Origin of the sequence: Pectobacterium polonicum, assembly GCF_005497185.1 — a bacterium.
GTDB lineage: Bacteria > Pseudomonadota > Gammaproteobacteria > Enterobacterales > Enterobacteriaceae > Pectobacterium > Pectobacterium polonicum.
In genome coordinates this window covers 57345-115015 of the sequence record NZ_RJTN01000001.1, presented here as the reverse complement: position 1 = coordinate 115015, position 57671 = coordinate 57345, and the positions used below count along the sequence as shown (strand labels likewise).

Genomic DNA, 57671 nt, shown 5'->3' with positions numbered 1-57671 from the left:
TAGATTGTCCGGGGTTATCACGCACGGCGATGACAAAATCACGCCAATGCGCTAAAGCTTGCCCGTCGACTTTAACGATCCTATCTCTGACTTGCAAACCTGCTTTTTCCGCCGCCGACCCAGCCTGCACCTGATTCAGTACCGGTTCGATTTGCGGACCGCGTGGGATAATCCCGAGCGAGGCCGCTGGATCTTGCTTATCTGGCTCAAACTGCCATTCGCGTAAATCCAGGGTTTTCTGGACGATACGGTCAGAACCTAAAGGTGCGGTTTCGATCACGACATCGCTGTTACCGATTTTACCAATCATCGCCAGACGCGCGGTATCCCAATCAGGCGTTTCGATACCATCAACGGATTTTAGTTCCATTCCTGCCGACATTTCCGCTTGCGCTGCGATGGAGTTGGGCAGTATTTCACCTACGACTGGACGCACGCCCGGCACGCCGAGAATGAACACCAGCCAGTACGCCACAATGGCAAACAGGAAATTGGCAATCGGACCCGCACTGACGATAGCTGCACGCTGCCAGACCGTTTTGCTGTTAAAGGATTGATGGCGGAATTCTGGCGCTACCGTGTCAACACGCTCATCCAGCATCTTCACATAGCCGCCAAGCGGGATCAGCGCAATCACAAATTCCGTACCGGTACGATCGCGGCGACGCCATAGTGCGCGACCGAAACCGACGGAGAAGCGCTCCACCTTCACACCACAGCGTCGCGCCACCCAGAAATGTCCAAATTCATGAACGGTGACAAGCACACCCAGTGCGATGATAAACGCGGCAAGATTCCAGAAAAAACTCAACATAAATAGCTCTACCGCTTTATTCTAAGCCACTTTAAACAGCAGCAGCATCAGGCAAGAGAACACAGGAACCGCAGCTGTCAGGCTGTCGATACGATCGAGCACGCCACCATGCCCCGGAATCAAATGGCTACTGTCTTTGATGCCCGCCTCGCGTTTGAACATACTTTCCGTCAAATCACCCAGCACCGAGGCCAGCGCAGCGGCGATAGAACAAATCAACAACGTTGCTGGCGCTACCGTTAACGGCGCATAGAGGCTGAACAGCAAAGAGATGAGCGCTGAGGTTGCCAGACCGCCGAGAAAGCCTTCCCAGGTTTTGCCCGGCGAGACTTTTGGCGCGAGCTTACGCTTGCCAAACAGTTTGCCGAACATGTAGGCACCGCTATCTGCTCCCCATACCAACAGCATCACGTACAGCAGCCACCAGGCACCCGCGAAGGGATTAATCGCGTAATTGTAATGGCGAAGCGCGACCATACCCCAAAAAAACGGCACGATCGTCATGATGCCGAACACCAGCCGCAATGCGCGTGAATGGCGCCAAAATGAGGCAGAAGCCGGATAAAACAGAACCAAAAACAGCGCAACACCCCACCACGCCAGTGATGACCAGAGTGCAATACTGATTTGCGGAATATGGACAGAATAATGGTAGGCCGGAAGCGATAACAGCATCAGCGCCAGCAAGAAACCACACAAGATCGCGAGCCACAGGCGTTGACCATAAGAGGCAAAACCCGCCAGTTGCCCCCATTCCCATGCAGCCAGCATACAAACAGCCAGCGTAACAAGCGTGAACCCCAGAGGCGGCAGCAAGAACAGTGCAGCAATAACAATCGGGATCAAAATAAAAGCAGTAATCAGGCGATACTTCAGCAAAAGTTCCCCCTAGGATGCATCAGCATCGATAGGTGTTGTTCCCCCGAAGCGGCGCTCGCGTTGTGCAAAAGCATTCAGCGCACCTTCAAAGACTTGTTCATCGAAATCAGGCCAGAGGACATCAGTAAAGTAAAGTTCAGCATAAGCAATTTGCCACAGAAGAAAATTACTGATGCGGTGTTCTCCACCGGTTCTGATCACCAAATCAACCGGAGCCAGATCATTCAGACAGATGTACTGACATAATGACGCTTCATTAATGCTATCAGGGCGAAGAATACCTTCCTGCACCTGCTCTGCAAGTTGCCGTACTCCCTGAATAATATCCCAACGGCCGCCATAATTCGCGGCAATATTGAGTGTGAGCCCCTGATTCTTTTCTGTCAGCGTCTCTGAACGACGGATTCGCTCTTGTAAACGCGGGCTGAAGCGGCCGATATCGCCAATCACCCGCAGGCGGACATTGTGCTTGTGCAGGCTTTTCACTTCACTGTCCAGCGCCCGAACAAACAGTTCCATGAGTGCGGAGACTTCCTGCGCTGGGCGGTTCCAGTTTTCACTGCTAAATGCATAAAGTGTCAGTGCGTCAAGCCCTTGGCTCACGGCGAAACTAACGGAACGCCGCACAGCCTTTACACCAGCCTTGTGACCAAAAATCCGCATTTTCCCCCGGCTTTTCGCCCAGCGACCATTGCCATCCATGATGATAGCAACATGCCGCGGCACGGCGGGTGGCAGATCGTGAGTATTTTTTTGATTATCGGACGGCATAACGCGTACTTATTTCCTCAAGCAAGAAATACAACAGTCCTTCCGTAACATCAGACCCCGTTAGCGCAAAAAAAGCCGTGAACGATCACGGCTTAGCATCACAGTCGATTAAACGCATTTCGCATAATCAACCATTGAGTGGCGCAGACTATACCACCTCAACCGCACATGAACAAATCGTGCCACGGGTCTATCCGGGCTATCGCGCGTAATGTGTCAGAGTCTGTGTTGCGACCTGTCGGGCCCAGTTGTCGATGAACAGAACATCATCAACGCTGCCGGGCTCTGGCAATGTAAGCTGTTCAATAACATGGCGATTTACCGCCGCGATATCCGTAAAGCGTATCTGCGACTGCAAAAATGCCGCCACCGCAATTTCATTTGCTGCGTTCAATGCCGTGGTGGCCGACTGACCATGATTACAGGCATCAATCGCCAGCTGTAAACAAGGATAGCGCGCATAGTCCGGTGCTAAAAATGTCAGCGCACCAATTTGGCAAAAATCTAACGATTTTACGCCCGACGTCACACGTTCAGGATAAGCCATTGCATGGGCAATCGGCGTACGCATATCGGGCGAGCCCAACTGCGCCAGAACGCTGCCATCACGGTAACGCACCATAGAATGAATGACCGACTGCGGATGAATAATCACTTCCATCTGTTCGGCAGAGGCATTAAACAGCCAGCGCGCTTCGATATACTCCAGCCCTTTGTTCATCATCGTGGCAGAATCAACCGAAATTTTGCGCCCCATTGACCAGTTTGGATGCGCACACGCCTGATCCGGCGTCATGTCCGCCAGCGCCGACACTGATGTTTCACGAAAAGGCCCACCAGAACCGGTCAAAATAATACGTTCGACCCCATGCTGCGACAATGAAGCGTAACCTAATTGGCGTTGAATTTGCTCAGGCAAACTCTGAAAAATCGCATTATGTTCGCTATCAATCGGTAAAAGCTGCGCACCACTTTGTGCTACGGCATCCATAAAGAGGCGTCCGCAGGTAACAAGTGATTCTTTATTTGCCAACAACACCTGCTTTCCAGCATGGATTGCAGCCAATGTCGGTAATAGCCCAGCGGCACCCACAATCGCGGCCATGACCTGATCGACACCCTCCAATGCAGCAAGATCACACGCCGCTTGTTCCCCAGCCAAAACCTCTGTTTTGCAACCGTATTCCGCCAACTGCTGGCGCAGAGCAATCGCAGAAGCTTCATCTGCCATTGAGGCATAGGCGGGTTGGAAAGAGAGGCATTGTTCCACCATCAGCTTGACGTTGTACCCAGCGGATAGCGCGCGTACAGCAAATTTATCGGGATTGGCTTTAATCACCGCCAGAGAACTGACGCCAATAGAGCCAGTGGAACCAAGAATTGTCAGTTGCTTCATTAAAAATGCTCTGAATAACCGGATTTGATGACAGGAAGGTACACGAGTCTGAGACGATTACCATGATATATCTCTGCGATTGATCACAGTCACGATCGTTGCAGGCATATACATAGCAAAAAATTGTTTACTGCCCAGAGGGGCTAGCCTTCACCCATTCCTTGTATAACCATTGTAATACTCTAAATAATTCATGTTTCAGGACAAAAACGGCAAAGCGTTTTTGAACAGCGCTTGCGCTGCCCCCGTAGGGGTGAGGCCATAAGGCCGAATAACGCGGCTAGAGAAGGCATCCCGATGAGCTTACTCAAGTAAGTGATTCGGGTGGCTGAACGCGGCCAACGCACATGCAACGTGAAGAACGACGAGTATAAAAATAAAGCGCCGCCGAAAAAAGGGACCAGCCCATAGGTTTCCTGCGACGCACTATCTAGCAGACTGATTAGAATTCCATCAGCTCTGCTTCTTTTTCTGCCAGCGCGACGTCTACTTTCTTAATGAAGTTATCAGTCAGTTTCTGCACATCGTCCTGAGCGCGACGTTCTTCATCTTCACTGATCGCTTTATCTTTCAGCAGCGCTTTCAGTTTGTCGTTAGCATCACGGCGCACGTTACGTACGGAGATACGCCCCTGTTCTGCTTCACCACGAACGACTTTGATCAGATCTTTACGACGTTCTTCCGTCAACGGTGGCAACGGAACGCGGATTACAGTACCAGCAGAAGACGGATTCAGACCGAGATCGGAGGCCATGATCGCTTTCTCGACCGCTGGACCCAGTGAACGATCAAATACGGTAATCGCCAGCGTGCGAGAATCTTCTACGACAACGTTAGCAAGCTGACGCAGTGGCGTTGCGCTGCCATAGTATTCAACCTGGATGCCATCAAGAATACTCGGCGATGCACGGCCAGTACGGATTTTGCTGATCTGATTTTTGAACGCTTCAACACATTTGTCCATGCGCGTTTCAGCATCTTTTCTGATTTCATTAGTCACGTTGTGAACCCTTGAAAACTGGTTGCCTGGCGGACCATGTCATTACATGACCCGGTGAATAATTAATACCAGCGCTCGGCTGGCGTATGGAGCAATACTGACAATATATTACCCCATAATTTGAGTTACTGACTGATTAACGTCCCTTCTTTTTCACCCATGACAACACGACGCAGTGCGCCAGGCTTGTTCATGTTGAAAACGCGGATCGGCAAATTATGATCGCGAGCCAGCGTGAACGCAGCAAGATCCATCACTTTCAGTTCACGTTCTAGCACATCTTGATAGGTTAGCGTTTCGTACATTGTCGCGGAGGGATCTTGTACCGGATCGGCAGAATAGACGCCATCGACTTTTGTCGCCTTCAATACGACATCCGCTTCAATTTCAATACCGCGCAGGCAAGCCGCGGAATCCGTGGTAAAGAAAGGGTTACCAGTTCCGGCGGAGAAAATCACCACGCGATTATTACGCAGTAGGCTGATCGCTTCCGCCCAGCTGTAGTTGTCACAGACGCCATTCAGGGGAATCGCAGACATCAGGCGAGCGTTCACATAGGCACGGTGCAACGCATCACGCATTGCCAGACCATTCATGACGGTCGCCAGCATTCCCATGTGGTCGCCCACAACGCGGTTCATACCCGCTTTAGCCAGACCCGCGCCACGAAACAGGTTACCACCACCGATAACCACACCGACCTGAATGCCTAACTCAACCAGTTCTTTCACTTCCTGAGCCATGCGATCCAGAATGCTCGCATCGATACCAAAACCTTCAGTTCCCTGTAAAGCTTCGCCACTGAGCTTCAGCAGGATTCGTTGATAGACGGGTTTTGCGTTGGTTGCCATGGTGTTCTTATCCTACAGGCTGTCGTCGTATTGGGGGGTTATAAAATCAACACTGTCCCACTTGGCTCCTATCTGAATGCAGGAAACCAAGCGGACTAAAACTCTTGGGGCTGGATAAAAAGGAACCGCCAACTGGCGGCTCTTTTTTTACTATTAAGACTGCTTACTCATTGCTGCAACTTCAGCAGCAAAATCAGTCTCAACTTTCTCAATACCTTCACCCACTTCGAAACGGATGAAGTTAGTCACGTCAGCGTTATGCTCTTTCAGCAGTTGACCAACAGACTTGGCTGGGTCCATAACGAAAGGCTGGCCAGTCAGAGAAACTTCGCCGGTAAATTTCTTCATACGGCCTTCAACCATTTTCTCTGCGATTTCTTTCGGTTTGCCGGACTGCATCGCGATTTCCAACTGAACCTGGTACTCTTTCTCTACCACTTCAGCAGATACGTCTTCTGGCTTAACGAATTCAGGCTTGCTTGCGGCAACGTGCATAGCCAGGTGTTTAACCAGCTCTTCGTCAGCGCCTTTAGCAGCAACCAGAACACCGATGCGCGCACCGTGCTGGTAGTTACCCAGAACTTCGCCTTCCAGAGCAGAAACGCGGCGAATGTTGATGTTCTCACCGATTTTGGCAACCAGTGCAACACGTTCTTCTTCGAACTGTGCTTTCAGCACGTCAACATCAGTGATTTTGCCTGCAACCGCAGCATCCAGCACTTTGTCAGCAAACGCCTGGAAACCACCATCTTTAGCAACGAAGTCGGTCTGGCAGTTAACTTCCAGAATCACAGCGTAGTTACCGTCGATCTTAGTTTTAATCACGCCATCAGCAGCCACGTTGCCTGCTTTCTTCGCTGCTTTGATCGCGCCAGATTTACGCATGTTTTCGATTGCCAGCTCGATGTCGCCGTTAGCTTCAACCAGCGCTTTCTTACACTCCATCATGCCTGCAGCGGTACGCTCACGCAGCTCTTTTACCAGGGATGCGGTAATTTCAGCCATTCTAAAATCCTCGGAAGATTTGTCCTGCCCGGTCGTCACGACCAAACAGCTTTAAAAGTGAAAAAGGGGCCATAAAAAGGCCCCTAACCAAACTAGTACTACCTGGTTAATAAGGGCTCGACGAGCCAGACTTATTATTCAGCTTCGACTAAGCCTTCTTCTGCCTGCACAGCCAGATCTTGAGAACGGCCTTCGCGGACAGCAGTAGCAACAGCGCTCAGGTACAGGCTAACTGCACGGATTGCGTCATCGTTACCAGGGATGATGTAGTCAACGCCATCTGGATCGGAGTTGGTATCAACCACTGCGAATACTGGAATGCCCAGGTTGTTAGCTTCTTTGATTGCGATGTGCTCGTGATCGGCGTCGATAACGAACAGCGCGTCTGGCAGACCGCCCATATCTTTGATACCGCCCAGGCTGTTTTCCAGCTTGTCCAGTTCACGAGTGCGCATCAGCGCCTCTTTTTTGGTCAGCTTGTCGAACGTGCCGTCTTGAGATTGGGTTTCCAGATCTTTCAAACGTTTGATGGACTGACGAACGGTTTTCCAGTTAGTCAGCATACCGCCCAACCAACGATGGTTCACGAAGAACTGATCGCAGTTGTTGGCCGCATCTTTTACCGCTTCGCTTGCTGCGCGCTTAGTACCAACGAACAGAATTTTGCCTTTGCGAGAAGCAATTTTGCTCAACTCAGCCAAAGCGTCGTTGAACATTGGTACCGTTTTTTCAAGGTTGATGATGTGAACTTTGTTACGCGCACCGAAGATGAATGGCTTCATTTTCGGGTTCCAGTAACGGGTCTGGTGACCAAAGTGTACGCCAGCCTTGAGCATATCGCGCATGGAAACAGTTGCCATGATTACCTCTATTAATTAAGTATGGGGTTATGCCTCCACATGTCCCATTGCGCCGACCCCATCCGGTGAAACACCTCAGGAGCACCCCGGCGAACGTGCCGACATGTGTGTGTTATTTACACAAAGTGAGTTTAGTCGATGTGGTTGAATACCGTATAACCGCTATCCAGCCGGATCATCGGCGCGCTTTATACCATAAATCCCCCCGTGACACCAACATTTGTTATTCAATGGTCTACAAATCAGAATGATAATTTGGCAAGCCAGCGGCATGGCTGGTAACATAAGTTATTAGTTATCGCTCTTAATTTTCGTGCTTAACAGGCACCTGCGGACAATTATCAATGGCAATTTCAATCAAAACCCCTGAAGACATCGAAAAAATGCGCGTAGCTGGTCGTCTGGCTGCCGAAGTCCTGGAAATCATCGAGCCTCACGTCGTACCGGGCGTGAGCACCGCCGAATTGGACAGAATCTGTCACGATCACATTACCAACAAGCAGCAGGCGATTTCTGCTTGCCTGGGCTACCACGGTTTCCCGAAATCCGTCTGCATTTCCATCAATGAAGTGGTATGCCACGGTATCCCTAGCGAAGAGCGCATCCTGAAAGACGGCGATATCGTCAACATCGACGTCACCGTGATCAAAGACGGCTTCCACGGTGATACGTCAAAAATGTTTATCGCAGGTAAGCCTACCATTCTGGGGGAACGCCTCTGCCGTATCACACAGGAAAGTCTCTATCTGGCGCTGAAGATGGTTAAGCCGGGTATTCGCCTGCGCACCTTGGGCAAAGCGATCCAGCAGTTTGCCGAAGGGAACAACTTCTCCGTCGTGCGTGAGTATTGCGGCCACGGCATTGGCAAGGGCTTCCACGAAGAGCCTCAGGTTCTGCACTACGATGCCGATGACGGCGGCGTGGTGTTGCAGGCAGGTATGGCCTTTACGATCGAACCTATGCTTAATGCAGGTGATTACCGCATCCGCACGATGAAAGACGGCTGGACGGTAAAAACCAAAGATCGTAGCTTGTCGGCACAGTACGAGCATACTATTGTGGTAACCGATAACGGCTGCGAAATAATGACGTTGCGAAAGGATGACACCATCCCCAACATCATCACGCATGAACAGTAAACACGAAGCCGGCAGACGCCGGCTTTTTTATGGCGTGCAGAAAGCACGCCCCCCTACGGGCCGTCGCAAGCGACGTTGAAAAACGCGCTCTGCGTTTTTTTATGGGCTGCGCTATGACAGATAACCGCTTTTCGCCAGACAGTACGCCACCTGACGCGTCCTCATCAAACAGCCCTATAGATCCCATTGCACCCGCGCAGTTGCCCGCGTCACCGCTGACCTACGCCGATGACATGTTAAATTGTCAGGCGTTGAAACAGCAGTTGGAGCTATTCCAACTCTGGCTCGGTTCAGAATTCCGCTCCGGCGTCAGCGCGGAAAAGCTGATTGATGCCAGAACGTTATTCATCGATCGCCTGTTGCAGCGGCTGTGGTACTTCCACGGTTTTGAAAATATTGCTCAAACTGCACTCGTCGCCGTCGGTGGATATGGCCGCGGTGAACTGCACCCGCTTTCCGATATCGACGTGCTGGTATTGAGCCAGACAGAACTTAGTGAGGAACACTCCCAGCGCGTCGGCCAATTCATTACTCTGCTGTGGGATTTAAAACTGGAAGTTGGCCATAGCGTCAGAACGTTAGAAGAGTGCTTACAGGAAGGACGAGCAGACATTTCTGTCGCGACCAACCTGATCGAATCCCGCATGATATGCGGCGACGTTGCTCTGTTCCTCACGCTGCAAAAACATGTATTCAGTGATGAATTTTGGCCATCTTCCACGTTTTTCCCAGCAAAAATTGCCGAACAGCAGGAGCGCCATCAACGCTATCACAGCACTAGCTACAATCTGGAGCCCGATATCAAGAGCAGTCCGGGCGGGCTACGCGACATTCACACGCTGCTGTGGGTCGCGAGACGCCACTTCGGCGCGACCTCGCTCAATGAAATGGTGGGCTTCGGCTTTCTAACCGAAGCGGAACGTAAAGAGCTGAACGAGTGCCAAAGCTTTTTGTGGCGCATCCGCTTCGCCCTGCACCTGATTTTGCCACGTTACGACAACCGGCTGCTGTTCGACAGGCAGTTGAACGTCGCACAGCTGCTGCAATATCAGGGCGAAGGCAACACGCCAGTAGAGCGCATGATGAAGGATTTCTACCGCATGACGCGCCGCGTCAGCGAGTTGAACCAAATGCTGTTGCAGCTCTTTGACGAAGCAATACTGGCGTTGGATGCGAGTGAAAAACCTCGTCCGATTGACGATGAATTTCAACTACGTGGCAATCTGCTAGATCTGCGCGATGAAAACCTGTTTATCAAAAAGCCGGAAGCCATCATGCGCATGTTCTACCTGATGGTGCGCAACCGCGATATCAGCGGCATTTACTCCACCACGTTGCGCCAGTTGCGCCATGCTCGTCGCCATCTCGCCAGCCCGCTTTGCACCATCCCAGAAGCGCGCCAGCTGTTCATGAATATTCTGCGCCATCCGCATGCGGTAAGTCGTGCGCTGCTACCAATGCATCGTCACAGCGTGCTGTGGGCCTATATGCCGCTATGGGGAAATATCGTCGGTCAGATGCAGTTCGATCTGTTTCACGCCTATACGGTGGATGAGCACACAATCCGCGTTCTGCTCAAGCTGGAAAGCTTCGCCGACGAGGATACGCGACCACAGCATCCGCTGTGCGTCGAACTCTACCCTCGCCTGCCCCAGCCCGAATTATTGCTGCTGGCCGCGCTGTTCCATGATATCGCCAAAGGCCGTGGGGGCGATCATTCTGAACTCGGCGCGCAGGACGTGTTGGAATTTGCCGCGCTGCACGGACTAAACTCACGTGAAGCCCAGTTGGTTTCCTGGCTGGTACGTTGCCACCTGCTGATGTCCGTCACTGCACAACGCCGTGACATTCAAGATCCCACGGTTATTCAGCAATTTGCTACAGAAGTACAGAGCGAAACCCGCTTGCGCTATCTGGTGAGTCTGACGGTTGCGGATATCTGCGCCACCAATGAAACGCTGTGGAACAGTTGGAAGCAGAGCCTGTTGCGTGAGCTCTATTTCGCGACCGAGAAGCAGCTACGCCGCGGCATGCAAAATACGCCGGATTTACGCGAACGCGTCCGGCATCACCGATTACAGGCGCTGGCGCTGCTACGTATGGATAACATTGACGAAGAGGCGTTGCACCATATCTGGAGCCGTTGTCGGGCCGATTATTTTCTGCGCCATTCGCCCAATCAGCTTGCCTGGCATGCACGCCATCTACTGGAACATGATACCAACAAACCGCTGGTGCTGATCAGCCATCAGGCCAGCCGCGGCGGCACCGAGATTTTTATCTGGAGCCCAGACAGACCTTATCTGTTCGCGGCCGTCGCTGGCGAGTTAGACAGACGCAACCTCAGCGTGCACGACGCGCAGATTTTTACCAGCCGTGACGGCATGGCGATGGACACATTCATCGTGCTGGAGCCAGATGGCAGCCCGCTGGCACAGGATCGGCATGAAATGATACGCCAGGCGCTGGAGCAGTCGCTAACCCACCGACACTACCAACATCCACGGGTGCGTAGGCCGTCGCCTAAACTGCGCCACTTCAGCGTGCCAACCGAAGTCAACTTCCTGCCAACGCATACGGACAGGCGCAGCTATATGGAGCTCAGCGCACTCGATCAACCGGGGCTGCTGGCACGTATCGGTGAAATTTTTGCCGATCTTAATCTGTCGCTGCATGGTGCACGTATTTCGACAATCGGTGAACGGGTAGAGGATCTTTTCATCCTGGCCGACAGCGACAGGCGCGCATTGAAGCCGGATTTGCGCCTTAAATTGCAAGAACGGTTGACAGAAGCCCTTAACCCAAACGATAAAGTACCATTGAGTTAATTTTTACAATCAGGAAAGAGAAATCAGGATGCACCAACAATTACAGAACATCATTGAAACGGCTTTCGAGCGCCGCGCAGAAATCACTCCGGCAAACGCAGACACCGTCACGCGTGAAGCCGTTAATCAGGCCATCAGCCTGTTAGATAGCGGCGCCCTGCGCGTTGCAGAAAAAATCGACGGCCAGTGGGTTACCCATCAGTGGCTGAAGAAAGCCGTGCTGCTCTCTTTCCGTATTAACGATAACCACCTTATCGAAGGCGGAGAAACGCGCTTTTTCGACAAAGTGCCAATGAAATTCGCTGACTATGATGAAGCGCGTTTCCAACGTGAAGGCGTGCGCGTTGCTCCGCCAGCCAGCGTGCGTCGCGGTGCCTATATCGCACGTAACACCGTGCTAATGCCGTCTTACGTCAACATCGGTGCTTACGTCGATGAAGGCACCATGGTTGATACGTGGGTAACCGTCGGTTCTTGTGCTCAGATCGGTAAAAACGTTCACCTGTCCGGCGGCGTCGGCATCGGTGGTGTTCTGGAGCCGTTACAGGCTAACCCAACCATCATTGAAGACAACTGCTTCATCGGTGCGCGTTCTGAAGTGGTAGAAGGCGTTGTCGTTGAGGAAGGTTCTGTTATCTCCATGGGCGTATTCATCAGCCAAAGCACCCGTATTTACGATCGTGAGACGGGCGAAATTCACTATGGTCGAGTGCCAGCAGGTTCCGTTGTGGTTTCCGGCAACCTGCCGTCCAAAGATGGCAGCCACAGCATGTACTGTGCCATCATTGTGAAGAAAGTGGATGCAAAAACCCGCGGTAAAGTGGGTATCAACGAGTTATTACGCTCCATCGACTAAACTAGAAACGGCGGGTTAATCAACCCGCCGTTTTTTTACCGAGAAGGTGACGCTATGTATGACAATCTAAAAAGCCTGGGCATTACCAATCCCGATGATATCGATCGCTATAGCCTACGTCAGGAAGCGAACAACGACATCCTGAAGATCTATTTCCGTAAGGATAAGGGCGAGTTTTTTGCTAAAAGCGTGAAGTTCAAATATCCACGTCAGCGCAAAACCATCGTGGCCGACAACAGCGGACAGGGCTATAAAGAGATCAACGAGATCAGCCCAAACCTGCGTTATGTGATTGATGAACTAGACAAGATTTGTCAGCAGGAACAGGTTGAAGTCGATCTGAAACGCAAAATCCTCGACGATCTGCGTCATCTGGAAAGCGTAGTGTCCAACAAAATTACCGAAATCGAAGCAGATTTAGAGAAATTGACTAAGAATCGCTAAACACGATCGTCTCTAAACGCCATCGCCGCGAGAACACACAGCGATGACGGGCTGCAACGAAAACGGGAGCCTTGTGAGCTCCCGTTTCTTATCTCAGCCCGATATCACTAGGCATCAACCAAATCAGCCCATGCTTCAACCCACGGGCATGAAACAACTTCTGGCTCAGGGTGTTCGACGGCATCAATGTCCAAAACATCGCCCAGGCGCTTAGCACCTATTTCCTGCAATAACGCATCGAAAAGATGGCCGCCCGCACAGAAATTCGGGTAGCTGCTGTCGCCCAACGCAATGACGCCATAGCGCAACGTGGGCTGATAGCCGCCGTTGTCCCGCAGAGCCGCGTAAAGCGGAACAATAGAATCAGGCAGTTGGCCTTGCCCCGTCGTCGACGTCACAACTAACACGGCATGTTCACGGTAGTCCAGCCAGGATTCCAGCGTCGCATCTTCAAAGACCTTAACCTCGTGGCCACGATCCTTGAGAATATTTTCGGCTTCTTCGGCCACCAGCAATGCATTCCCGTAGACCGTACCAACAAAAATACCAATCTGCGCCATGCTTCTGACTCCCTTTTTAATTCGATATGTTTGATATACCCGTCATACTTCAAGTTGCATGTGCGTTGGCTGCGTTCACTCACCCGAATCACTTACCTGAGTAAGCTCATCGGGATTCCTTCCCTTGCCGCCTTCCTGAAACTCGAATTATTTAGGGTATATAAAAGTAATACGGCAGTAATAGTAATTCGACAGATATTACTCGACAAAATGCTCGCTATCCTGACCTGACTCGGTGGGAAACTCAACCCCTTCAAATTCAGGGAGAATCCCTTGCCAGCCAAACTGCCTCATCACCCCCTGCCACGGCGCATCCCAGCGTGCCTGCAACGTCAATGGCTGCCCGCTCACGGGATGATTCAGTTGCAACTCGCTGGCATGCAGCATCAGCCTGCCGCAGGAGAAGTGCGATTCCATGCCGCGATTGTGTCGCAGGTCGCCGTGCGCGGTATCGCCGATGATGGGATGGTGGATATGTGTCATATGGCGGCGGAGTTGGTGCTTGCGTCCGGTCTGTGGCTTCAGCTCCATCAGACTGTAGCGTGCTGTGGGGTAACGCCCGATGGCAACTGGCATCTCCACCTGCGCCAAAGCACGGTAATGTGTGACGGCAGGCTGCGGCGCTTTATCAGGATTGGCAAACTTGTCGGCAATCTTGTCCAATTCTTCGGTAAGCGCATAGTCGATTACGCCGTCATCCAGCACATAGCCGCGCACCACAGCATGGTACATTTTCTGCATCTGGTGCGATTCAAACTGCTGGGATAGCGCTCGTGCCACTTCGCTGGACAGCGCGAGCAACAACACGCCGGATGTTGGCCTATCGAGGCGATGAACGGTATACACATGCTGACCAATTTGATCGCGCACGGTCTGCATCACCACGACCTTCTCTTTGCGATCCAACCAACTACGGTGGACGAGCCAACCGCTGGGTTTATTGACGGCAACCAGATGCTCATCCTGATAAATAATCTCAAGCATCGTGCACTGCACCATCCTGTATATCAGGGTTGAATAGCTCATCGAGCTGCTTGAGACGCAAAAAAACCGCCGCAGTCTGTTCCGGCGTGCCTTCTAATGCGTCTTCAAAATAGGGAAGCAGAGCCAGCTCGGCAGGCAGCGCTAAATCGCTGTCCAACAAAGCGTGCATACGCGGTAAAAAAACCCACTGCAACCATTCTTCTGGTCGCATGGTATCAAGGCTGAAGGGCTCAGTGCTGTTAAACGCCTCATCTTCCGGTGGAACAACCTGCCAGAAAGGACTTTCCCTTAATGCGCGTTCAATATCGAATAATGACTGACGAACCTGACTCTCTCTACTCATGCGCTTTCTCGCCCTTGAAGCCAACAATAATGGCGGCAAGCATAGCATTGATATCAACCTGACCCAATCGCCAGTAAAAGAAGGCCATTCGACTACTCACTAGCCCCAGGAGCATTATCCATCTCTTGTTCAAACACCCTGCAAAATCCCTCTAAATTGGAGAAAAGCTGCTGCGTGTGTTCCTGGCCTAGAGCCCCGAAAGCGCGTTCACTTAATATCTGCGATTGCGTCAAAATCGGCTGAGTGCGTTTTTTCCCCAGCTCGGTTAGCGTCAGGATCTTTTCTCGCTTATCGTGTTCGCTTTCAACGATGTCAATCAGACCTTGCTCTTTGAATAACTTGCAGATGCTAAACACGGTTTGCTTAGGCAGGCTCCATCGCTCACAATCGCCAAAGCAATGAAATCCGATCACCGCTACCGTTGCTGGATGAGCGCGATATCGATGCGTTCAGGGAGGGAAAGACTTGTCTTACAGGCAAAAAATTGGGGGTACTGATTGCTCAGTACCCCCCGTTCGTTTTATAGCTATCCCGCTACACATTTGCATCCCTGCTCATCCGTGAAAACTTTTCCTTTTTGGTCTTCCTGACCCACAATCCTTGCTGGCGTCCCACTTTCTTCCTGACGTTTCCATCCTGTATCTTCCGTGATTCAATCCCTTTAGGCTCCTGCCCCACCGACATTCCTAATCGGCTCTCGGTCTCCTTCCTGGAGGTGTCCCTGATTTCATCCTGAAATCGTGTTTCTTCCTGAAAACTGCGCTTCTTCCTGAAACTACTGTTTCTTCCTAAAACAATGTCTCTTCCTAAAACAATCCGATTGCGGTAACAGTATTTTGTTACCGATAGTCACTGTTACACACACTGTAACCGGTTACTAACTTAAGTAATAAGATGTATTAATTGTCAGCTTTCGGCAAGGGGTAAGTGACAATCTTTCTCAACACCCCCTAAGCAATACTGCTGTTTTTTATTATAATTCGCTAATTAATAATGAAAAAATAAAAATGAAACGTATTTTCAACATTAAAGATAAGACATTTCTTACAGCAAATGTAAGAGATCTCTTACAACGCCGAAAGTGAAATTCGATTAACCATTAGACTGCTAACGGGTTAAGGCCTGAAAGGAACGCAGTCAGCGTCGGGGCTAAGATTTGACGCTTTTTCGTGCCGAACGCTTCCAGAACGATCTCCCCTGAAACATTACACAGCGACACCATTGTCATCTCCGAATCCGTCGTTGCCAAAAACAGCGTCGGCGTGAGTTTAAGGCGCTTCTGCGTTAACAAATGCCCAATCAGGTTCTCCTGCATACGGGTGAAATCCTCTTCACTCCACACTTGCAGCAGTTGGCAAGATAGTGAATCAAACTGCGCCGCCATATCCCCGGCATACTGCGCGGTGTAGAAAGCGTGAACATCTGGATGCAGACTGATTTCCAGCGCACGTTCCACCCCATCCAATGCGGCTGAAGGAACAAAAGGCTGCGGCGACCAGTAAACCGTATCTTCATGATTTTCGACAATACACGGGGAAGGGATACCGTAAAGTGCTTCACTGGCAGGCAAATGCCCCTTCTCCTGCTGCCAACAGGCAACATAACGCTGGGTAAACGCAGCTAGCGCCGAAACAACTTCATGCTCCATAATTTTTCTCATCACTCTTTTAGTCAGGTTACACTATTCGCCATCACGCTTATTACATCAAGGTAACAGCATGTCCGTTTATGACAAGCACCAGGCCCTAAGCGGGCTAACACTGGGCAAACCCACGCCTTATCACGACCACTATGATGCTGCACTTCTGCAACCCGTGCCACGTAGCCTGAACCGCGATCCACTCGGCATTTACCCTGATAGCCTGCCCTTTCATGGTGGGGATATCTGGACACTCTACGAGCTTTCCTGGCTGAACAACCGCGGCGTGCCTCAGGTGGCCGTTGGTGAAATGCACCTTAATGCAGAAAGCCTGAATTTGATTGAGTCAAAAAGTTTTAAGCTGTACCTGAACAGCTTTAACCAGACGACATTCGACAGTTGGGAGAGCGTACGCACAACACTAGCCAACGATCTGGCACATTGTGCACAGGGTGACGTCAGCGTTACGCTTTTCAAACTCAGTGAGCTTGAAGGCCAACCGTTAGCCGGGTTCATTGGTGAGTGCATCGACGATCAAGACATTCAGATCGACAGTTACGACTTCAGCGCAGACTACCTGGCAACAAACGAGCAGGATGCCCCTGTGGTTGAAGAAACGCTGGTCAGCCACCTACTGAAATCCAACTGCTTGATCACCCATCAACCCGACTGGGGTTCAGTACAAATTCACTATCGCGGCAAACGCATTAATCGTGAAGCGCTGCTGCGCTACATTGTTTCATTTCGCCATCATAACGAATTTCACGAACAGTGTGTGGAACGAATTTTTAACGACATCATGCGCTACTACCAACCGGAAAAACTCAGCGTTTACGCACGCTATACCCGACGCGGTGGGCTGGATATCAACCCGTGGCGCAGTAACACCCCGTTTAATGCGCCAACTGGCCGCCTACCACGCCAGTAACTAACCGACGATCGACGTGTCTTTGTGAAATAGTGCGTAGCGTCGCGCAAGTTAGTCCTAAGACTGGCGTCAACATTGGAAAAAATGATGGCAGCGCGTTAAGGTGGTATACCAGACAACAAAAGATCCATAACGTCTGAACGGTGCTCAAGTAGGTTTCATTTAGGTGTGCTGCATTTAACTTATTCGCATAGCGGCTTAAATGAATGACATTCGTGCCATGGTGCTGAAACGTCGAGCGTGCAACAACGGATCGTGCTCTCGGCAGCCAGCATGGCATCGCGATTATATTGCGTTTCAAGGAGCAAAATTGATTACACATATCAGCCCATTGGGATCGATGGATTTGTTATCGCAGTTGGAAGTCGACATGCTGAAAAGCACGGCCAGCAGCGACCTCTACCGTTTGTTTCGCAACTGTTCCCTCGCCGTACTGAATTCCGGTAGCCAGACAGATAACAGCAAAGAGCTGCTGTCTCGTTATGAAGACTTTGATATCAACGTGCTGCGCCGTGAACGCGGCGTTAAACTGGAACTGGTGAACCCACCGGAAGACGCTTTTGTTGATGGCAACATCATTCGCGCCTTGCAAGCTAACCTATTCGCCGTATTGCGCGACATTCTGTTCGTCAACGGCCAAATCGCCAGCGCAGGTCGCTATCAGAACCTGAATCTGGAAAATTCTGCCCATATCACCAATCTGGTGTTTTCTATCCTGCGTAATGCCAAGGCGCTCCACGTCGGCGAAGAGCCGAACATGGTGGTCTGCTGGGGTGGTCATTCGATTAATGAGATCGAATATCTGTATGCCCGCAAAGTGGGTAGCCAGCTTGGCCTGCGTGAACTGAATATCTGCACGGGCTGCGGTCCGGGCGCGATGGAAGCACCAATGAAAGGTGCCGCCGTCGGCCACGCACAGCAGCGTTACAAAGAAGGGCGCTTCATCGGCATGACCGAACCATCCATCATTGCCGCCGAACCGCCGAACCCGCTGGTCAATGAGCTGATCATCATGCCGGACATCGAAAAGCGTCTGGAAGCGTTTGTTCGTATCGGGCATGGCATCATTATTTTCCCTGGCGGCGTTGGAACAGCGGAAGAGTTCCTCTATCTACTGGGCATCATGATGAACCCAGAGAACAGCGAACAGGTGTTGCCAATCATCCTGACTGGGCCAGAAGAAAGTGCCGACTATTTCCGCGTGTTGGATGAATTCATTGTTGGCACGCTAGGCCGTCAGGCACGTCGCTACTATTCGATCATCATTAATGACGCCGCAGAAGTCGCCCGTCAGATGAAGAAAGCCATGCCACTGGTGAAAGAGAGTCGCCGTCATACAGGTGACGCTTACAGCTTTAACTGGTCACTGCGGATTGCACCCGATTTGCAACTGCCCTTTGAACCGAGCCACGAAAACATGGCCGATCTCAACCTGCATCCGAACCAGCCCGCAGAAGAGCTTGCTGCCGCGCTACGCCGGGCATTCTCCGGCATTGTGGCCGGTAATGTGAAGGAAGTCGGTATTCAGGCGATAGAGCAGCGTGGGCCGTACAAAATTCATGGCGACCCCCAGATGATGAAAAGCATGGATACCCTGCTACAGGGCTTTGTCGCACAGCAGCGCATGAAGCTGCCCGGCAGCGCCTATATTCCCTGCTACGAAATTTGCTCATAACCGTTCGCTCAACCAACACCTACGTGGGGAAGCTTAGCTTCCCCCCTTCTTTCAGGAATGATGCGATGCCCGTCCATTTGCTGATTGTCGACGCGCTCAATCTGATACGTCGCATTCATGCGGTACAAGGTTCGCCCTGTATCACAGCGTGCCAACATGCGCTGCATCAGCTCATACAAAATAGCCAGCCTACCCACGCGGTGGCCGTCTTTGATGATGAAGATCGCGATACCAGTTGGCGTCACCAACTTTTGCCGGACTACAAGGCGGGACGCACGCCAATGCCGGATAATCTGAAACAGGAACTCCCGCAGATTAAAGCGGCATTTGCCACCGTTGGCGTAGCAAGCTGGCATAGCCTCGGCAATGAAGCCGACGACCTCGCGGCTACACTGGCCGTCAAGCTGTCATCCGCAGGTCATCAGGCAACAATTGTGTCGACCGATAAAGGCTACTGCCAGTTATTGGCGCCGCATATTCAGATCAGAGATTACTTTCAGAAACGCTGGCTGGATCTGCCGTTTATCGAACAGGAGTTTGGTGTGTCACCGCAGCAGCTCACAGACTACTGGGGGCTGGCAGGCATTAGCAGCAGCAAGATTCCGGGCGTTGCGGGTATCGGCCCTAAAAGTGCCACACAGCTTTTACAACAGGCTGGGAGTCTAGAAGCGCTGTATCAGCAGTTGGATGCCGTACCGGAAAAGTGGCGTAAGAAGCTGGAGCAGCATAAAGAAATGGCGCTAATCAGCCGCCAGGTTGCCACACTGCGTACCGATTTAACACTTAATGGTAATCTGCAACAGCTGAGGCTGCCGGTGCAGAATAGCGCCCCGCCGCATTCTCACTAGCGGATAAATATGGATGCGTACCTGAGTGACCCCAGATACGCATCAGCACGATACTATCGCTCGTCGCGACGGCCAGGCACCGCACTCCAGAAACGACGCACATGCACCGTGACTTCTTCACGGTCATGGTATAAATGCTTAGCACGCACTTCCGCATTAATCCCATTTTCGCTCAGGCGTTCACGCAGCAGCGCCAGATTCTGCGACACTTCTTCGTAACGCTTCTTCATCGGTAACTTCAGGTTGAATATCGCTTCACGACACCAGCCGTTAATTAACCAATTACTCATCAGGCTCGTGACTTTAGCGGGTTTTTCCACCATATCGCACACCAGCCAATACACATTATTGCGCGGTGGTTCGAAACGGAAACCATCCGCCTGATGGTGCATTACCTGCCCTGTCTCCATCAGGCTCGGTGCCATTGGGCCGTTGTCTACCGCATAAACCATCATGCTGCGTTTGACCAACTGATAAGTCCAGCCGCCAGGGCAGGCACCTAAATCCACTGCGTACATACCGCTGCCCAGACGCTCATCCCACTCGTCCGCAGGAATAAAGACGTGAAACGCCTCTTCTAGCTTAAGTGTCGAACGGCTTGGCGCATCAGAAGGGAACTTCAGCCGTGGAATGCCCATATAAAACGGTGAATGGTTATTGCTATAAGAGTAACCGACATAGCAGCAGCCTGGCGCAATAAACAGTACATGTAGTACTGGCCGATCGGCTTTTTCATAGCCCAGCAGAATGTTATGTTCGCGTAACGCGGCGCGCAACGGCACGGTGAATTTGCGGCAGAACTTCATCAGCTCTTTGCTTTCATTGGTGTCAGGGACTTCAACACGTAGCTCCCCGGCGCGTTCAATCGCACCGGTCAACATCCCCACGATCGGCGTAATACGGTCTTCCGGCGGCAGGTCGCGCAACAGTTCACCGCTGACGAACATCTGACGAACAAAAATCAGCTCATCGAACGGCAGCGTTTTCACCAGACGGTCAGCGTCTTCATGCTGATAGCATTCGAATACGACGTAACCGCTATTTTCTTTTACCCGCGCAAAGCCGAAGGCATTATGCTGCGTGGCTTTTTCGGTTATCTCTGCCGCACACTCTTTCTCAAATCCAGGGCGGCAATACAAAATGACTTTATTCATGGCGTTCAGCCTTTATCTTCAGACGCAGTGCGCCAATCAACATTAATATCCATCCCACCAGAAAACAGGCTCCACCAATCGGCGTCACATAAACCCATAGTTTCAGATGAGAAAGCGCCAGACAGTACAAACTTCCACTGAAGAGTACCGTTCCCAACGCCAGAAACACGCTGCTCCAGTAAAACCACAGATTGGTTCGCTGTTGCATCGCAACCGCCAGCGCCAAAATCGCTAGCGTGTGAAATGCCTGATATTCAAGGCCGGTTTTCAACCACCCTAGTTCCGTAACGCCCAGCGTCTTGCTGAGGACATGGGAACCAAACGCGCCTAGCGCGACAAAAATAAACCCGCTGATAGCGGCAAACATCAGCATGAAACGACTATTCATCGTAGTTACCTATTATCGTAGTGACCTGCGTAAATTATTCGGTCCATCAATTTTCGATAGTCAACGATGCGACCTCAGCGCGTACCGCTGTCATAGCGGAAGCGAAATTTTTCCTGCTCGCTGGCCGCCCGTGCCAGAATCCAGTGGCGAAAGGCGGCTATTTTACCCAGTTCTGCCTGACTGTCATGACATACCAGATAAAAAGCATTCCGGCTCACCAATACATCGTTAAACGGACACACCAGTCGCCCGGCTTCGAGTTCCGTCTGCGCCATCACATTATTCGCCAGCGCCACGCCCTGTCCGTGAATCGCCGCCTGCAACACCATCGCGCTGTGGCTGAAAATCGGCCCTTGCTGTACGTTAATCTGCACGCCAAGCTGGCGCGTATAGGACAGCCAGTCACGACGTGACGCATCATGCAGCAGCGTATGTGCCACCAAATCATCCGGCGTTTTTAACGGGTGATTCCCCGTCAGCAATACCGGTGAGCAAACCGGCAAGAGATACTCGGCGTAGAGTTTCTCCACCCGCAATCCCGGCCAGTTTCCTCGACCATAAAAAATCGCGACATCCACATCATCCGCCAGACGATCTTCATCGCGATCTACCGCCTGAATACGAACATCGATCCCCGGATAGTCGGAGTTAAAGCTCGAAAGACGCGGCACCAGCCAATGGATAGCAAAACTGGGCAGCAGGCTGACCGTTAATGCGCCTTTCGCGCTGCGAGATTGCAGCTTACGGGTCGCGTCATTCAACGATGAGAAGATCTCTTTGATATCAAGGTAGTAACTTTGCCCTTCTTCCGTCAGCAGCAGGGAGCGATTACGACGGCGGAATAATTTAAGCCCCAGGAAATCTTCCAGTGACTTAATCTGGTGGCTGACGGCAGCCTGCGTAACAAACAGTTCTTCTGCCGCTTTGGTAAAACTTAAATGGCGAGCCGCCGCATCAAAAACGCGCAATGCGTTGAGCGGAGGGAGACGTTTTGACATGAATGAAATCTTTTTGTTTACGCCAGGTCAGCGATTTATCAGGCACATTCGTACCCATTAAATCTTAAGATGCAGAAAGGCGACGGCGGGAAAGATCGCCAGCCAATTAGCTGGCTAAGCGATTAATACCATCAGCAACAGCCAGACTCTCTGCAATAAAAAGATGACGGGTACATCAATACCCTAAATAATTCGAGTTGCAAGAAGGCGGCAACCGCACGAGTCCCCAGGAGCTTACATGAGTAAGTGACTGGGGTGAGCAAGGACAAATTGGCTAAACCAATTTGAACGCCGTTTACGGCGGCCCTTCAGGGCGAGGCTCAGAGAGGAGCCGAGTATTGCCAACGCACATGCAGCTTGAAGTATGACGGGTATATTAGTTTTTGTAATCCGAGACATTATAATTTGTCCATTGAGGATGTACCAGCAAATACCTATATTAGCGCAACTTCCTGAGCCGGAACGAAAAGTGCGGATGGGTGACCTGAGGTGCTTTTGGCTTGTGGTTGTGATGTTGTGTTTGCTATTTGTTTGTCTGCCTTTTGCAGATGTGGTAGCGAGTCTACCCTATTCACTTCCTGTACATTTACCCTGTCTGTCCAAAGTGATTTTTTGTGTAGCACCGCAAATTGCGGTGCTTTTTTTTGCTTACGTTTCACACCTTAGCGCCACGATAGCCTTATGTAAATCTGGCTCGGCTTAGCCGGTGACGGGCAAACGGTACTATTTTCCTTTCGCCATTTCTTTCACATTATCTCGATTAATTTGCTGCTGCTGACCGTAAGCGTCGGTATAGCTGATCATACCCGTCTCATCATCCACCTTCGGTTTCCCCTCGGCCACGATGGTGCGCCCATCATTCGTATGCATGACATAATTACTCGAACAGGCTGCCAGAGAAAACGCCATCACGATGGCGGCAAAAATAGAAATTTTATTCTTCATAGTTAACTCCCAATGAATTTAAATGTTTTCTAGTTAACCTTATGCATCAGGAAATCCTGAAAATTAACACTTTAAAGCGTAGCAATAGTTGCTTTTTTTTCCATAAAATCGGATTAGGCATAGTCCTAAACTTGTCTCTCCCGACAAAATGGGACAGGATCTGCCCTCTATAAGAGGATGCAAATGACACCGTTTAACCCTGCTACTTTTCGCCAACAGTTCCCCGCACTCCAACATTCGACGGTCTATCTTGATAGCGCCGCGACCGCGCTGAAACCGCAGCCTGTTATTGATGCGGTGCAGCAGTTTTATTGCAGTGAGAGTGGCACGGTGCATCGCAGCCAGCATCGCGGCGCGCAGGCGCTGACCCAGCGTTTTGAAGGCGCTCGTGAACACGTTGCTGCCTTACTCCATGCAGACGATCCGCGTTCCATTGTCTGGACCAGAGGCACAACGGAAGCAATCAACCTTGTCGCACAGAGTTATGCCCGCCCTCGTCTTCAACCGGGCGACGAGATTATCGTTAGCGAAGCGGAGCATCACGCTAACCTCATTCCGTGGCTCATGGTGGCACAGCAAACCGGCGCGAACGTGGTGAAGTTACCGATCGGCTCGGACTGGTTACCGGATATTGAGCAGCTAACCACGTTGATCACGCCAAGAACTCGCCTGCTGGCGCTGGGACAGATGTCAAACGTGACAGGCGGCCAGCCCGATCTGGCGCGTGCAATTACGTTGGCTCATCGCTATGGCGCGGTAGTGGTGGTTGACGGTGCACAAGGTGTCGTCCACTGTCCACCTGATGTACAGGCGCTGGATATCGATTTCTACGCGTTTTCCGGGCACAAGCTTTATGCGCCCACCGGAATCGGCGTGCTGTACGGCAAAACCACCTTGCTGGAAAGCATGATGCCGTGGCAAGGCGGCGGGAAGATGATGACGCAGGTTTCCTTTGACGGCTTCGTGCCACAGGCGATTCCGCAGCGATTTGAAGCGGGAACGCCGCACATTGCTGGCGTGCTCGGTCTGTCTGCGGCCTTAGACTGGCTGACCACACTGGATTGGCACACCGCAGAGCAACACAGTCGGCAGTTAGCAGAGCTTGCCGAAACGCATCTGGCGCAGTTTCCCGGTTTTCGCAGTTTCCGTAACCCGCATTCCAGCGTATTGTCCTTTGACATCGCCGATGTACACCACAGCGATCTGGTGACACTACTCGCCGAAAGCGACATCGCACTGCGCGCCGGACACCACTGTGCACAGCCGCTAATGGACGCACTCGGCGTCAGCGGTACGCTCCGCGCCTCGTTTGCCCCCTATAACAACCAACAGGATGTTGCTGCGCTGATCGCCGCGGTGGGCAACGCCCTTGAATTATTGATCGACTAAACCATGACCAAACCAACTGACACCACGCATCCTTTTGGCCACCCCATCTCCGTTGCCGAGTTGCAGGCACGCTTCGATACCTGCCGCGCATGGGAAGATCGCTATCGGCAGCTCATTTTGCTGGCAAAAGCGCTGCCAGCGCTGCCAGATGCACTAAAAACCGAGGATATTTCGTTATCTGGTTGTGAAAATCGCGTCTGGCTGGGTTATCAACGCCAAGAGGACGGCAGGCTACATTTTTACGGCGACAGCGATGGGCGCATTGTACGGGGATTACTGGCAGTACTATTAACCGCCGCTGAGGGAAAAACGCCAGAAACGCTATTACAGCACGATCCGCTGGCGCTATTTGATACGTTGGGGTTACGTGCTCAGCTCAGCGCCTCGCGTTCAAGCGGACTGGCGGCGCTGGCCGCCAGAATCAAAGACATTGCCGCACAAGAGGCAGCCGTCAGGTAGAAGCATTCAGGCTATTTCTACGTAGCAGAGGCTCTTTAGCACTTACGCCGCAGATGTCCTTTCCCTTTTCGCGATCATCTTCTTCAGCGCATGGGATACCGCAACAAACCCAAAGGTTGCGGTGACCATCGTCGCCGCGCCAAAGCCAGACGCACAGTCCATGCGCATCACGCCATCAGCCGTACTGCGAGATGCGCAGACAGAACCGTCAGGCTGCGGATAAACCAGCGGCTCACTGGAAAACACACAGTCGATTCCCAGTTTTCCTTTGCTGTTTTTCACCACGTTAAAATCGTTCTTTAGCCGTTCACGCAGCTTGGCGGCTAGCGGGTCCTGGATCGTTTTGGCCAAATCGACGACCTCAATCCGAGTCGGATCGATCTGCCCCCCCGCACCGCCAGTTGTTACCACCGGGATCTTATAGCGGCGACAGTATGACAGCAGCGCAGCCTTCGGGCGCACGCTATCAATGGCGTCAATCACATAGCTAAAGTTTTGGTCGAGCAGTTCAGCCACGTTTTCCGCACTGATGAAATCATCCACGCAGGTGACGTTGCATTCCGGGTTGATCGCCAGAATACGTTCCGCCATCACTTCCGTTTTCGACTGCCCGGTGTGCTGACGTAGTGCGTGGATCTGGCGGTTGGTATTACTGACACACACATCATCCATATCGATCAGCGTAATTGCGCCAATGCCGGTACGCGCTAGCGCCTCAGCCGCCCAGGAACCGACGCCACCAATGCCAATCACACAAACGTGAGCTTGAGAAAACAGCGCCAGCGCCTGTTGACCATATAACCGCGCGGTGCCGCCGAAGCGTTGCAAATAGGCTTCGGATAATTGCGTATTCATTCAACCAACCTTACGAAAACAAAATCACAGGAAAATAACACAGCGAAAAAGCGGCTCAGGATAGCGCTAAACCCGCACCACATCCACCAGACAGCTCATGGCATTCGGCCCCTGCGTCAGCGGCGATGTGCCAATATCCAGCGTCAGTACATTCGCATTGCCTGATTGTTCAACCGGATGCCACGTTTTCTGGCCGAAACCGGGCTCAAACCAGGCACCGGTGGACATGATCACTACGCCCGGTTTTACGCCATCGGTAATCTGTACGCCAGCCAGAATACGACCACGCGCATTTCTGACTTCCACCTGTGAACGGTCGACGATATCTCGCGCGGCAGCGTCCTGCGGATGCATGTACAACGTCTCTTTTCCTGCGGTCTTATTCGCGGCAACCTGCGGCGTAGCAGCTAATTGGCTGTGCAAGCGGTCAGAGGGCTGAATAGAAATAAAGTGCAGCGGCCATTCTTCCGTGCTTTTAGCTCCCAGCCATTCAACGGGAGGCTGCCACTCAGGATGCGGCGCAAAATCGGCATAGCCATAGCTGGCGATGGCAGAACTAAACAGTTCAATTTTACCGCTTGGCGTACTCAACGCATGCTGCTGCGGATCGCGGCGGAAATCCTCAAAGAATACAAACGGCTTTTCATCCATCGGGATTTCTACATAACCCTGCTGCCAGAACGCTTCAAATGACGGCCAACTGCCAGCAATATCTCGCTGCTTTGAGCGACATTCATCATAGAGATGTTCCAGCCACTGTTGCTCGCTGCGGTTTTGCGTAAACGCGGCTTTATATCCCAAGCGCTCCGCCAGCTCGCTGAAGATATCCACGTCGTTACGCGCCTGATGCTGCGGCGCAATCGCCTGATGCATGGCAAAAATGAAACGATCGCGTGACGACCCGCCGATATCATTACGCTCCAGCGTGGTGGTAACGGGCAGCACGATGTCAGCCATCTGCGCCGCGGGCGTCCAGACGATATCCTGCACAATCACCGTATCCGGCTTACGCCAGCCGTCCACCAGGCGGTTCAACTGCTGGTGATGGTGGAACGGGTTACCGCCCGCCCAGTGAATCAGGTGAACATCGGGATAAGTATGGGTTTCCCCCTGAAAAGTATAAGGCGTTCCCGGATGCAGTAGCATATCGGCAATACGCGCTACGGGGATAGCCCGTCCCGCGTTCGGGGTTGACGGCGAAGCGGGCGCAGGCGTTGAAATACGCTCGTTGCCGACGCTGTTCATCGAGCCGTGGCCGAAGGAGAATCCACCGCCCGGTAGCCCCACTTGCCCCAGCATGGAAGACAGCGCAATCATCATCCAGTAAGGCTGTTCGCCACGGTGTGCACGCTGCACGGAGTAAGAGCAGGTAATAAAGCTGCGTACACCAATCAACTGCTGCGCCAGACGTTGGATGCGCTCGGCAGGAATACCTGTGATGTCGCTGGCCCATTCGGGGGTTTTCACCACGCCGTCGCCGCGACCGTGTAAATAGTCACTCAACTGCTCGTAGCCAACGCAGTAGCGTTGCAGGAAATCCTTATCGTCAGCGCCCAAACGCTGAATCTCATAGCCCAGCGCCAGCATCAGGGCAACATCGGTATTCGGGCGGATGGGAATCCACTCGGCATTCACAAATTCAGGACAATCATCGCGCATCGGGCTGATGTTAATGACCGGAATCCCTTTCGCCACCAGCGCTTCCAGCGCGGGCTTCAGCGTATGGTGCCCAGCACCGCCAGAGGCTACCTGCGCGTTTTTCAGCGCCAAACCACCAAACGCGAGAAAAATATCACAGTGTTCAGCAACGCTACGCCATTCGGTCACCTTGCCCGTCAGCGGATGGAAGGTGCCAATCACATAAGGCAGGAAGAACTGCGCCGCGCCCCAGCTGTAATTGCCCTGTTGGTCGACCGCGCCACCGCCGGAGAAATAGAAGCGACGCACCTGAGATCGCGCGTGGTGATAACGCCCAGCCGACGACCAGCCGTAAGAACCGGCAAAAAGGCCGTCCGCACCGTAGCGATCGCGAATACGGCGATTTTCCTGCGCGACCAGATCGAGCGCTACGTCCCAATCCACCTCAACAAAATCCTCCCGACCGCGCAGCGTTTTGTCGCTGTTTTCTCGCTTCTGGAGCCAGGAACGGCGTACAGACGGCCGACGAATACGTCGATCGGAATACACCAGCGGCACGATGGAATCGAGCATGGGGGAAGGAGCCGGATCGCCCGCAAACGGCTCGCATCGAATCAGCCTTCCGTCTTCAACCACAGCGGTAAACGCGCCCCAGTGCGCAAGATGTGGATAACGTTTAATCGCCATGACAACCTCAGGATAAGTAATTAGCAGGGTGGATAATAACCTGAATTATCCACGCCCCCAACAGCAAGAAGAGTGAATAGCTTATGCGTAATGTGACATTACTTATCCATATTAAAACGTTCGTTTAAAACACGCGTTAGGCTAGGGTTTAACCAGAAAATAAAGAGGTGGTTCAGGCCGTTTTATTATTTTTTCGTTATTCAAACCAGGAACGCAGCATGAAACCCATTACGCCACACAGCTATACCCTAAATAATTCGAGTTTCAGGAAGGCGGCAAGAGAGTGAATCCCGATGAGCTTACTCAGGTAAGTGATTCGGGTGAGTGAACGCAGCCAACGCACATGCAACTTGAAGTATGACGGGTATATTTCATTACTGCCCCGATGTTGACTTAACCCGGCCTAATTTCTCTTCCTCCTGAAGAGAAAGGGGCGTTGTCACCCCAAACACATCATTCAAAACACGCCATTAAAAATAAAAGCGGGGAGCACACCGTTGCCCTCTGCATACGGATGGGAAATATGAAAAAAAATCTCTTCTTGTCAGCGCTGATTCTGACATCTTCGCTTTTCGGCCTTGCCGCACAGGCTGAAACGTTGACGCCCAAGCGCGGCGGTACGCTGAATTTTCTGGCCGAGCCTGAACCACCGGTCTTAACCAGTCTGGTTAGCACCAGCGGCGCGGTGATGAAAATCAACGCCAAGGTGATTGAAGGCTTGCTGAATTACGATTTCGATATGAAACCGACCCCGCAACTGGCGACCAGTTGGTCGGTTAGCCCGGACGGTAAACAATATACGTTCCATTTGCGTAAAGGCGTGAAATGGCATGATGGGCAAGACTTCACCTCTGCGGACGTCGCGTTTTCCATTCTGACCGTCAAAAAATACAATTCACGCGGCCAGGGCACCTTCGCCAACGTCACCGAAGTGAAGACACCCGATCCATATACCGCGATCCTGGAACTGTCAAAACCCGCACCTTATCTGCTGAGCGCGTTCTCCGCCAACGAAGCGCCTATCGTGCCGAAGCACTTATACGAAGGCACTGACATTCTGTCGAATCCTCACAATACCGCGCCGATTGGTACTGGCCCGTTTGTGTTCAAGGAATGGGTACGTGGCAGCCATATCCTGTATGAACGTAACCCGAACTACTGGGATAGCCCCAAGCCTTACGTCGATAAACTGGTGGTGAAGATCATCCCTGATGCCGCCACTCGCACCATTGCACTTGAAACGGGTGCGTTGGATCTGGGAAGCGACTCCCCCGTTCCGCTAAGTGAAATTGAACGCATCAAGAAAAACCCCAAGCTGGGCATCGAAACCGCTGGCTATGGTTACAGCCCAACGCAAACCCGCATCGAGTTTAATCTGGATAACCCTTATCTGAAGAACCTGAAAGTTCGCCAGGCCATTGCGCACAGCATCAATATTGATGTGTTGAAAAACGTGGTGTGGTACGGCTATGCGGTAAGCTCACCCACGCCGATTACGCCGGAGCTGGCGCAGTTCCATGATGCGACCCCCTCTCCTTATGGCTTCGATATTGCCAAAGCGAACAAGCTGCTGGATGAAGCCGGCTTCCCGCGTCAGGCAAACGGTATCCGCTTCACGCTGGTACATGACTTCATGCCCTATGGCGACAGCTTCAAACGCGTAGCGGAATATCTCAAATCGGCGCTGGCTAAAGTCGGTATTGACGTCACCATTCGCTCGCAGGATTTCGCCACCTTTGTGAAGCGCGTTTATACCGACCGCGACTTTGACTTCAACAACGGCTCTATCTCGAACCTGTTCGATCCCGCTGTAGGCGTCCAGCGCCTGTACTGGTCAAAAACCTACCAACCGGGCGTGCCTTTCGGCAACGGTTCACATTACAGCAACCCGGAAGTCGACCGTCTGCTTGAGCAGGCCGCCGTGGAAACCGATCCTGAAAAGCGCGTGGAATTGTACAAACAGTTCCAACGCATCATCGCCACCGATATTCCCGATTTGAACCTGCTCCAGATTAAGCGCCAGACGATTTACAACAAACGCGTACATAACGTCGTCACGGATATTCAGGGCGTTAACGGTAGCCTGGCCGACGTGTGGCTAGATCAGTAATCGTAATACAGCATTCCCCTGCGCGGGCAGGGGAACTCTCATGAAGGTATGTGATGAATAAAGTAGAACGAATCGGGCGCGTACTGTGGCGTACCCTGCTTCATGCGCTGCCAACGGCGATTGGCATTATCATTCTGGTGTTTTTCCTGTTGCAGTTGGTGCCGGGAGACGCCGTTGATGTGCTGGCCGGCGAATCAGGCAATGCAACCGAAGCGACCATGGCACACCTGCGCGCCCAATTCGGTCTCGATCAACCCATACTGCAACAGCTCTCGGTTTATTTGGGCAATTTGGCGCAGTTCAGCCTCGGCTTTTCGCCTCGCTACAACGCACCGGTGATGGACCTGATCCTGTCACGGCTACCGGGCACGCTATTCCTGATGCTGCTGTCGCAGGTCTTTGCCATCGTTATTGGCATAACGCTGGGAACGATCATGGCGGTGTGGGCAGGTAAATGGCCCGACCGCTTGCTCTCCCTCATCGCGCTACTGCTCTACTCCACGCCGGGATTCTGGATCGGTCTGATGACGCTGATTCTGTTTTCCGTACATCTTGATTGGCTGCCAAGCGGCGGCAATATCACCATCGGCGCAAACCTAACCGGTTGGGCATATTTCAAGGATATGTTGCAGCATGCCATCCTTCCGGTAGTGGCGCTGAGCAGCTTTTTCATTGCCATTTATGCTCGTCTGACCCGCGCGGCCATGTTGGAAATCGCCCAGCAGGATTTCGTGCGCACCGCACATGCCAAAGGGCTGTCGCCGCTGTGGGTCACCGTCAGGCACATTCTGCGCTGCGCGCTGCTGCCTATCACTACCGTGGCGGGGATGCACTTCGGCAATCTGCTGGGTGGCGCGGCCGTTGTCGAGACGGTCTTTAGCTGGCCGGGGCTGGGCCGTCTGGCGCTGGAAGCGGTGATGGCACGCGACTTCAACGTCTTGTTAGGCGTCCTGCTGCTTTCCGCCTTCTTAGTCATTTTGGCTAACGTGCTGGTGGACTTACTGCAATCCTGGCTCGATCCCCGAATTAAGGCTCGCTGATATGAATAACCTTTCTCCTGAAAACCTCGTGCCGAAGAAAGCCGCAGCAGATAGCGCTCGTTCAACATCGACGCGTCCGTTAAAAGCGCCTTTTCGCCTGTCGCCGGAGGTGCGTGCATTTATCCGCAATCCCGCGGGGATGGCTGGCCTGCTGTTGCTGATTACGGTATTTCTGATGGCCACCTTCGCGCCGTTACTGTATCCCGGCGATCCGCTGGATATGGTCGCCCAGCCTTTCTTGTGGCCGGGCGAAAATCCTGATTTCCCCTTAGGAACCGATTCGATGGGCCGGGATGTCGCCGCGGGCATCGTCCACGGTTCACAGGTTTCCTTGCAGATCGGCTTCTCGGCAGTCATTGTCAGCCTGTTAATTGGCACCGTCGTCGGTGCACTGGCGGGCTATTTTGGCGGTCGGGTGGATGACCTGCTGGTTCATATCACCGAACTGTTCCAGACCTTCCCGACCTTTTTGCTGGTCGTGGTGCTGGTCGCCATCGGTTCACCGTCGGTTACGCTGATTTCACTGGCTATCGGGATTGCCTCCTGGCCGACGATTGCCCGTCTGGTGCGGGCGGAATTTCGCTCGCTGCGTGAAAGCGACTTTGTGTTAGCCGCACGCAGTCAGGGATTTTCCAGCCTGCGCATCATCTTTCAGGAAATGCTGCCGAACGCGCTGCCGTCGATCATCGTCACTACGTCAGTCATGGTCGCCTCGGCCATTTTGATTGAATCTGCTTTATCTTTCTTAGGCTTTGGCGATCCGAACCGCGTGAGTTGGGGCAGCATGATCGGCGCTGGCCGTGAATCGCTGCGTACCGCCTGGTTTCTTACTGCCTTACCCGGCACCGCGCTGGTCTTAACCGTGCTTTCACTGAATCTGGTGGGCGACGCGTTGAACGATGCCCTAAATCCACGTTTGCGGGGGAGAAGCGCATGAAGCCACTGGTCGATATTCAAGATTTACGCGTCGATTTTCCCGGCCATCAGGCCGTTCGAGGGCTAAATCTGACGATTAACGCCGGAGAAACGCTAGCGCTAGTCGGCGAATCCGGCTGCGGTAAATCCGCAACGGCGCTGTCCCTGATGCGACTGGTCGCCGAACCGGGAACAATCAGCGGCCGCATTCTGTTTGACGGGCACGACCTGCTTACTCTGCCGGATCGCAAGATGCGTCAACTGCGTGGCAACGCGCTGTCGATGATTTTTCAGGAACCGATGACCTCGCTCAATCCGGTGCTTTCCATCGGGCAGCAGATTAGCGAAACGCTGCGGTTGCATGAGGCACTGACGCCCGCACAGGCACGGACGCGCGCCATCGAACTGTTGGATCTGGTCAAGATCCCAGAACCCGCCCGTCGGGTGGATGACTATCCACATAACCTTTCTGGCGGACAGCGTCAGCGCGTCATGATCGCCATGGCGGTAGCATGCCGGCCGCGTCTGTTGATTGCCGATGAACCAACCACGGCACTGGACGTTACCATTCAGGCACAGATTCTGGCGCTGCTGGATAACCTGCGTCGTGAATTCTCGATGAGCCTGCTGCTGATTACCCACGATCTTGGGCTGGTGGCGCAATGGGCCGACCGCGTGGCGGTGATGTATGCCGGGAAAAAGGTAGAAGAAGCACAGGCGGCTGACCTGTTTCAGTCATCCACGCATCACTTTTCCCCCAAACATAACTACACGCGCGGGCTGCTGGCGACATCACTCCACATGGATCAGGACAGGCATTACCGTACGCATCGGCTGGCGGAAATCCATCATGTGCCGACGGACGAAGACGCCGGTTTTACCCTGCTGACGCCACCCAGCTTGATTCACCGAGCTACCGACACGAACCAGCCGCCGCTGCTCTCGCTGAAAAATATTCAGACCCGCTATTCAACACCGCAGGGCAAGGTGCTGGCGGTTGACGATGTGTCACTGACTATTTTACCCGGTGAAACACTCGGCCTGGTGGGCGAATCCGGCTGTGGTAAATCCACCCTGTCCAAAACCATTCTGCGTCTGTTACCACCGTCACACGGGCAGATCGTTTTTGATGGGCAAGACATCACCACGCTAAAAGAATCACGGTTGAAAGCGTTACGTCAGCGGGTACAGATGATCTTTCAGGACCCTTACGCCTCGCTGAACCCACGCCACAGTATTCAGCATATTCTTGAAACACCGCTGATTGTGCACGGCCTTGGCAATCGTTCGCAGCGACAGCAGGCGATAAACACGATCATCGATCGCGTCGGTCTACCGCAAAGCAGCCTGAATCGCTATCCCCATGAATTTTCCGGCGGGCAGCGCCAGCGTATCGGCATTGCTCGTGCGCTGGTGGTACGTCCTTCTCTGGTGATTTGCGACGAGCCCGTATCTGCACTCGATGTCTCTATTCAGGCGCAGATCCTCAATCTGCTGGTGGAGTTAAAAAACGAAATGGGCCTGTCGCTGCTGTTTATTTCCCACGATCTCGCCGTGGTGCGTTATATCGCCGATCGGGTCATGGTCATGCAAAACGGGCGCTGTGTGGAAAGTGGCGATCACCACAGCATCTGGCATCAGCCACAACACCCGTACACCCGCAAGCTGATCGATGCCGTCCCCGGCGGCGGGCAGCGTGATGCGCTTGTGTCTCCACAGCCGATGAGCAGACAGGCGCATGGATAAGAACAGAGAACGCGTGATAAATACACCGACACCAACCGCTATTGACCAAACGGCGATGGAATCGGCCATTCAGGATTTTTTACCTGAGCTGATTGCGATTCGTCACCATATTCATCAACACCCAGAAATCGGCTTTGAAGAGTTTGCCACCGCGCAACTGGTGGCAGAAAAGCTGACGGCGTGGGGGCTTGCCGTCACGACAGGCATCGGTGGAACGGGCGTGGTCGCCACCCTACGGGGTCGTTATCCCGGTGAAGACAGCATCGGCCTGCGGGCAGATATGGACGCGCTGTATATCAATGAGAAAACGGATCTGCCCTATGCCTCGGTGCATACTGGAAAAATGCACGCCTGTGGACATGATGGACACACCACCATGTTATTGGGTGCCGCACGCTATTTGTCTCTGCACCCCAATTTCGCTGGCACCGTGCACTTTATTTTCCAACCGGCAGAGGAAGGATTAGGCGGCGGACTTGCCATGCTCAATGACGGCCTGCTGACCACGTTCCCCTGCAACCGACTGTTTGGTCTGCATAACAAACCCGGTATTGAGGTCGGTAAGTTCGCGATTCGCAGCGGCCCGATGCTGGCGGCCAGCGATACCTGGCAGGTCACGTTTCGCGGCACGGGCGGACACGGCGGTTCAGGCGTCCACCTTTCTATTGATCCAACGCTGCCTGCCGCACAGTTTATGCTGGGCCTGCAAACCATCGTCAGCCGCAACGTCCCCGCGATGGATGCGGCGGTGCTCAGCATCGGCCATATTCAGGGCGGCGATATCCATGCTCCAAACGTGATCCCCGATAGCGTCATCCTTAAAGGAACCGGACGGAGCTACTCACCGAGCGTTCGCGATCTACTGGAAACGCGTCTAAAAACGCTGGCACACAGCACCGCACAAGGCTTTGGCGCGACGGCCGACGTGCACTATGAACGGCAATATCCCGCGCTGGTTAACGATACACACGTCACGCAGCTCGCCGTTAATGCCGCCGCGCAGGTGGTCGGGCTCGAACAGGTTGACACCGCGATGACGCCGCTGCTGGGTGCAGAAGATTTTGCCTACATGCTGGAGCAGCGCCCCGGCGCATTCATGATGCTGGGTAACAGCGACAAAGGTGCGGCCAACGTGCATCACCTACATACCCCACACTACGACTTTAATGACGCGCTGATCCCACTGGGCATCCGCTATTGGGCAACCTTGGTTTATCAAGAGTTGGGTTTTCAAGAACCGGCCTAGCGACAGCGCATTTTCCACGGCCTCAATATTACAACGCATGATGTCGGTGCCCCCGACGACGAGCGTGAGCAAAAAGGATGAATCATGGTGGCGTTATTGAAAACCAAAGCGCAAAGCAAAGAAAAAGAAGCGGACATCAAACAGCGAATCCTGCGTGAAGCCATCACGATCTTCGCCTGCAAAGGCAGTGAGCTAACGACGATTCGTGAAATCACCGAAGCCACCAACGTAAACGTGGCATCGGTGAATTATTACTTTGGTTCAAAAGAAGGTTTGCTGCGGGCCGTGCTGGACAACGTTCTCGGCCCGTTAAATGACGAAAGAACGCGCCTGCTGGATGAGGTAGAGAAAACCAATCAGGGTGATGACCTTCCCGTTGCCGCGCTGCTGGATGCGCTACTGCGCCCGCTGGTTAAAACCGCTCGCACACCTGATGGGGGTCGTATTGTCGTGCGCCTGTTACAGCACCTGCGCGCGACGCCGGGTCTGGAAGTCACCGCCCTGCTTTCGGCGCAGTTCGATCAGGTCGCCCACCGTTTTATCGATGCCTTTACTCGTGCATTGCCAGCGTTGTCGCGCGCAGAGGTGATCTGGCGCTATGAATTTGCCCGCGGAGCTGCCATGCACGTGCTAACCGACGCCGATCCGCGCTCTGGCCGTCTGGCGTTGCTTTCCAAAGGGCTGTGTGACAACCGCGATGACGACCGCGTGCTGTCGCATCTATTACGTTTTGTCGAGGCGGGTTTTACCGCCAAACCACTGGCTGAGACATCACTTCAGTCCTGATTTTTAGTTATTCGCAACACGTTTACATTGACAGGAAACAGACATGAGCAGAGAAAAAATTGAAGGGTCATTTGTTGCCCTCATCACACCTTTTAATGACGATGGCAGCGTGGATTTCGGCGCATTTGAGGCGTTATTGAAATTCCAGGAAGACAACGGTACGGCTGCCGTTTTGATTATGGGCTCAACCGGGGAAGTTTCTATGCTGTCCCCAGACGAGAGAAAAGCGATCATCCGCCGAACCGCGCAATACAGCACCAGCAAAATGAAGCTGTTCTACGGCTGTACCGGTAACAATACCGATACCACCATTGATTATGTTCGCTATGCGCACGACAACGGCGCAGACGGTGCCATTATCGCCGCCCCCGCTTATATCTGTGCCAGCGAGAGCGATATCGAAAGCTACTTTCTGGAAATTGCAGACGCGACCGATTTGCCGTTGGGGATTTATAACAATCCGCCACGCGTGAAAACGGATCTGCACTGGACGTCGCTGCTGCGTATTTTCCAACACCCGAACTACGTTATTCATAAAGAATCCACCACCCGCGTAGGTCAGGTCGCACAGGTTCTGGCAGGCAATCCCGATGTGTCGGTAATGTGCTGCGACTCGCCCAATCTGGGTCTGGTCGTGCCAACGATGTCGTTAGGAGGCCATGGAACGGCCAATATGACCGGCAATATTGCACCGGCAGAACTGGCCGAAATTTCTCGTCCGTGGAAAAACGGCGAAGATGCAGAGCGCTTCCGTAAGGCCTATCAGCATTTGCTGCCGCTGTTACACTACACCTATTCAGCAATCAATCCGGTGGCAGTGAAATCCTTGATGAAGGCAGTCGGTTTACCGGCAGGCAGTCTGCGCCGTCCACTGCGAGGATTACAGGGTGAGGCGTTGGATTCAGGTGTTCGCATCGTGAACGAATTAGGGCTGAGCAGCAAATATGGCTTTAAAAGCTGATTCTCTTCGGGGTATTAGCGTGTAGAACGCGAGGCGTTTCTCTCAGAAGTGGCGTAAGTAAATAGAGAGCCACTTCTGAGATGTCAAACGAAAGGGATAGCTACTGCGGGTTACTGACTAACAGCGAACCTGAACCGTTCGCCATACTGGTTTGTCCGTTCTTCAGCACCCAGACCCGACCATAGTGGTTATAGAAACCCGCCGAATGCCCCGCGTCCGGCCCAATACCCTGATACATATCGAAGTGCTGACCTTTAATCGCGCCTCCGACATCCAACGCAATCATCAGGCGCATTTCATACTTGCCGGTAAATTTGCCGACATTATCCAGCAGCGGCACTTCCATTAACAGAGCCGTGCCTGCCGGAATCAGCGAGCGATCGGAAGCGACGGAAGCCTTCGCCACCAGCGGCACGGCGCTTGCTCCTTTCACCGGCGCAGACATCATCGGTTTAAAGAACACAAAAGACGGGTTCTGTTCAAACAGCTCACGCACTTCATACTCGGAATGCTGCTCTGTCCATTTGCGGATGGCCTGCATCGACATCTCTTCACGCGGCACTTCACCACGATCGATAAGCACCTTACCAATACTGCGGTAGGCATGGCCGTTTTTACCAGCATAGCCAAAGAACGTCAGCGGGCGTCCATCGCCAAAATCAATATAAGCGCTGCCCTGCACTTCCATCATGAAGTTATCAACCAGCGAATTGGTCCACGCGAGAACCAGTCGCTCATCCAGCGCACCGGAATAAATTCCAGCACGATCTGGTAGCCGACGGTTATTTTTACCCTTTGATGGCATGGCATATAAAGGATGGCGGAATTCTCCCTGACGGGTGTGACGCGCCTGCAATACTGGCGTGTAGTAACCAGTGAACTGCACGTTACCAAAATTATCAACGCCTTCCATCTGCCAGGCATTCAGACCAAACTTGCTCAGCTCGCGAGTATCCGCCCCTGACATCATCCAGTTTTCGATCGCCTGAAAGATGGTGTTGTTGCGCGCATAAAGATTCGGTGACGCCGACCGAATTTCCGCGACCTGGGTCATGAAATCCCGCGCGTTGACCGGTTTCCCTTTGGCATTCGGCTCATTCACCAATTCCAAAGGCTGGTTGAGGTGACCATCTTTATATTGCTGCCCGCGATCGGTTGGCCTGGATTGGCACCCCGCCAGAATGGCAATGACCACTGCGGTCAGCACATATTTTCCCCACCGTCCCTTCATCTTTTGCGCTCACTTTTTACATCAAAAATTTACCGTCGAACGATAACAAACGCCTATCGAGAAAGGAATGGGATAGCGCATAAATCAATGGGGTAAGGAAAAAGGGTTCAGCATACGGCACCGCAAAAAGCTATTTTCTGTAAATCGCTCACTGCGCTCACAAAACGACCCATCAGGCGGTAAATCAATCACCTAATAGCCAAATGCAGCGCTTTTTACAGAAATAGGTTGCATCAATGTTCATGGAGAGTATAGTGCGCATCCACGGACGCGGGGTGGAGCAGCCTGGTAGCTCGTCGGGCTCATAACCCGAAGGTCGTCGGTTCAAATCCGGCCCCCGCAACCAATTGATGTGAGTCGTCCATCAAAAATAGTGAAGATAAGTCAGTACGGACGCGGGGTGGAGCAGCCTGGTAGCTCGTCGGGCTCATAACCCGAAGGTCGTCGGTTCGAATCCGGCCCCCGCAACCAATTGATGTGAGTCGTCCATCAAAGCAGTGAAGATTAGTTATTACGGACGCGGGGTGGAGCAGCCTGGTAGCTCGTCGGGCTCATAACCCGAAGGTCGTCGGTTCAAATCCGGCCCCCGCAACCAACTAAGACTATGTCTAATTAAGAACCAAGCGACAAAGCACCTTAACGGGTGCTTTTTTGTTTTCTGCGTCACCTATTATCTATGCCGTTCCTACTATCTATGCCGTTCCTACACCGCGCCCCAGACCTATTGATTTCCTCTGAACCGCGCCAGCAAGACGCGGTCATCATGCAACATCAACTACCGCTCAGCCTGACTGGCAAAGTAGGCTTTAATTCCTGCAAAAATGGATTCCGCAATTTGCTGCTGGAAATGGCTGGTGCGCAGCTTGCGTTCTTCTTCCAGATTACTGATAAATGCCGTCTCAACCAGAACAGACGGAATATCCGGCGCTTTCAGTACCGCAAATCCGGCCTGATCGACGCTGTTTTTATGCAAACGATTCACCCTACCCAGCCGGGTCAGGATCTCTTTACCAAACTTCAGGCTGTCGCTGATGGTCACGGTCTGCACCAGATCGAACATGGTGTGATCCAGATAGCGATCGCCGCTCATGCTCACGCCGCCGATCAAATCCGATTCATTCTGGGTCTCTGCCAGAAATCTGGCGGCGGTACTGGTTGCCCCTTTCTTCGACAGTGCAAAAACCGACGATCCTCTTGCCGATCGATTGGTAAACGCATCCGCATGAATCGAAATAAACAGATCGGCACGCTGCTTGCGCGCTTTCGCCACCCGCACGCGCAGCGGAATGAATACATCTTCATTACGCGTCATATACGCTTTCATGTTGGATTCATTATCGATCAGCTTGCGCAGGCGGCGGGCAATTTGCAGCACGATGTCTTTCTCGCGCGTTTTATTCTTGCCAATCGCACCGAGATCTTCACCACCGTGACCGGGGTCAAGCATGATAATCAGCGGACGATCCCGCCCTGCTTTCCCGGCTTTCGGCGCTTCCGCCGGCAGCGTACGTTCCAGCTCGCCTTTGTTGTAATCCTCCAGCAGCGCCAGCAGCGGATCGTCTTCGTTGTCGTAGCGCCCTGCGGCAGGATACAAATCCAGCACCAGCCGGTGCTTGAATTCGGCCACCGGCCCCAGCGTAAAGACTTTAGTCGTCGCCTGCTGCTTAAGCTCCAGCACCAGGCGCACCGTGGTTTTATCAAACTGTCCGATGCGCGCTTCTTTAATCAGCGGATCGTTATCTGACGTAAACTGGCTGGCGATCTCCTTCAGCACGCTGTTCAGATGAACATTTTCGATATCCACCACGATGCGTTCAGGATGACTCAGACTAAACTGTTTATATTTCAGCGGGTGATTGGATTCCAGCGTGACGCGGGTATAGGCGGAGGACGGCCAGACGCGCACGGCAACGACCTGTGTCGTCGCCGCTATCCCTACACCACTTACGCTTAGCAGCCAGGTTGCTGCTGCGGTTTGTAATAGACGCCGTCGAGTCAAATGATGATTCGAATGAGACATGCCACTCCGATCTGATTGCTGTGCGCTATCCTGCGCTGTTGTGTTGCCAATGCACTGGATAGGTCATTAAAAAATGAATAAAGGTAAAAATTGTCAAAAACTTTAACGAATCTATCCCACTCTGTCATGCAAAAATCATGTGCAGGCCTTATAACAGGCGGATATCATAAATTTGAAGCATTAACCTCGCTTTTCTGGTTAATACTTCCTCTTGCCTTTTACGTCATAAAGAATAAAAATACAGAAATTACGAATAAAAATGCAAAGAGGGCTCGCAGTGAAGGAACGGAGTACAGAACTGGTTCAGGGCTTCCGCCATTCAGTTCCCTATATCAATGCCCACCGTGGCAAAACGTTTGTCATCATGTTAGGTGGCGAAGCCATTGAACATGCCAACTTCTCTAGCATCGTAAATGATATCGGGCTGTTACACAGTCTGGGGATCAAGCTGGTGGTGGTTTATGGAGCTCGTCCCCAGATCGACGCCAACCTGACAACGCACCACTACGAGCCTCACTACCATAAAAATACCCGTATCACCGACAGCGCCACGCTAGAGTTGGTCAAACAGGCTGCGGGTATGCTGCAACTGGATATCACCGCTCGGCTATCGATGAGCCTGAACAACACGCCGCTGCAAGGTGCCCACATTAATGTCGTCAGCGGTAACTTTATTATCGCGCAGCCGCTTGGCGTGGATGATGGCGTGGACTACTGCCACAGCGGCCGCATTCGCCGCATTGATGAAGAAGCCGTTCACCGCCAGCTGAATAGCGGTGCGATTGTGCTGCTCGGGCCGGTTGCGGTTTCTGTCACGGGTGAAAGTTTCAATTTAACCTCGGAAGAGGTCGCGACCCAGCTCGCCATTAAGCTGAAAGCAGAGAAGATGATCGGCTTCTGCTCATCACAGGGTGTCACTAACGAAGAAGGCAGCATCATTTCTGAACTGTTCCCAGACGATGCGCAGCAGCGTATTGATGCACTGGAACAGGCTGGCGATTACCATTCGGGTACAGTCCGATTCCTGCGCGGCGCGGTCAAAGCCTGCCGGAGCGGCGTGCGTCGCAGCCACCTGATCAGCTATCAGGACGACGGCGCCCTGTTGCAGGAGCTGTTCTCACGCGATGGCATCGGCACACAGATCGTGATGGAAAGCGCCGAACAGGTTCGCCGCGCGACCATCAATGACATTGGCGGTATTCTGGAGCTGATTCGCCCGCTGGAAGAGCAAGGCATTCTGGTCAGACGCTCGCGCGAGCAGTTGGAAATGGAGATCGACAAATTCACCGTCGTCGCACGCGATAACCTGACCATCGCCTGCGCTGCGCTTTACCCGTTCCCGGAAGAAAGCATCGGCGAAATGGCCTGCGTCGCGGTTCACCCGGATTACCGCAGTTCGTCACGTGGCGATATGCTGTTACAACGTGTTGCCGCTCAGGCACGTCAGCAGGGTCTGCAAAAGTTGTTCGTACTGACGACACACAGCATTCACTGGTTCCAGGAACGCGGATTCTTACCCGCCGAAGTGGAAATGCTGCCGAAGAAAAAGCAGGCGCTGTACAACTACCAGCGGCGCTCGAAGATTCTGGTGCTAGACCTCTGAGTTATTCCACTCAATAACGCTTCTCGTGACCGACCGTAAAGTCGGCCACGATCTTTCATCTGCTTATGGCTGCTTGCCAAACTCACAGCTTAATGTTGTCCACTTCCTTGCCTGTTCGCTCAGCGTAAATCCTAGCCCCAGACGATCGGATACCCACATGCGCCCATCACGCAGCTCTAGCTGCTCGTTGAACAACGGATTCAGCCACTCGAAGTGTTCCAGCCAGGGTTCAATCGGATAGGCCGCTGCCAGATGCAAATGCACTTCCATCGCAAAGTGTGGTGCCAGCTTACGACCGTGCTTCGCGGCCAAATCCATGATTTTCAGGAAAGGCGAAATCCCGCCCACGCGCGGCGCATCCGGCTGCACAAAGTCACTGGCGTTCCCGAGGATCAGCTGTTCATGTTCGCGGAAACTGGTCAGCATCTCGCCAGTGGCAATCGGCGTATCCAGCGCGGCCGTCAGCGCCGCGTGGCCTTCCACATCGTAGGCATCCAGCGGCTCTTCAATCCAGATCAGGTTAAAAGCCTCCATCTTTCTACCCATCCGAATCGCCGTTTCGCGATCCCACTGCTGATTGGCATCCACCATCAGCGGGAAATCATCCCCCAGCGCTTCGCGCACCGCCGTGAGACGACGGATATCCTCCGCCGTATTCGGCTGCCCGACTTTCAGTTTGATCCCGCCGATACCGCTTTCCCGGGAGATCACGACATTTTTTAATACCTGATCCAATGGCGTATGCAGGAAGCCGCCGGAGGTGTTGTAGCACTGCACGGAATCACGGTGTGAGCCCAGCAGCTTAGACAAGGGCAGACCTGCACGCTTGGCTTTCATATCCCACAGTGCAATATCGAGCGGAGAAATCGCCTGCACCGCCATTCCACTGCGGCCAACCGACGCACCAGCCCACAGCAGTTTGGTATAGATCTTATCGATATCGTTCGGATCTTCGCCTAACAGGTTATCCGCAATCTCTTTCGCATGGGCATAAATGCCCTGTCCACCCGCCCGCTTGGAGTAGCTGAACCCCACGCCTTCAAACCCATCACGACTGCGGATTTCCGCAAAAATAATCGCCACTTCGGTCAGCGGCTTCTGCCTTCCGGTCAGCACTTTTGCGTCGCTGACTGGCGTTGCCAACGGCAAAAACGCCAGAGAGAGTTTTACCCATTCAATTCGATCGCCCGACTCGGCAGCCGTTCTGACGTTCGTGACTTTTGCATAGCTAACCGCCGCTGAATTTGCACTGATAGTCATGTCTCACCTCGTAAAATGATTGCGCTAACATTCATAAACAGAGGGAAGATAGCGATAAATGAAGAAAAAACATGCAACACAGATCACACAATAATCATTACCACGATAAAATCGTTCATCGAGAGACAGAATTAATGATTGCGCAATCACCACAAAAAGTAAGAGGATACAGCGGAAATGCAGCCTAACCAGCTCTGGAGCCAGCCGGAAAAACGAGACAATTCGGCAGGTTGTAGAAATACAGGCGACTGGTAAACCGATGTACCATCAACGATAATCCAGCGACATGTAAATGTGCGCGCAGCCTCAGAAGGGAACCCGTGATTGAAACGCGATAAAAACGCCAGCAGCATGCCGCCGCGCGCTCCCACGCTTGAAGATGTCGCGCGTGCCGCAGGCATTTCGCCCATGACCGTCAGCCGCGCGTTGAACAATCCGAAGATTGTTCGTGCAGAAACGGTGAATAAGGTGATGGAAGCGGTTCGCGCCACGGGCTATATCCCCAATATGTTAGCGGGCGGGCTCGCCTCCCGACGCAGCAAGCTGATTGCCGTCGTGGTGCCGCAAATCAATAACAATATGTTCGTTGATACCGTTCAGGCGATCAGCGATGAGCTAGCCGCACGCGGTTACCACATGCTGCTGTGCGTCGCTGGCTATACCAATGAATCCGAGGCAGAGATTGTCGCCACCCTGCTTTCTCGTCGCCCAGACGGTATCGTCCTCACCGGTATCCACCATACGCCCGAACTCAAACGTCTCCTGCTCAACGCCACGATCCCCGTCGTCGAAATCTGGGATCTCACCCCGACGCCGCTCGATATGCTAGTCGGTTTTTCCCATGAAAATATCGGGAACGCCATCGGACACTATTTGCTGGGTAAAGGACATTTGCGCTTTGGCCTGGTCTGGACCGAAGACGCACGTGCCGGGCTGCGCAAGAAAGGCATTTACGACATCATACAAAAACAGCCGGGACATTACGTGCGTGAAGCCCTCGCCCCGTGGCCTGCGACGATGGCGCTAGGGCGACAAGGGCTAAGCGAACTTCTGGCCGATGGCGAGACTTTTGATGCCATTATTTGCAGTTCCGATACGCTGGCGCAAGGTGTGATGATCGAAGCGGCCGCCAGAGGATTAGCGGTGCCGAAGCAACTGGCCGTGATGGGATTTGGCGATCTCGATTTCGCTGCACACAGCACACCAACGATTACGACGATCAGGATCGATCGCTGGAAGATCGGCACCGACGCAGCGGCCATGCTGGCAGAAAAGATTGAGGGGAAAAGCGTGCCCTCCCCCATCATGGATATCGGTTTTTCGCTGATTGAGCGTGAGTCCGCCTGACGTTATCCCCCATCAAGGACGCATCATTAATGCGCTAATTCTCTCTTCCAAGCCACTATAGCGCTGCGTTGGCGTTTTCACCGCCCGGCAGAGAATGCGGACATCGGTATAGAGCGACAAACGCTGGCGCGCACGCGTGATAGCGGTATACACCAGCTCCCGCGTCAACACCGGTAAATAGTGGTTCGGCAGCACCAGCGCCGTATGATCGAACTCCGATCCCTGCGATTTATGCACCGTCATCGCATAGGCCGTGTCATGCGGCGGCAGACGGCTTGGCGTAACATCCTTGGTTTCGCCATTCGGCAAGGGGAAAAATACGCGCAGCTCCCCGCTTTCTCCTATCATGGCGATACCGATATCACCATTAAACAGACCCAATGCGGCATCGTTACGTTCAATCATGACCGGCCGGCCGGGATACCAGCGGTTAAGCGGATTACGACTGCGCTGAATCAGCCCTGCCTGATGCAAAGCCTGCTCGATACGCTGATTCAGCCCTGCTACGCCAAACGGCCCTTCACGCAACGCACACAGCTGACGATAACGCTGGAAAGCAAGCAACACGACATCCGGTGTCGCTCCTGAGGCGATAAGCTGTAGATAATCACGATATCCTTCAACGCACTGTGCCAACATCGTCTGATACTCTTCAGCATCGGTTAACGCGCTACAGGTGATATCGGCAAACTCGCCGTTCAGCACTGCACGCACGCGAGCATCATCGCCACCGTTCACAGCGAGCGCCAGTTGCCCAATACCAGAATGCGGATCGAAGCGGTAGCTCCGGCGTAACAGGCAAATACTGTCACCGACCGTCGTCTGCCCTTCGGGACCACTGTCATCCAACATACAGCCTGTTAGGCGTTGCAACTGTTGCGCACGCGCACGACTATAGCCAGCCTCGGCAAAACGGCAGATGTCACCTAACACCGCCCCCGCTTCGACGGACGCGAGTTGATCGCGGTCGCCCAGAAAGATAATTCTGGCCTGCGCCGGAAGTGCGGCGATCACATTCGCCATCATCGGCAGATCGACCATCGACGCCTCATCCACAATCAGTACATCCAGATGCAGCGGATTTCCCTGATGGTGACGCAGGCGTTGGCTATCCGTCACCGCGCCTAAAAGCCGGTGCAGTGTTGTCGCCTCTTGCGGAAACGCCTCTCGCTGCTGCTGATCCACCGACAGACGGTGCAATGCCAGCCCCAGCGACTCCGTGAGCCGTGCGGCCGCCTTTCCGGTAGGCGCAGCCAGTTGAATACGTAACGCATCTCCCGTATTCAGCTCAATCAGCGCCGCCAACAGCTTAGCCACCGTCGTGGTTTTCCCCGTTCCCGGACCACCAGAAATAATCGCAATGCGGCGCGTTAAGGCAACAGCCGCGGCTACCTTCTGCCAGTCAATCTCTTCGCCTGAATCAGGAAACAGCCGGTCCAGAACAGACCGGATCGCAGGTTCATCGACGGGGATCGTATCACGCTCGCTGGCAATAAACTGCGCTACACGCCCCTCGCTCTGCCAGCTGCGCTGTAAATAAAGCTTTTCGCCTTGCAGCACCAGCGGCGTCGGTTTGCTACCGTCGCTAACGGCATTGGACGCCAGCAAACGCTGTTGCCAAGCGGCAACCGTGTTTAGTCCCATTCCTGCAAGCAATTGCTGCGCTAAGTCAGGATCGCGGCCGTCAAACAGCGTCTGTGCCTGCAAGTTTTCCAGCGGTAAACACACGTGTCCCGCCCCCGAGTGCGCACTCAGGCAGGCGGCAGCCAACAGCAGATCGGGCTGCGTCTCATCCGCCAGCATTCTGGCGAACTGAACATCCAGCGGGCGCACTAACCGCCGCGCCTGCGCCATTTCAAGTAAGGCAATCATGACGAAATTCCTGTGTCAGCATCATCAGGCGTCTTTCCCTTGAAGAGCGCATCAAGCCCGAAAACAAATTCAGCAGAGGGACGACAAGCAAAAATGCCATTACCAGGGTGAGATTCCTCAACGCCGCGTAAAAACAGATAAAATACCCCGCCAAAATGGCGCTCATAGTCGTAATCCGCAATGCGGTGCCGGAGATAGCGATGCAAAGCCAGCGTGTAAAGCTGGTATTGCAGGTCATAACGGTGCTCTGCCATCGACTGCATCATCGCCGCTTGGGTATAGGCACTGGCATCGGGGCCGAGCCAGTTGGATTTATAGTCCAACAGGTAGTAACGCCCTTCCCAACGAAAAACCAGATCGATAAACCCTTTCAGCATGCCTTTAACCTGCTGAAAAGACAGCGTGGGACACCGTGCAGATAGCGGGTCGTAGTGCTTTGCCAACCGATCGAGCTGCGTCGCCTGCATCGGAGCCTCAATCGGTATGTAGAACTGTAATTCAGCCTGCTTATCCTGATTCTCCAGCGCCGATAGTGTCGTCCCGTGCTCGTCAAGCGGCGTAGTCAAAAGCGTATCCATCCACGTCTTCAACACCGGATGCCAGTGCGCTTCAAACCCCTGTAGCTGCAACTGCTCGGCCAGCCAGTCATCATCAACCGGTTGGGTAAAGTCCAACGTTTCAAACAGGCTATGCAAAAACGTCCCCGGACTCGCGCCGCGCGGGAACGTATGCGGCGTCAACTGGGTTTCCCCCACTTCCTGACGTTCACCTATCGCTTCAATATCCAGACGTGGCACCAGATCCTGCGTGTTTGTGCTGCCATGTTGCTGAAGCCCCGAATAACTGGTCACTCGCCAGCTGTCACGCAGTTGGCGTTCAATGTGTCGAGCCCGCAACTCTGCCAATTCTGGTCTATCCGGCTGCCAACGCTGTTCTTTCGTTGCCTGTAGCCGTGTTAATTCGACGCCGTCCCCCACCATGCCTTCCAGCTCGCTGACTAACGTGGCTGCCTCCGCTTCTTTACCCCGCTGAAGCAAATAGCCCAGCGCGCTGTGGTGCATATCGCTGCTGCCATCTTTCTTACGCGACCGCTGAACGGGCGCGACGCCCACGCTACAGTGGTAGATAGAACGGGTCAGCGCGACATACAACAGACGTAAATCTTCCGCCAGCCGCTCTTCTTCCGCCAGCGTCTGGCTTTCTTCACTATTTTGCAGATCCAACACGGCCTGATAGCTCTCGCGATCGTGATAAACGCCCTGATCCTGCACGCGGAAATTACTGATGAAAGGCAGCCACACCAGCGGGTATTCCAGCCCTTTCGATTTGTGGATCGTCACGATCTGTACCAAGTGGCGATCGCTTTCCAGACGTAGTTGCTGACTCTCTGCCTGCGGATTAGGCTGGACAACCTGTTGCGATAGCCAGCGTACCAGCGCATGTTCGCTATCAAGCGTTGCCGAGGCATCCTGCAATAATTCACCGATGTGCAGAATATCGGTAATGCGGCGTTCGCCCTCTGTACTTGCCAGCAAATTCTCAGCCAGTTGATGTTGGCTCATCAACGCTCGCAGCATCGGCAGCACGCCACGCTGACGCCACAGAGCGCGGTAGCCAGCAAACTCATCCACCAGCGCATCCCACGCTGATTCACTTTGCCCCAGCGCATCGACCTGTGCGGCATCCAGCCCCATCAGGGCCGTCGCCATGGCGCTGCGTAACGTGCGCTCCTGCTCCGGTGCCAACACCGCCTGCAACAACCACAAGATATCGCTGGCTTCCGGCGTGCTAAACACGCTATCGCGATTGGACAGGTAGACCGAGGGAATGGACAAACGACTCAGCGCATCACGGATCAACGACGCTTCACGTCGGCTACGCACCAGCACACTCATGTCAGATGCTTTGACCAAACGCCGGGAATCATCGGTTATCAACCAGGCTTCATTACGCTGGCTAGCGGCCAGCCAGTCACGAATCTGCGCCGCACACTGGCGCGCCATCTGTTGTTGATAATCTCCCACGCCAATCGGTTCCGCGCCCGTTAGCCAAAATTGCAGCGCAGGCTGAGGCTGCCCGGCAACTTCAAACACCAAACCGCGCTTAGATTCAGCAGGGTTAACCGGCAGGAAAGGGATATTTTGAAAAATAAAAGGATGTTCGAGACGTTCAAACAGGCGATTCACGCCACGTACCATCGGGTGTGACGAGCGCCAGTTCGTGCCCAGCGTATAATGCGCAGCCACTTCGCCACGCGCGTGCATATAGGTAAAAATATCCGCACCGCGAAACGCATAAATAGCCTGCTTAGGGTCACCGATCAACAATAGCCCGCACTGCGATTGCCCGACATAAAGCGTGCGGAAAATACGGTATTGTTGAGGATCGGTATCCTGAAACTCATCGATCATCGCCACCGGATAACGTTCACGAATGGCGTCAGCCAGCCTTTCTCCTGCCGGCTGTTGTAATGCATCATCCAAACGGCTCAGCAGATCGTCAAACCCCAGTTCCGCACGCTGCCGTTTTTCCTCACGCACAGAATCCCGAATTGCCGACAGCGCACGGACAATGACCAAATCACGCAGCGACAGCGGTGCTGCAAGCAGTTGTTCCGTCGCTTCAAACACCGGATGAACCGGTGGATCGCCTTTCTTCGTTTTCTCGATTAACGTTTGCTGGGCAAATCTCACCAGATCTTTCGGCAGTTGATAATCCAGCGTTAGCTGCTCCGCCCACAGCGTGACTTTCTGTAGCCAATTGGGGAGATGCTTACTGCTGTAGCTGCGTTTATCCACACCAGATGCCACGATTAGCGCTTCCAGTTCCGCTGCTGACGCCAGCCAGTGCTGTTTATAAGCATCAATCGCCGCCACAATTTTCTCATGTCGACTCAGCAGCGTTTCTCCCTCTTCTGGCGGTAAGCGAAACGCGGGGGCTTCGCCGTGCAGATAAGGAGCCAGATCGGCCAGCAAATTCTCCGGCCCTTTCCACTCCAGACCGACGATACGTGCGACCTCTACCGGTAGAGGATAACAATAACGACGCCAGAAATCGGCGCAGGCCTGACGGCGCAGCGGCTGTTCATCTTCTATCAGCACCTGTTCAAACAACACGCCGGATTCAAACGCATTGGTACTGAGCATACGCTGGCAGAAGCCGTGGATCGTGTAGATTGCCGCTTCGTCCATTTGTCGTTCAGCCGCCAACAACACATCGGCGGCCTCTCGATGATCCGCAATCTCCGCCAGCAGTTGCGCTAGCGACGTATCCTTATGTTTTCCCGCCTCTTCACCTTGGGCGCTTTTACGCAGGCAGGCAATACGCAACGCGTGGATTCTGGCACGAATGCGCTCACGCAGCTCTTCGGTCGCGGCCTCCGTAAAGGTCACAACCAGAATCTCCTCGACCAGTAACGGGCGTGGGTACGCGGCTTGCTTACCCAGCCCCAGCAGCAGGCGCAGGTAAAGCGCAGCCAGCGTATAGGTTTTACCCGTTCCAGCCGACGCCTCAATCAACCGCTCCCCCAAGAGCGGCAACGTCATGACGTCTAATGATTGAGGCGCGGCATTTTTCATTCTGCTGAAACCTTACCGACAGCTTCCGATGCTGCTGGCGCAGGGATCATCGTGGGCGCTTTCTCACGCGGTAACGTTTTCTGCAATGAAGACGCATCCGCGTAGGTATGCCATCCTTTCGGTGCGGCATAGTCGGCTTTACCATGATGGCTACCGGAAACCTGCGACAGAATAGCCAGGCCTTCAGGTTTCAGCGCCTTCTGGAAGAAGTCTGCCAGTTGCGCCACCGTCAGCGGTTTGATTTGCTCGAGCAGTTTCTCGCGTGAATCAAAAGCGAAGTTTTCCTGATCCAGATCGCGACGCAGTCGGCTGGCCTCTTCGCCTAAAGTTTGCGGACGCTGGCTCAGTTCATTCATCACGCCTTGTTTATACTGCGTGAATTCTTCTTCACTCATTTCACGCAGACGCTTTTGCGCTTTCAGGAAGAAATCTTCATAGCGCTGATACAAATAAGCGGGTTGTTTACTATTGCTTTGCAACAGGAAGCCGATACCCATCTGTCTACCCACTGACGTCGGGAAAGCAAAAACCGCATAGCCCAATTGCTCTTCCGTCCTCAATTGGCTATAGAACCAAGGCTGAACGATCTGTCCCAGCACCGAGCTATACGCCATGCTTTGCGTTTCCGAATAACCTGTCGGTACATACACCGCCGCTAACGCAGAATCCGTGCTGCTGCCCGGGCGCTGTAGATTGGCAAGCTGCGGCTTACTGACTTTAACATCATCACTGCGCGACAGATTTTCACCATCGGCCTTCAAATGCGTTTTCAGCGTACTCGCCAGCTCGGTGACGCGTTCTGGCGCCAGATTACCGACGACCAGCATTTCCGGCGTAGCTTTTTGCAGCAGATCGTTGCGGTAGTTAACCACGTCCTGCAAACGAATATCCTTCAGCAGCTTACGGCGTTCACCGCGCTCGAAATAAGGCAGCTGTGATATCGCCTGAATCGGCTGTAGCGCTTGTTCAAAGGCTTTTGATTTCTCAACGGCATCCAACTGCTGCAAGTACCAGGATTTAGCCTGTTCCAACTGCGCTTCCGTTGAGGTAAAGGAGGCATAGCCATCTGCCAACGTCAGTAGCAACTGTGGCAAATGCTGGGTATAGCCATCTGCGCTAATCACCAGACCATCATTGCTGCGGGTGGAAAAACTGATGCCGCCAATCGATGCCTGATAACTCAGTTCATCCAACGCCAGACCAGCCAGATAATCGTTTAACGCGAACAACACCTGATTACGTGCGGTACTGCGCGCTTCCTGATTACGCAGAAACAGCGTGATTTCTGCTTTCGGCTCATCGGCAAAATAGTGACTTGGCATGTACAGCACGCGCAGCCCTGGCTGATTCACCAGGAGCGTCGGTTTGGTTATCGCCTTATCTGCGTTGATCAGGGAGAAATCATCTGGGATGTAAGGGTTGATCGTCGGCAACGACAGCGACATTTTCTGCCCCAGCGCTTTCCATTTGGCAAAGGTAGCAGACGGGATTTTATCCATCTCGTATGGCGCATCGACAAAATAGGCCACTTTATTATGCGGTTCATTCGGGCTAATGACCCAAACGCGCGCATTCTGCGGCGTCATCTCGTCCAGTCGTGCAGCGATAGCCTTCGGATCGTAGCGATCGGCAACATACTGGGCATCCAGCGTATGTTCGACCGGCACGCGCAGCATGGTATCAACCAACCATTCGATGTAGTCCATATCACGGCTGATGGACGGATAGCGGAAATCCAGATCCAGAACATGCGCGATCTCATCAAAATAACGCTGCTGAATCCCTTCTGTGCGGATTTGTTGCAGGTAACGGAATATCGCAGCGATCACTTCATCACGCTGTGCCAGGCCTTTATCGGTCAGCGAGGCAGAAATCGCAAACATGCCGCCGTTGCGGTCGATGATCGGTGAAGAACCTGCGCCGATAGACTCAACCAGCCCTTCTTTTTGCAACCAGTCGGAAAGCGTATTCTGGCTACGGTTGCCGAGCAGATAACTGATATAGGTATCCGTCTTGCTACGGAATTCCTGGCTAATATCGCTGACGCGAAATTCAATACGCAGCTGTTTTCTCGGTTGAGCGGGAACATAGTGAATCATCACGCCACGCTGCTTTTCCGTCGTCACAGGAACGGTAACGGCTGGAACACTAGCGTTGTGATTGGCAATACGCCCGAATGTGTCGGCCGCCAGTTTTGCCAGTTCAGGCAGAGGTTGATTACTGTAAATCACCCCCTTCATCAGATTAGCTGAGTAGTATTTCTGGTAGAACTTCACCAGCTCATCATGCAGTTTACTGCCGGGTTTATCGCTCAGGGTTTCAAGATTGCCCCCCGAAAAACGCGCGCTTGGGTGCGCCGGATTCAACGTTTCCGCTCCTACCTGTGCCATGCGGTGACCGTCACGCGAACGCGCCATCGTTAATTCCGCATTGACCGCATTACGCTCGCGATCGGCATTTACCGGATCGAGCAGCGGTTCCGCAATCGCATCCGCCATCCGATCCACCGCAGGACGCAGCGCATCGTTTTCCACTTCCAGATAAAACGCCGTGCGGTAAGACGCCGTGCTGGCATTGTGGCTACCGCCATGCTTTTTCAAAAATTCGGACAGCGCCTCTGGCTCTGGGTAACGTTTCGATCCCATCAGCACCATGTGTTCGAGGTAGTGCGCTAAACCCAGTTGGTTATTAGGATCGTCCAGCGAGCCAATAGGCAGCGCCAGTGATGCCAAAGATTTGGGTGCCTGTGGATCGGAAACCAGCAGAACGGTCATTCCGTTATCCAGTTTGATCGCCTGATATTGCCGCGGATCTTTTTCGCTTTTTCGAATGGTCTGAGCCAGCGGCTGCCAGCCCGTCTCAGCCCAACTCGCCGGAAGCCAGAATGTGAATAAAAGAAACCACCCGGTAATCCAGACCCACTGTTTACGCATGCAATTCTCCAACCTCATATCCATCACTTTTCACGTTGCAGTGCGTTATCTTCTCGCACCTCGAAATCTATTCGGGCATCATCCAAAACAAGCCCATCAAGCCAGATTAAAGCGGAACGGTGGCAGTAGCCAGATTTGCGCCGCTTCAATCACCTCATTCATTCGCTTTTCATCCAACTCACGAATAATGCGTTGCAGGTAATAATCCTCGCCTTCGCCCCGCATTCCCATATTGCCCTGCCAGGCTTGCAGCAAACGGGCACGCGCTTTGTTCCGCACCTCTTCATCCGACCGCAGGCTATCACTTTCACGATCATAACATTCAGCTAACCACGCACTCCCTGCTTTATTGAGCAGTAATAGCGGCTTACTCATTCCCTGACGATATCCATCCAGCATGACGGCCAGATGCTCTCTGGCCCGCGCTTCCGACAAGGCAGCAAAGCGCCACGCTGTGTCTTCACGTCCATACAGTCGACTTTCGCCCTGCCCGCCCGCCGCACAGTAAGCCAGATGTTCCAGCCACAGCGTAATACCATCTTTCATGGAAAGCGTGCCCGGACGCCAGCGCAGCAAACCATCCGGCTGCACCTGATTCAGCCAGCCACTAACGCGCACGCCGTCAAGGAGGATATCCACTTCCCGACTCACCGACAGCGAAGGCGTTAGCTCATCGCGCACGCGCGCAGCCAACTGCGCCATCTCCTGCTGCTGCTCCTGCCAGTAAATTTCGCCGAATGCGCCATAGGGCAGTTCACCCGCGGCTCTGGCACGGCGATACAGTTTTTCTGTATCGCCTTCATTAATCAAGGTATTAAGCAACTCGCTATTCAGCTGATAGCGGTTAAGGCTATCAACCACAAAGGGCTCTTCATCCAACAGCTCATCGCTGTGCAGCATAAAACTCACGCCAAGCCGCAGTTGAAAGAAGGCTCGAACAGGGTGACGATAGAAACGTTTCAGATCGTCCAAGCTGACATGGCTATCGCCCGCTCTTTCAGAGAGCACTTCGCGATCAAAATCAGGCTGAGCTTCTCCTTTTCGGTTCGCTGCCGCCAACCATTCTGCCGCAAAGCTCAACGGCTGCGGTGCCGACAGAAAATTGTTCGCATCAAAAGGCATACGGGTATGTTCACGGCAGAGGTGCTTCACGACACGCTCTGCGCTGCTATCGATATCCAGTGCTTCATCACCCGGCAGGACATAACTCTGTGCGATATATTCCGTCAGTTCACTGACCAATACGGAAGGATAGCGGCGTGTATTATCCTGAATCGATCGCCCGATATAGCTGATATAAAGCTTGTTCTGCGCCGACAAGAGCGCCTCAAGAAACAGATAGCGATCGTCGTCACGTCGGCTACGGTCACCGCGTTTGATTTTTCGCCCCATCAGATCGAACCCAAGCGGGGGGAGTGTTCGTGGGTAAACGCCATCGTTCATGCCCAATAAACACACGACCTTAAATGGGATGGAGCGCATAGGCATCAGCGTACAGAAATTGATCGACCCGGCCAAAAAGCGCTGGCTAAGTCGCTCCTGATCGAGACGCCGTGACAGTTCATCACGCAATCGGGAAATCGGCACCTGCTGCGGGTAACGCGCCATCGTGCCCATGCTAATTACGTATTGCCACTGCTTTTCAACCAATGCCAGCGCCGCTTCGGTCTCGCTGTCAGCATCAAAGAAGGTTTCGATCAGCTCTCGACAAAGCGGTAACCAATCGACAAGCACGCGCGATTGAGACAGACGCTGGCGCCATTGATGGATCTGCATCAGCAACTCAGCCAGTTGACCAGCCAGTTCCGCAATCAGACCGCTAGACTCATCGTAAGGCAGTACCCCCTGCCAATCACCGACCTGACTGTCCATCGCATAGCCCAACAGCATTCTCGTCAGGCCAAAACGCCACGTATGCTGACCCGTTGGTGGCAGCATCAGATCGCGCACGTTGTCATCATCCAATCCCCAACGCACGCCCGACTCCACAACCCACAGGCGCAAGCGCCGCAACCCTTCTTCCTGAATACCGAAACGCGCGGCCAGTGCGGGCACTTCAAGCAATGCCAGAACCTGCTCTGCCGTAAAACGGCTTGTGGGTAAATCCAGCAGGCTGATCACCGCCTGCAATGCGGGATGCGCATGTCGCGCGCGCTGGTCAGAGATGGCAAAAGGCAGGTAGCGATTATCCGGCGCGTTGCCAAACACCGCCTGAATGAACGGCGTATAGCCATCAATGTCCGCCATCATCACAATGACATCACGCGGCATTAGCTCAGGATCGTCCGCCATCATAGCCAACAGCCGATCGTGAAGCACTTCAACCTCACGCTGCGGGCTATGGCAGGTGTGAAAATCAACCGAACGATCGTCGAGTGCCAACCGACGCTTTTGCGTGCTGCTGTTTTGTGTTTCGTGACTAACGGCTACCACCGCGTGGTCTTCCAGCTCAAGAATATCGCGCTGCAAAGTTTGCAGCAGATTTTTGCCATCCGACTCAACAAAGGCATCGACCTCCTGCACATTATCCAATTCAGCCAGCAGATAAAGGTTATCGCGCCCCAGCTTTCCCCACGATGCCAGCAAGGGGTTATTAATCGACTGTTTACCGTCGCCATTAAACAGCGTTTCTGCCTGTGAGAGATCGCGAAATAATGGGCGAGTTTCATCCGTCTGCTCGCCGTCAAAGCGATGTAAGCGCCGGTTGCGGGCTTTTAGCTTCGCCAGAAATTTATAATCCTGAATGTCACTCCAGTAATGGCGGCAGGGATTGGTAAACAATAGGTGCACATCAATGTGGCGTGCCAGCGCGTTCAACGCCTGTAAATAGATAGGGGGTAACGCTGAAATACCGCAGATAAAAACGCGTGGCGGCAAGCCTTTCGGACATACTTTTGCCTGATCCAACGCGTTGATAAAGCGTTGGTACAAAATCGCATGGTGCCATTCAGGCTGCGCCAGCTCGCGCGTATAGTCCACCAGCGCACGCCACAGCGCCGACTGCCACAGTTGGTTACCTCCGAGATCGTCAATCTGTTTCCCCTCTTGCCATGCTTTAATCCACTCAGGGCGATAAATCAGGTATTGATCGAAAAGGTCCGCCACACGCCCAGCCAGTTGATGCAGCTTGCGCTGGTTATCATCATCCTGCAAATAGTGGTTAAGCGCCGCAAAATCAGGCTGTGCCAGTAAATCAGGCAGCAAATGCATGAGCTTCCACGTCATCGCATCCTTGCTGAAGGCACTTTCTTTTGGAATATCTGACAGCACATGGCGACACATATTCCACAAGAAAACGCCGGGCAATGGGAATTGGATATTGGCAGCAATACCAAAATCCCCGGCCAGTTCAATTTGCAGCCACTGCGCCATCCCAGGGCTTTGCACCAAAATCACTTCTTGCTGGAAAGGGTCCGCAAGCGGCTGACGTTTTATCAGCTCAACCATCAGTTCTTTCAAGATATCCAACTGATTGGAGTGATAGATTCTAAACATTCTGGCTCCTGCTACCGCTGCTTACGATTGATAATTCATATACCCGTCATACTTCAAGCTGCATGTGCGTTGGCTTCTCTTAAATACTCGGCCCGTCCTGGGCCTCGCCCTAAAGGGCCGCTGCGAGCAGCGTTCAAATCTGCTCCCAGCAGATTTGTCACCCCAGTCACTTACTGGTGTAAGCTCCCGGGGATTAATGAACCTCATAAATGAGGCTCACCCTACGGGCCAGCGCTAACGCTGTTCAAATCGGTTTATAACCGATTTGTCGTGCGGTTGCCGCCTGCCTGCAACTCGAATTATTTAGGGTATAGTTTGTCAGACATGTTTAGCTGACAGGTGATGACAGGCAAAACCAACGGTTTAGTGTAGCCTGATAGCGACGTGGCGTCATGACCCTTACGGTTACCTGACGGCATTCGCCGCTCTGTAACTGTTCTGACAGACTAAACTGCCAGTTTTTACTCGAAAAAGACGCAATATTATCAGGATCTGACGGATGATACGGCACACCCGCTTCATAGGCCTCCAACTGCTGCATCGCAAACCGCCAAGCCTGACGCTGCTGCCACTGGTGCTGAAATGACTGCTGTAAGATCTGGTGATATTGCAATAGTCCCATCAGCGAGACGACAAACAGCAGCACCGCTACCAGCGTTTCCGGCAGGCTAAAACCGGATTGATGGCTCACGAACCTGTTGTTCATTACGCTATTCCGTTGCATCACAGCGTGCCACATCCTTATCAGGGCAAAAGTCCAGCCAGCCATTACCCAATGGTTGAATCGCCATCTGACCCGACGACAGTACCGAAAATGACACACGTTGGTACAACCTTAACGGCCGCGCCAACGTGGGAAGAGCCCCTTCGCCACGCAGTAATCCTTGTTCCCCGTCCGAGGCCGCACGCAGGCATACCACAAGCTGTTCTGCCGACAACTGCTGACACTGCCAGTTTTCCGTTAGCGTGTTCCAACGCTGCCCTCTTCCCCAATTCAGCGCGGACAATGCCTGATTGAACGCTCTCAGATAGTGTCGTTCATCGTTCCCCACCTGAATGGCGGCATCGAGCTGACGTTGCAAACCAGACATCAACAGCAGGCCAATAATCGCGATCAGCATCACCATAGCCAGTGTACCGCTTCCCTTTTGCGATCCTTTCTTCATTGGTTACGCCTCAGTATCAGGCGGGTAAT

General features: G+C 53.2%; 48 protein-coding genes and 3 tRNA genes (2 of these 51 cut by a window edge). 21 read left to right on the top strand and 30 right to left on the bottom strand.

What is annotated here, in order from left to right:
- The 8 genes from rseP to rpsB form a co-directional block, all read right to left on the bottom strand.
- Positions 1-814: the 5' portion of a sigma E protease regulator RseP gene (rseP, locus tag EDI29_RS00555; RefSeq protein WP_137739291.1), read on the bottom strand. The gene continues 542 nt to the left of window position 1, outside the view; the window shows 814 of its 1356 coding nt (coding positions 1-814); it begins with the start codon at positions 812-814; its stop codon lies off the left edge, out of view.
- A 21-nt stretch (positions 815-835) separates the two neighbouring features.
- The gene (cdsA, locus tag EDI29_RS00550; protein WP_137739290.1) at positions 836-1693 is read right to left on the bottom strand and encodes a phosphatidate cytidylyltransferase; all 858 of its coding nucleotides are present in this window, start codon (positions 1691-1693) and stop codon (positions 836-838) included.
- 9 nt (positions 1694-1702) lie between these two features.
- On the bottom strand, positions 1703-2464 hold the full coding sequence (ispU, locus tag EDI29_RS00545; RefSeq protein ID WP_107168767.1) for a (2E,6E)-farnesyl-diphosphate-specific ditrans,polycis-undecaprenyl-diphosphate synthase: 762 nt from the start codon (positions 2462-2464) through the stop codon (positions 1703-1705).
- A gap of 199 nt (positions 2465-2663) precedes the next feature.
- Positions 2664-3860 (bottom strand): 1-deoxy-D-xylulose-5-phosphate reductoisomerase, encoded by a 1197-nt coding sequence (ispC, locus tag EDI29_RS00540; protein WP_137739289.1) that lies wholly within the window; start codon positions 3858-3860, stop codon positions 2664-2666.
- Between the two features lie 442 nt (positions 3861-4302).
- Entirely contained in the window at positions 4303-4860 is a 558-nt protein-coding gene (gene frr, locus EDI29_RS00535) for a ribosome recycling factor (RefSeq protein WP_137739288.1), read from the bottom strand.
- Between the two features lie 125 nt (positions 4861-4985).
- Entirely contained in the window at positions 4986-5711 is a 726-nt protein-coding gene (gene pyrH, locus EDI29_RS00530; protein ID WP_005975910.1) for a UMP kinase, read from the bottom strand.
- Between the two features lie 153 nt (positions 5712-5864).
- Positions 5865-6716: a translation elongation factor Ts gene (gene tsf, locus EDI29_RS00525; RefSeq protein WP_010296401.1), complete on the bottom strand. Its 852-nt coding sequence runs from the start codon at positions 6714-6716 to the stop codon at positions 5865-5867.
- Between the two features lie 134 nt (positions 6717-6850).
- The gene (gene rpsB, locus EDI29_RS00520) at positions 6851-7576 is read right to left on the bottom strand and encodes a 30S ribosomal protein S2 (protein WP_010284816.1); all 726 of its coding nucleotides are present in this window, start codon (positions 7574-7576) and stop codon (positions 6851-6853) included.
- A gap of 344 nt (positions 7577-7920) precedes the next feature.
- On the opposite strand from rpsB, the gene map reads away from it, so the two are divergent.
- The 4 genes from map (at position 7921) to EDI29_RS00500 (ending at position 12843) form a co-directional block, all read left to right on the top strand.
- On the top strand, positions 7921-8715 hold the full coding sequence (map, locus tag EDI29_RS00515) for a type I methionyl aminopeptidase (protein ID WP_107168763.1): 795 nt from the start codon (positions 7921-7923) through the stop codon (positions 8713-8715).
- 113 nt (positions 8716-8828) lie between these two features.
- A complete protein-coding gene (gene glnD, locus EDI29_RS00510; protein ID WP_137739287.1) occupies positions 8829-11543 on the top strand; it encodes a bifunctional uridylyltransferase/uridylyl-removing protein GlnD in 2715 nt (904 codons plus the stop codon).
- A gap of 28 nt (positions 11544-11571) precedes the next feature.
- The gene (gene dapD / locus EDI29_RS00505) at positions 11572-12399 is read left to right on the top strand and encodes a 2,3,4,5-tetrahydropyridine-2,6-dicarboxylate N-succinyltransferase (protein WP_005975903.1); all 828 of its coding nucleotides are present in this window, start codon (positions 11572-11574) and stop codon (positions 12397-12399) included.
- 54 nt (positions 12400-12453) lie between these two features.
- Complete coding sequence (locus tag EDI29_RS00500) at positions 12454-12843, top strand: DUF3461 family protein (RefSeq protein WP_010284811.1); 390 nt, start codon at positions 12454-12456, stop codon at positions 12841-12843.
- A gap of 107 nt (positions 12844-12950) precedes the next feature.
- Here EDI29_RS00500 and EDI29_RS00495 read toward each other — a convergent pair whose 3' ends face one another.
- The 6 genes from EDI29_RS00495 to syd form a co-directional block, all read right to left on the bottom strand.
- On the bottom strand, positions 12951-13403 hold the full coding sequence (locus EDI29_RS00495; protein WP_137739286.1) for a flavodoxin: 453 nt from the start codon (positions 13401-13403) through the stop codon (positions 12951-12953).
- A gap of 198 nt (positions 13404-13601) precedes the next feature.
- Positions 13602-14387 (bottom strand): tRNA pseudouridine(65) synthase TruC, encoded by a 786-nt coding sequence (gene truC / locus EDI29_RS00485; protein ID WP_137739284.1) that lies wholly within the window; start codon positions 14385-14387, stop codon positions 13602-13604.
- Positions 14380-14730 (bottom strand): YqcC family protein, encoded by a 351-nt coding sequence (locus tag EDI29_RS00480; protein ID WP_137739283.1) that lies wholly within the window; start codon positions 14728-14730, stop codon positions 14380-14382. Before EDI29_RS00480 ends, truC begins: the two co-directional genes overlap by 8 nt.
- Positions 14723-14845, bottom strand: a complete 123-nt coding sequence (locus tag EDI29_RS23105) for a hypothetical protein (protein ID WP_273855646.1) — start codon at positions 14843-14845, stop codon at positions 14723-14725. Before EDI29_RS23105 ends, EDI29_RS00480 begins: the two co-directional genes overlap by 8 nt.
- The gene (locus tag EDI29_RS23150) at positions 14823-15143 is read right to left on the bottom strand and encodes a MarR family transcriptional regulator (RefSeq protein WP_338325758.1); all 321 of its coding nucleotides are present in this window, start codon (positions 15141-15143) and stop codon (positions 14823-14825) included. The genes EDI29_RS23105 and EDI29_RS23150 overlap by 23 nt, the downstream gene beginning before the upstream one ends.
- A 686-nt stretch (positions 15144-15829) precedes the next feature.
- Positions 15830-16378: a SecY-interacting protein gene (gene syd / locus EDI29_RS00470; protein ID WP_137739282.1), complete on the bottom strand. Its 549-nt coding sequence runs from the start codon at positions 16376-16378 to the stop codon at positions 15830-15832.
- A 70-nt stretch (positions 16379-16448) separates the two neighbouring features.
- On the opposite strand from syd, the gene queF reads away from it, so the two are divergent.
- From queF to xni, 3 genes are all read left to right on the top strand, one after another.
- Positions 16449-17297: an NADPH-dependent 7-cyano-7-deazaguanine reductase QueF gene (gene queF / locus EDI29_RS00465; RefSeq protein ID WP_137739281.1), complete on the top strand. Its 849-nt coding sequence runs from the start codon at positions 16449-16451 to the stop codon at positions 17295-17297.
- Positions 17298-17607: 310 nt separating this feature from the next.
- Complete coding sequence (gene ppnN, locus EDI29_RS00460) at positions 17608-18972, top strand: nucleotide 5'-monophosphate nucleosidase PpnN (RefSeq protein ID WP_107171152.1); 1365 nt, start codon at positions 17608-17610, stop codon at positions 18970-18972.
- A 65-nt stretch (positions 18973-19037) separates the two neighbouring features.
- Positions 19038-19820: a flap endonuclease Xni gene (gene xni, locus EDI29_RS00455; RefSeq protein WP_137739280.1), complete on the top strand. Its 783-nt coding sequence runs from the start codon at positions 19038-19040 to the stop codon at positions 19818-19820.
- Positions 19821-19873: 53 nt separating this feature from the next.
- Here xni and rlmM read toward each other — a convergent pair whose 3' ends face one another.
- From rlmM to EDI29_RS00435, 4 genes are all read right to left on the bottom strand, one after another.
- Positions 19874-20974: a 23S rRNA (cytidine(2498)-2'-O)-methyltransferase RlmM gene (rlmM, locus tag EDI29_RS00450; RefSeq protein ID WP_137739279.1), complete on the bottom strand. Its 1101-nt coding sequence runs from the start codon at positions 20972-20974 to the stop codon at positions 19874-19876.
- Complete coding sequence (locus EDI29_RS00445) at positions 20967-21362, bottom strand: DUF423 domain-containing protein (RefSeq protein WP_107171138.1); 396 nt, start codon at positions 21360-21362, stop codon at positions 20967-20969. Before EDI29_RS00445 ends, rlmM begins: the two co-directional genes overlap by 8 nt.
- A gap of 74 nt (positions 21363-21436) precedes the next feature.
- Complete coding sequence (locus tag EDI29_RS00440; RefSeq protein WP_014700927.1) at positions 21437-22360, bottom strand: transcriptional regulator GcvA; 924 nt, start codon at positions 22358-22360, stop codon at positions 21437-21439.
- 723 nt (positions 22361-23083) lie between these two features.
- The gene (locus EDI29_RS00435) at positions 23084-23305 is read right to left on the bottom strand and encodes a YgdI/YgdR family lipoprotein (protein ID WP_005975888.1); all 222 of its coding nucleotides are present in this window, start codon (positions 23303-23305) and stop codon (positions 23084-23086) included.
- 183 nt (positions 23306-23488) lie between these two features.
- Between EDI29_RS00435 and csdA the strand changes: the two genes are divergently transcribed.
- Both csdA and csdE read left to right on the top strand, forming a co-directional pair.
- Entirely contained in the window at positions 23489-24694 is a 1206-nt protein-coding gene (gene csdA / locus EDI29_RS00430; RefSeq protein ID WP_137739278.1) for a cysteine desulfurase CsdA, read from the top strand.
- A 3-nt stretch (positions 24695-24697) separates the two neighbouring features.
- Positions 24698-25153 (top strand): cysteine desulfurase sulfur acceptor subunit CsdE, encoded by a 456-nt coding sequence (gene csdE / locus EDI29_RS00425; RefSeq protein WP_137739277.1) that lies wholly within the window; start codon positions 24698-24700, stop codon positions 25151-25153.
- A gap of 42 nt (positions 25154-25195) precedes the next feature.
- On the opposite strand, the gene tcdA is transcribed toward csdE, so the two are convergent.
- Positions 25196-26008, bottom strand: coding sequence for a tRNA cyclic N6-threonylcarbamoyladenosine(37) synthase TcdA (gene tcdA, locus EDI29_RS00420; protein ID WP_137739276.1), 813 nt, complete (start codon positions 26006-26008; stop codon positions 25196-25198).
- 66 nt (positions 26009-26074) lie between these two features.
- The gene (locus tag EDI29_RS00415; RefSeq protein WP_137739275.1) at positions 26075-28333 is read right to left on the bottom strand and encodes a molybdopterin-dependent oxidoreductase; all 2259 of its coding nucleotides are present in this window, start codon (positions 28331-28333) and stop codon (positions 26075-26077) included.
- 523 nt (positions 28334-28856) lie between these two features.
- Here EDI29_RS00415 and EDI29_RS00410 point away from each other — a divergent pair.
- From EDI29_RS00410 to EDI29_RS00380, 7 genes are all read left to right on the top strand, one after another.
- Positions 28857-30443 (top strand): ABC transporter substrate-binding protein, encoded by a 1587-nt coding sequence (locus tag EDI29_RS00410; RefSeq protein WP_137739274.1) that lies wholly within the window; start codon positions 28857-28859, stop codon positions 30441-30443.
- Between the two features lie 53 nt (positions 30444-30496).
- Complete coding sequence (locus tag EDI29_RS00405; RefSeq protein ID WP_137739273.1) at positions 30497-31483, top strand: ABC transporter permease; 987 nt, start codon at positions 30497-30499, stop codon at positions 31481-31483.
- A 1-nt stretch (position 31484) separates the two neighbouring features.
- On the top strand, positions 31485-32420 hold the full coding sequence (locus EDI29_RS00400; protein WP_137739272.1) for an ABC transporter permease: 936 nt from the start codon (positions 31485-31487) through the stop codon (positions 32418-32420).
- On the top strand, positions 32417-34144 hold the full coding sequence (locus tag EDI29_RS00395) for an ABC transporter ATP-binding protein (protein ID WP_137739271.1): 1728 nt from the start codon (positions 32417-32419) through the stop codon (positions 34142-34144). Before EDI29_RS00400 ends, EDI29_RS00395 begins: the two co-directional genes overlap by 4 nt.
- On the top strand, positions 34137-35390 hold the full coding sequence (locus EDI29_RS00390) for a M20 aminoacylase family protein (RefSeq protein ID WP_137739270.1): 1254 nt from the start codon (positions 34137-34139) through the stop codon (positions 35388-35390). Before EDI29_RS00395 ends, EDI29_RS00390 begins: the two co-directional genes overlap by 8 nt.
- Before the next feature lie 84 nt (positions 35391-35474).
- The gene (locus EDI29_RS00385) at positions 35475-36176 is read left to right on the top strand and encodes a TetR family transcriptional regulator (protein ID WP_137739269.1); all 702 of its coding nucleotides are present in this window, start codon (positions 35475-35477) and stop codon (positions 36174-36176) included.
- Between the two features lie 43 nt (positions 36177-36219).
- A complete protein-coding gene (locus EDI29_RS00380) occupies positions 36220-37137 on the top strand; it encodes a 4-hydroxy-tetrahydrodipicolinate synthase family protein (protein WP_040034983.1) in 918 nt (305 codons plus the stop codon).
- Between the two features lie 100 nt (positions 37138-37237).
- On the opposite strand, the gene mltA is transcribed toward EDI29_RS00380, so the two are convergent.
- Positions 37238-38368, bottom strand: coding sequence for a murein transglycosylase A (gene mltA, locus EDI29_RS00375; protein ID WP_137739268.1), 1131 nt, complete (start codon positions 38366-38368; stop codon positions 37238-37240).
- A gap of 269 nt (positions 38369-38637) precedes the next feature.
- On the opposite strand from mltA, the gene EDI29_RS00370 reads away from it, so the two are divergent.
- From EDI29_RS00370 to EDI29_RS00360, 3 genes are all read left to right on the top strand, one after another.
- Positions 38638-38714, top strand: a tRNA-Met gene (locus EDI29_RS00370).
- A 48-nt stretch (positions 38715-38762) separates the two neighbouring features.
- Positions 38763-38839 (top strand) — tRNA-Met (locus tag EDI29_RS00365).
- Positions 38840-38886: 47 nt separating this feature from the next.
- Positions 38887-38963 (top strand) — tRNA-Met (locus EDI29_RS00360).
- A 180-nt stretch (positions 38964-39143) separates the two neighbouring features.
- Here the strand turns inward: EDI29_RS00360 and amiC are convergent.
- On the bottom strand, positions 39144-40388 hold the full coding sequence (amiC, locus tag EDI29_RS00355; RefSeq protein WP_137739267.1) for an N-acetylmuramoyl-L-alanine amidase AmiC: 1245 nt from the start codon (positions 40386-40388) through the stop codon (positions 39144-39146).
- A 259-nt stretch (positions 40389-40647) separates the two neighbouring features.
- On the opposite strand from amiC, the gene argA reads away from it, so the two are divergent.
- Positions 40648-41991, top strand: coding sequence for an amino-acid N-acetyltransferase (argA, locus tag EDI29_RS00350; RefSeq protein WP_193555626.1), 1344 nt, complete (start codon positions 40648-40650; stop codon positions 41989-41991).
- A gap of 63 nt (positions 41992-42054) precedes the next feature.
- Here argA and EDI29_RS00345 read toward each other — a convergent pair whose 3' ends face one another.
- Positions 42055-43251: an L-talarate/galactarate dehydratase gene (locus EDI29_RS00345; RefSeq protein ID WP_010286465.1), complete on the bottom strand. Its 1197-nt coding sequence runs from the start codon at positions 43249-43251 to the stop codon at positions 42055-42057.
- Between the two features lie 324 nt (positions 43252-43575).
- Between EDI29_RS00345 and EDI29_RS00340 the strand changes: the two genes are divergently transcribed.
- Entirely contained in the window at positions 43576-44598 is a 1023-nt protein-coding gene (locus EDI29_RS00340; RefSeq protein ID WP_137739265.1) for a LacI family DNA-binding transcriptional regulator, read from the top strand.
- Positions 44599-44610: 12 nt separating this feature from the next.
- On the opposite strand, the gene recD is transcribed toward EDI29_RS00340, so the two are convergent.
- From recD to EDI29_RS00305, 7 genes are all read right to left on the bottom strand, one after another.
- Positions 44611-46470: an exodeoxyribonuclease V subunit alpha gene (gene recD / locus EDI29_RS00335; protein WP_137739264.1), complete on the bottom strand. Its 1860-nt coding sequence runs from the start codon at positions 46468-46470 to the stop codon at positions 44611-44613.
- On the bottom strand, positions 46467-50048 hold the full coding sequence (gene recB / locus EDI29_RS00330; protein WP_137739263.1) for an exodeoxyribonuclease V subunit beta: 3582 nt from the start codon (positions 50046-50048) through the stop codon (positions 46467-46469). Before recB ends, recD begins: the two co-directional genes overlap by 4 nt.
- On the bottom strand, positions 50045-52981 hold the full coding sequence (gene ptrA, locus EDI29_RS00325) for a pitrilysin (protein ID WP_137739262.1): 2937 nt from the start codon (positions 52979-52981) through the stop codon (positions 50045-50047). The genes recB and ptrA overlap by 4 nt, the downstream gene beginning before the upstream one ends.
- 96 nt (positions 52982-53077) lie before the next feature.
- Positions 53078-56476: an exodeoxyribonuclease V subunit gamma gene (gene recC, locus EDI29_RS00320; protein ID WP_137739261.1), complete on the bottom strand. Its 3399-nt coding sequence runs from the start codon at positions 56474-56476 to the stop codon at positions 53078-53080.
- 328 nt (positions 56477-56804) lie between these two features.
- On the bottom strand, positions 56805-57200 hold the full coding sequence (locus tag EDI29_RS00315; protein WP_137739542.1) for a prepilin-type N-terminal cleavage/methylation domain-containing protein: 396 nt from the start codon (positions 57198-57200) through the stop codon (positions 56805-56807).
- The gene (locus EDI29_RS00310) at positions 57187-57642 is read right to left on the bottom strand and encodes a YgdB family protein (RefSeq protein WP_241664872.1); all 456 of its coding nucleotides are present in this window, start codon (positions 57640-57642) and stop codon (positions 57187-57189) included. Before EDI29_RS00310 ends, EDI29_RS00315 begins: the two co-directional genes overlap by 14 nt.
- A protein-coding gene (locus tag EDI29_RS00305; RefSeq protein WP_137739540.1) for a prepilin peptidase-dependent protein crosses the window boundary here: on the bottom strand, positions 57639-57671 show its 3' end. Its footprint extends 579 nt past the window's final position; the window shows 33 of its 612 coding nt (coding positions 580-612); its start codon lies beyond the right edge, outside the window; its stop codon occupies positions 57639-57641. The genes EDI29_RS00310 and EDI29_RS00305 overlap by 4 nt, the downstream gene beginning before the upstream one ends.

Excerpts from the sequence above, each read along its gene's own strand:
- EDI29_RS00405 (WP_137739273.1), top strand. The coding sequence starts at position 30,497 with ATGAATAAAGTAGAACGAATCGGGCGCGTACTGTGGCGTACCCTGCTT.
- EDI29_RS00435 (WP_005975888.1), bottom strand. The coding sequence starts at position 23,305 with ATGAAGAATAAAATTTCTATTTTTGCCGCCATCGTGATGGCGTTTTCT.
- recD (WP_137739264.1), bottom strand. The coding sequence starts at position 46,470 with ATGATTGCCTTACTTGAAATGGCGCAGGCGCGGCGGTTAGTGCGCCCG.
- dapD (WP_005975903.1), top strand. The coding sequence starts at position 11,572 with ATGCACCAACAATTACAGAACATCATTGAAACGGCTTTCGAGCGCCGC.
- pyrH (WP_005975910.1), bottom strand. The coding sequence starts at position 5,711 with ATGGCAACCAACGCAAAACCCGTCTATCAACGAATCCTGCTGAAGCTC.
- xni (WP_137739280.1), top strand. The coding sequence starts at position 19,038 with ATGCCCGTCCATTTGCTGATTGTCGACGCGCTCAATCTGATACGTCGC.
- EDI29_RS00415 (WP_137739275.1), bottom strand. The coding sequence starts at position 28,333 with ATGGCGATTAAACGTTATCCACATCTTGCGCACTGGGGCGCGTTTACC.
- EDI29_RS23105 (WP_273855646.1), bottom strand. The coding sequence starts at position 14,845 with ATGCTCCTGGGGCTAGTGAGTAGTCGAATGGCCTTCTTTTACTGGCGA.
- csdE (WP_137739277.1), top strand. The coding sequence starts at position 24,698 with ATGACCAAACCAACTGACACCACGCATCCTTTTGGCCACCCCATCTCC.
- EDI29_RS00500 (WP_010284811.1), top strand. The coding sequence starts at position 12,454 with ATGTATGACAATCTAAAAAGCCTGGGCATTACCAATCCCGATGATATC.
- ispC (WP_137739289.1), bottom strand. The coding sequence starts at position 3,860 with ATGAAGCAACTGACAATTCTTGGTTCCACTGGCTCTATTGGCGTCAGT.
- tsf (WP_010296401.1), bottom strand. The coding sequence starts at position 6,716 with ATGGCTGAAATTACCGCATCCCTGGTAAAAGAGCTGCGTGAGCGTACC.
- queF (WP_137739281.1), top strand. The coding sequence starts at position 16,449 with ATGTCCGTTTATGACAAGCACCAGGCCCTAAGCGGGCTAACACTGGGC.
- EDI29_RS00495 (WP_137739286.1), bottom strand. The coding sequence starts at position 13,403 with ATGGCGCAGATTGGTATTTTTGTTGGTACGGTCTACGGGAATGCATTG.
- EDI29_RS00400 (WP_137739272.1), top strand. The coding sequence starts at position 31,485 with ATGAATAACCTTTCTCCTGAAAACCTCGTGCCGAAGAAAGCCGCAGCA.
- EDI29_RS00385 (WP_137739269.1), top strand. The coding sequence starts at position 35,475 with ATGGTGGCGTTATTGAAAACCAAAGCGCAAAGCAAAGAAAAAGAAGCG.
- syd (WP_137739282.1), bottom strand. The coding sequence starts at position 16,378 with ATGGAGCATGAAGTTGTTTCGGCGCTAGCTGCGTTTACCCAGCGTTAT.
- map (WP_107168763.1), top strand. The coding sequence starts at position 7,921 with ATGGCAATTTCAATCAAAACCCCTGAAGACATCGAAAAAATGCGCGTA.
- rpsB (WP_010284816.1), bottom strand. The coding sequence starts at position 7,576 with ATGGCAACTGTTTCCATGCGCGATATGCTCAAGGCTGGCGTACACTTT.
- EDI29_RS00310 (WP_241664872.1), bottom strand. The coding sequence starts at position 57,642 with ATGAAGAAAGGATCGCAAAAGGGAAGCGGTACACTGGCTATGGTGATG.
- EDI29_RS00440 (WP_014700927.1), bottom strand. The coding sequence starts at position 22,360 with ATGTCAAAACGTCTCCCTCCGCTCAACGCATTGCGCGTTTTTGATGCG.
- recC (WP_137739261.1), bottom strand. The coding sequence starts at position 56,476 with ATGTTTAGAATCTATCACTCCAATCAGTTGGATATCTTGAAAGAACTG.
- EDI29_RS00390 (WP_137739270.1), top strand. The coding sequence starts at position 34,137 with ATGGATAAGAACAGAGAACGCGTGATAAATACACCGACACCAACCGCT.
- argA (WP_193555626.1), top strand. The coding sequence starts at position 40,648 with ATGCAAAGAGGGCTCGCAGTGAAGGAACGGAGTACAGAACTGGTTCAG.
- EDI29_RS00410 (WP_137739274.1), top strand. The coding sequence starts at position 28,857 with ATGAAAAAAAATCTCTTCTTGTCAGCGCTGATTCTGACATCTTCGCTT.
- tcdA (WP_137739276.1), bottom strand. The coding sequence starts at position 26,008 with ATGAATACGCAATTATCCGAAGCCTATTTGCAACGCTTCGGCGGCACC.
- rlmM (WP_137739279.1), bottom strand. The coding sequence starts at position 20,974 with ATGAATAAAGTCATTTTGTATTGCCGCCCTGGATTTGAGAAAGAGTGT.
- csdA (WP_137739278.1), top strand. The coding sequence starts at position 23,489 with ATGACACCGTTTAACCCTGCTACTTTTCGCCAACAGTTCCCCGCACTC.
- glnD (WP_137739287.1), top strand. The coding sequence starts at position 8,829 with ATGACAGATAACCGCTTTTCGCCAGACAGTACGCCACCTGACGCGTCC.
- mltA (WP_137739268.1), bottom strand. The coding sequence starts at position 38,368 with ATGAAGGGACGGTGGGGAAAATATGTGCTGACCGCAGTGGTCATTGCC.
- amiC (WP_137739267.1), bottom strand. The coding sequence starts at position 40,388 with ATGTCTCATTCGAATCATCATTTGACTCGACGGCGTCTATTACAAACC.
- EDI29_RS00380 (WP_040034983.1), top strand. The coding sequence starts at position 36,220 with ATGAGCAGAGAAAAAATTGAAGGGTCATTTGTTGCCCTCATCACACCT.
- EDI29_RS00345 (WP_010286465.1), bottom strand. The coding sequence starts at position 43,251 with ATGACTATCAGTGCAAATTCAGCGGCGGTTAGCTATGCAAAAGTCACG.
- ptrA (WP_137739262.1), bottom strand. The coding sequence starts at position 52,981 with ATGCGTAAACAGTGGGTCTGGATTACCGGGTGGTTTCTTTTATTCACA.
- EDI29_RS00445 (WP_107171138.1), bottom strand. The coding sequence starts at position 21,362 with ATGAATAGTCGTTTCATGCTGATGTTTGCCGCTATCAGCGGGTTTATT.
- ispU (WP_107168767.1), bottom strand. The coding sequence starts at position 2,464 with ATGCCGTCCGATAATCAAAAAAATACTCACGATCTGCCACCCGCCGTG.
- EDI29_RS00480 (WP_137739283.1), bottom strand. The coding sequence starts at position 14,730 with ATGAGTAGAGAGAGTCAGGTTCGTCAGTCATTATTCGATATTGAACGC.
- EDI29_RS00395 (WP_137739271.1), top strand. The coding sequence starts at position 32,417 with ATGAAGCCACTGGTCGATATTCAAGATTTACGCGTCGATTTTCCCGGC.
- recB (WP_137739263.1), bottom strand. The coding sequence starts at position 50,048 with ATGAAAAATGCCGCGCCTCAATCATTAGACGTCATGACGTTGCCGCTC.
- EDI29_RS00315 (WP_137739542.1), bottom strand. The coding sequence starts at position 57,200 with ATGCAACGGAATAGCGTAATGAACAACAGGTTCGTGAGCCATCAATCC.
- truC (WP_137739284.1), bottom strand. The coding sequence starts at position 14,387 with ATGCTTGAGATTATTTATCAGGATGAGCATCTGGTTGCCGTCAATAAA.